Raw genomic sequence first — 52,852 nt, 5'->3', positions numbered from 1 at the left:
AACGCTCTTACGAATGATCGTGTTCATCAGGAATGCTCCATTCGGGGGTTGGCACCCGCACCGAGGGGGATCGGCTACGCGGATGCAAGCACCGTCCGGCGCCCAAGGAACTCAGGGGGATCTCCGGCGTCTCGCCGGAGGAAAAGACCAGATCGGCCGTATCGGCCGGGGGATCAGATCGGCCGTGTCGGCCGGGAGGATCGGGCTGTTCGCGGGGCGGGGGGATGCCCTCACGTCGGCCGGACCATGTGTAACGACCGCCGGCCCGCCATCATTCCGGCGGGGCCCCGGGCACGCCCACCCTGTCGGGCGGCACGGCCTTGCCCTGCTCGGCCGTACGCAGGGTGTAACGACCCCGCCCCGGCCACGATTCCGCCATCACGGTGCCCCCGGTCACACCCAAACCGGACAATCGCCCCGAGTGGGGAAGCTGATGACGCCCGCCCGCATGCCGCACCGGGACACCCGAGACATGACCGGACACCACCCGCGCCCGGGCCGAGGCGCGAACCTTGTGGGGGCCCTGGTACGAGACGGCCCGTGGCGGGGGCGGTCGCACCAGGAGCCTCCGGTGCTGCCGAGCGGCACGCATGATCGGTTGACGCGCCCCCCGGGCTCCCCGCTGCCCTCCGCCCGGGCCCACGTCAGCGGATCATGGACGCGCTCGTGAACCAACCGGCCGAGATCAGGACGTCATGTACCCCACAACGCCCCGCCCGAAGTCGGGCACGCCTGGCCACACCCCCCACGACGGCACCGCACCCAGTGGCGGCCGGTGACCGGGGCGGCGACACGAGGACGCGTCCCTGGCCATCCCACGCACACCAGTGGACGACCGACATCGGGCGCAGGTCATAGGGTGGTCCCGTGGCGACCCTTCTGCTTCTGCGACACGGCCGGACGACCGCGAACGCGGACGGGGGGCTGGCCGGCCGCCAGCCCGTCGAGCTGGACGAGACGGGCCGGGCCCAGGCGACCGCGGTCGGCGAGCGGCTGCGGGCCGTGCCGCTCGCGGCGGTGGTGACCAGCCCGCTGATCCGGTGCCGGCAGACCCTGGAACTGGCGTTGCCCCAGGCCAGCCCGGTGGTGGAGGAGGGGCTGATCGAGTGCGGCTACGGGGCCTGGGAGGGGCAGCCGCTGAAGAAGCTGGCCAAGGAGCCGCTCTGGCCGGTGGTCCAGCAGCATCCGAGCGCCGCGGTCTTTCCGGAGGGGGAGTCGATGGCGGCGATGGCGGCCCGGGCGGTCGCCGCGGTGCGTACGTGGGACGCCCGGATCACCGCGGAGCACGGCCCCGAGGCGGTCTGGCTGGCGTGCAGCCACGGCGACGTGATCAAGGCGATCGTGGCCGACGCGCTCGGCGTACACCTGGATCTGTTCCAGCGGATCGTGGCCGACCCGGCCTCCGTGACGGCGATCCGCTACACGCCGCTGCGGCCGTTCCTGGTGCGGCTCAACGACACCGGCGGCGACCTGGCCGGGCTGGTACCGCCGCCGCGCAAGCGGCGCCGGCGGGCGGCGAAGGCGGCCGGCGCGGCCGACTCCGACGCCCCGGTCGGCGGCGGCGCGGGAGCGGGCCGGTGACCGGCCGGCGGCGCCCCTGCCCACGGCCTCGCGGCACGGCAAGACCTCCGGCGGGGCGCTGCCGTGGCGTGGGGACCGTCCCGTCCACCCCACCCCGGCACGGGCCGAGGGCCCGGTTGGCGACCACGTCCCGGTGCGGGCCGAGGGCCCGGTTGACGGCCACGTGCCGGTGCGCGCCCGGGCTCCCGCCGGCCGCCACGCCCGGGTGCGGCGCGCGGTGCGCCGGGCGCGGCGGGTGCGCGGCGATTCGCGTCGGTGGGGTGCGCGGCGCTGTGGTGCGCCGGATAGGGTCGTGGGTATGACCCACCAGGTGCACGCCTTCGAGCCGCCGGAGCGGTTCGTCGCCGGGACGGTCGGCCCGCCGGGGGAGCGCACGTTCTTCCTCCAGGCGCGCGGCGGTGGCCGGCTGGTCAGCGTCGCGCTGGAGAAGGTCCAGGTGTCGTTGCTGGCCGAGAAGCTCGAGGAGCTGCTCTCCGAGGCGCAGCGCCGCTTCGGCGTGGAACTGCCCGAGCCGGTGGCCGTCGTCGGGGACAACGACCCGCTGGACACGCCGGTCGACGAGGAGTTCCGGGTCGGCACGCTCGGCCTGGCGTTCGACGTCGACACCGCGACCGTGGTGATCGAGGCCATCGCCGTGGGCGAGGCGGAGGTCGAGGTCGAGCTCGGTGAGCCCGACGACGACGAGGACGCCGAGGACGAGGACGCCGAGCCGGACGAGGACCTCGACCGGCTCCGGGTGCGGCTGACCCCGGAGGCCACCCGCCAGTTCATCGAGCGGGCCCGGCGGGTGGTCAACGCCGGCCGTCCGCCCTGCCCGCTCTGCGGCCAGCCGCTGGATCCCGCCGGTCATCTCTGTCCACGCCACAACGGTTACCACCGGTGACGTCGTCGGATCTCCAGCCCCGACAGGACGGTGAGGCCGCGCTCCGGTTGCTCCGGGACGGCCACCTGGACGTGGAGGGGCGGCTCGTCGACGCCTCCAACACCACTTTGCGGGGCATCCTGACCCTCGACGGGGTCACGGCCCGCTGCGTCTACAAGCCCGTACGCGGCGAGCGCCCGCTGTGGGACTTCCCGGACGGCACGCTCGCCGGCCGGGAGGTCTCGGCGTACGTGGTCTCGCGGGCCACCGGGTGGGACCTGGTGCCGCCGACGGTGCTTCGCGACGGCCCGTTCGGGCCGGGATCGTGCCAGCTCTGGATCGACGAGCCGGAGGAGGCCGAGCCCCTGGTCGGGTTCGTGCCGGCCGACGCGCTGCCGCCCCGCTGGTTCCCGATCGCCGCGGCCCGCGACGACGACGGCACACCGTACGCGTTGGCCCACGCCGACGATCCGAGGCTGGCCCGGCTCGCGGTGCTCGACGCGGTGATCAACAACGCGGACCGTAAGGGCGGGCACGTGCTGGTCGGTCCGGACGACCGGATCTACGGCGTCGACCACGGGGTGAGCTTCCACGTCGAGGAGAAGCTGCGCACGGTGCTCTGGGGCTGGGCCGGCCGGCGGCTGCCGGCGGACGCCGTGGAGATGCTCGACGGGCTCGCCGGTCAGCTCTCCGGGGCGCTCGGCGCCGAGCTGGCCGACCACCTGACCCTCCGGGAGGTCGCCGAGCTGGCGGCCCGGGTCGACCGGCTGCGGCACACCGGCCTGTTCCCGCAGCCGTCGCAGGACTGGCCGGCGGTGCCCTGGCCCCCCATGTGAGTGCCGGCCGGGCGGCAACCCGGCCCCGCCGACGCGCCTCGCGGCGCTGTCATGATGATCACTGTGGGCCGGGCCTGCCGCGCCGCGCCGGCTGGTTAGGCTGACGGTCATGGACTCTTGGGCGGGACATGAGGTGCCGCGGCTGCCGGGCAGGGGCCAGCCGCTGTCGTTGTTCGACTCGGCGCGGCAGGGCGCCCACCCGAGCGATCCGGCCGGCACCGCGACCATGTACGTCTGCGGCATCACCCCGTACGACGCCACGCACCTGGGCCACGCCGCCACCATGATCGCGTTCGACCTGGTGCAGCGGGTGTGGCGGGACGCCGGCCGGGACGTGCGCTACGTGCAGAACGTCACCGACATCGACGACCCGCTGCTGGAGCGGGCCGAGCGGGACGGCGAGGACTGGAAGGTCCTGGCGATGCGGGAGACCGCGCTGTTCCGGGAGGACATGGAGGCGTTGCGGATCATCCCGCCGGCGCACTACGTCGGTGCGGTGGAGTCGATCCCCGACATCGCTGACAAGGTCCTCCTGCTGCTCAAGGACGGGGCCGCGTACCGCCTGGACGACGGCACCGGCGACGTCTACTTCGACCTCGCCGCCGCCCCCCGCTTCGGCTACGAGTCCAACCTGACCCGCGAGCAGATGCTGGAGATCTTCCCCGAGCGCGGGGGCGACCCGGACCGGGCGGGCAAGCGCGACCCGCTGGACCCGCTGCTGTGGCGGGGCGCCCGCGAGGGCGAGCCGTCCTGGCCGGGCGGCGAGCTGGGCGCCGGCCGCCCCGGCTGGCACATCGAGTGCACGGTCATCGCGCTCAACCTGCTCGGGGACCGGATCGACGTGCAGGGCGGCGGCAACGACCTGATCTTCCCCCACCACGAGTGCTCCGCCGCGCACGCGGAGCGGCTCACCGGCGCGGCACCGTTCGCCGAGCACTACGTGCACGCCGGCATGATCGGCCTCGACGGCGAGAAGATGTCGAAGTCCCGGGGCAACCTGGTCTTCGTCTCCCGGCTGCGCGCCGACCAGGTCGACCCGATGGCGGTCCGGCTGGCCCTGCTGTCGGGGCACTACCGCGCCGACCGCGCCTGGACCGACGAGCTGCTCGCGACGTCGCTGGAGCGGCTGGCCCGCTGGCGCCGCGCCGCCGCCGCGCCCGCCGGTCCGTCGGGCGACGAGTTCCTGGCCGGCGTACGCGCCCGCCTCGCCGACGACCTGGACTCGCCGGGCGCCCTGGCGCTGGCCGACGGGTGGGCCGAGGCGACCCTCGCCGGCACCGCCGCCGACCCGGCCGCCCCCGCCCTCTTCGCCGCCACCCTGGACGCCCTCCTCGGCATCCGCCTCTGACCCCCCACCCCCACCCCCCACCCCCACCCCCACCCCCCACCCCCCACCCCCACCCCCACCCCCCGCCCCCTCGCGGCGTCGATCATGCAGTTGTGGTGCCCCGCGAAAGGTGCGGAACGGCGGTAACCGCCCACCAGAACTGCATGATCGACGGGGTGGGGGCGGGGCTAGCCCAGGATCAGGCCGGGGTCCGGGGTGGGGTCGGGGGCCGGGGCGGGGATCTTGTACTCCTCGGTCAGCGTGGTGACCGGGCCGGGCCAGGTGGCCTGGGCGACCTCGATCGGCTTGCGGTGGCCGTCGTAGGCGACGTGCAGCAGGTGCAGCACCGGGGTGTCGGGGCGGATCTGGAGGATCTCGGCCTCCTCCCGGCTGGGCTGGCGGGCGCTGATGGTGTCGGTGGCCGAGACGTACCGCCGGCCGGTGGCCTCCTCGGCCTCCTGGTAGAGCGGCCGGCCGAACGCCTCGGCGCGCTCCAGCGAGGTGCCGGCGGCGTCGGCGGGCAGGAACCACGAGGCACCCACCTCGACGGGGGAGTCCTCGGTGCGCACGAGGTGGCGCCGGCAGAGCAGGTCGGTGCCGTCGGCCACCCCGAACGCGTCGGCCACCTCCGGCGGGGCGGGGGCCCGGCCGACGGAGACGAGCTGCTGCCGGTACCGCGCGGCCAGGTCGGTGTGGTAGCCGCGGAAGCCGCCGTAGCGGCCCCGGGAGAGCCGGTTGAGCCGCCGCCGGGTGCCTCGGACGTACGTCCCGGAGCCGGGCTTGGTGATCAGGATGCCCTCGACCCGCAGCTGGTCGACGGCGCGCTGCACGGTCTGCTTCGCCACGCCGAACATCTCGGCGATGGCCGGGATGGACGGCAGCCGCTCGCCCGGAGCCCAGTCGCCACGGCGGATCTGGGTCTTGAGTTGCGCGGCGATCTGCCGGTGCGGGAACTCGGCGGCCCCCGGATTGATCTGCATGCCCGCCTCCTCGATCACAGCTAGGTTCCTAGGATGCCTTAGGGGTGGTGACCGCGCCACCCCCGGACACGCCAAAACACCGGCCCCGGACGACACGCGTCCGGGGCCGGTGTGGCAGGAAAAGGTGCTACCAGGAACCGGCCGTGGGGCCGGCGGAGCCGCCGCGGCGGCGCAGGTACTTCTCGAACTCCTGGGCGATCTCGTCACCCGTCAGCGGGGTGATGCCCGCGTCGCCGACGCGTTCCTCCAGCTCGCGTACGTACTCGCCGAGTTCGGCGTCCTGCTCGGCGGCGCTGCGCACCCGCTGCTCCCACTCGGCGGCCTCCTCGGCCAGGTCGGCCATGGGAACCGGCAGGTCGAGCACCTCCTCGACGCGGTGCAGCAGGGCGAGGGTGGCCTTCGGGCAGGGCGGGTTGTTGGCGTAGTGCGGCACGTGCACCCAGAACGAGACGGCGTCGACCTCGGCCTTGTTGCAGGCGTCGTGCAGCACCCCGACGATCCCGGTCGGCCCGTCGTAGCGGGTGGGGGTGAGCTGGTAGCGCTGGGCGGCCTCCGCGTCGGAGGCGCTGCCGCTGATCGGCAGCGGCCGGGTGTACGGCACGTCGGCCAGCAGCGCGCCGAGCACGACCACGCGCTCGACCTCCAGGCTGTGGCAGATCTCCAGGACCTGCTCGCAGAAGGTGCGCCACCGCATGCTCGGCTCGATGCCCCGGATCAGCACGACGTCCCGTTCGGTGCCCTCGGGGCTGGCCACCATGAAGCGCGTCGTCGGCCACTCCACCCGGCGGGTCTCGCCCTCGGCCATGGTGATGGTGGGGCGGCTGACCTGGAAGTCGTAGAAGTCCTCCGGATCCAGCTCGGTGACCTGCCGGGCCTGCCAGACCTGCTCCAGGTGCTCGACGGCGGCGGTCGAGGCGTCGGCGGCGTCGTTCCAGCCCTCGAACGCGGCGATCGCCACGGGGGACCGCAGCACCGGCAGTCCGTCGAACTCGGTCACGCCGTCACCTCACCCTGCTCGTCGGGGGCGGCGCCGGGACCGGACCCGGTCGTCCGCCCGCCGGGCGCGGTGCTGTCGCTGTAGTCCTTCACGTCCGTCAGCCTACGTGTCGGGGCGGGATGCGGCCCGTCGGCCGCGCCGGTCGGGCCCGGCGACGGCCGGCCATACCATGATGAACCGGACAGCGTGATCCCGCTGACACAATGTGGGAAGGCACGTGCGGGGGAATCGATCGGGCGGCGACGGCACTAACCTGATCCTGTGCGGACCTCATTGCTCGACGTACTGGCAGACCGGATTCTCATCGCCGACGGCGCCATGGGCACGATGCTGCAGGCGGCCGACCTCACCCTGGACGACTTCGAGGGCTACGAGGGCTGCAACGAGGTCCTCAACGCCACCCGACCGGACGTCGTACGCGGGGTGCACGAGGCGTACCTGGCCGCCGGGGCGGACTGCGTCGAGACCAACACCTTCGGGGCCAACCTGGCCAACCTGGGTGAGTACGACATCCAGCACCGCATCCGCGAACTCTCCGAGGCCGGGGCCCGCCTCGCCCGGGAGGCCGCCGACGCGTACGCCACCCCCGAGCGGCCCCGCTTCGTGCTGGGCTCGATCGGCCCGGGCACCAAGCTGCCCACCCTCGGGCACGCCGACTACGCGACCCTGCGCGACGCGTACCAGGAGAACGCCGAGGGCCTGATCGAGGGCGGGTCGGACGCGCTGATCGTGGAGACCTGCCAGGACCTGCTCCAGGTCAAGGCCGCCGTCGTCGGCTCGAAGCGGGCCATGGCCCGGCTCGGCCGGACGGTGCCGATCATCTGCCACGTCGCCGTGGAAACCACCGGCACCATGCTGGTGGGCAGCGAGATCGGGGCGGCGCTGGCGGCGATCGAGCCGTTGGGGGTCGACCTGATCGGGCTGAACTGCTCGACCGGGCCGGCCGAGATGGGCGAGCACCTGCGCTACCTCTCCCGGCACTCCCGGATCCCGCTGTCGGTGATGCCGAACGCGGGCCTGCCGGTGCTGACCGCCGACGGGGCGTACTTCCCGCTGACCCCGGTGGAGCTGGCCGACGCGCTGGAGCGGTTCGTCACCGAGTACGGCGTCTCGCTGGTCGGCGGCTGCTGCGGCACCACCCCCGAGCACATCCGGGTCCTCTCCGAGCGCCTGCACGGCACGCGCCCGGCACCCCGCGATCCACGGCACGAGGCCGGCGTCTCGTCGGTCTACCACCCGGTGTCGTTCGCCCAGGACGCGTCCCTGCTGATGGTGGGGGAGCGGACCAACGCCAACGGCTCCAAGGTGTTCCGCGAGGCCATGCTCGCCGGCGACTGGCGGGCCTGCGTGGAGATCGCCCGCAGCCAGGCCCGCGACGGCTCGCACCTGCTGGACCTCTGCGTCGACTACGTCGGGCGTGACGGCACACAGGACATGCGGGAGCTCGCCGGCCGCTTCGCCACCGCCTCCACCCTGCCGATCATGCTCGACTCGACGGAGCCGCCGGTGGTCGAGGCGGGGCTGGAGATGCTCGGCGGCCGGTGCGTGGTCAATTCGGTCAACTTCGAGGACGGCGACGGGCCGGAGTCCCGGTACGCCCGGGTGATGTCCGTCGTCCGGGAGCACGGCGCCGCCGTGGTGGCGATGCTCATCGACGAGGAGGGGCAGGCGCGGACCGCCGAGTGGAAGGTGCGGATCGCGGGCCGGTTGATCGACGACCTCACCGGGCGGTGGGGGATGGACCGCGCCGACATCATGATCGACGCGCTGACGTTCCCGATCGCCACCGGCCAGGAGGAGACCCGGCGCGACGGCATCGAGACCATCGAGGCGATCCGGGAGATCGCCCGCCGCTATCCGGGTGTCAACTTCACCCTCGGCATCTCCAACGTCTCGTTCGGGCTGAATCCGGCGGCCCGGCAGGTGCTCAACTCGGTCTTCCTGCACGAGTGCCGCGAGGCCGGCCTGACCAGCGCCATCGTGCACGCCAGCAAGATCCTGCCGTTCAACAAGATCCCCGACGAGCAGCGGGAGGTGGCGCTGGACCTCGTCTACGACCGGCGCCGCGAGGGCTACGACCCGGTGCAGAGGTTCATCGAGATCTTCGAGGGCGTGGACGCCGCGTCGGCGCGGGCCGGGCGGGCGGAGGAGCTGGCCGCGCTGCCGCTGGAGGAGCGACTCAAGCGGCGGATCATCGACGGCGAGCGCAACGGCCTGGAGGCCGACCTGGACGCGGCCATGGCGCAGGGGCGCAGCCCGCTGTCCATCATCAACGACATCCTGCTCGACGGCATGAAGGTCGTCGGCGAGCTGTTCGGCTCCGGTCAGATGCAGCTGCCGTTCGTGCTCCAGTCCGCCGAGGTGATGAAGACCGCCGTGGCGTACCTGGAGCCGCACATGGAGACGGCCGAGGACGGCGGCAAGGGCCGCATCGTGCTGGCCACGGTGCGCGGGGACGTGCACGACATCGGCAAGAACCTGGTCGACATCATCCTGTCCAACAACGGCTACGAGGTCGTCAACATCGGCATCAAGCAGCCGATCAACGCGATCCTGGAGGCCGCCGAGCAGCACCGGGCCGACGCGATCGGCATGTCCGGGCTGCTGGTCAAGAGCACCGTGATCATGAAGGAGAACCTCGCCGAGATGGCGGCGCGCGGGGTCGCGGAGCGCTGGCCGGTGCTGCTGGGCGGGGCGGCGCTGACCCGGGCGTACGTCGAGGACGACCTGCGGGCAATGTTCCCCGGCCAGGTGCACTACGCCCGGGACGCCTTCGAGGGACTGTCGCTGATGGACCGGGTGATGACGGCGAAGCGCGGCGGGGCGCCCGTGATCGACGCGGAGCGGGAGGCGGCGCTGGCGGCCCGGCGGGCGCGCCGCGAGCGGCAGCGGGCGATCGTCAGCGAGTCGCTGCCGGAGTTGGACGACGCCTCGGTCCGCTCCGACGTGGCCACCGACGTGGAGGTGCCCGCCCCGCCGTTCCTCGGCACCCGGGTGGTCAAGGGCGTGCCGCTGGCCGACTACGCGGCGCTGCTCGACGAGCGGGCCACCTTCCTCGGGCAGTGGGGCCTGCGGGGCGCCCGCAGCGGGCAGGGCCCGTCCTACGAGGAGCTGGTGGAGACCGAGGGCCGGCCCCGGTTGCGCTACTGGCTGGACCGGCTGATCGCCGACCAGGTGTTGGAGGCGGCCGTGGTGTACGGCTACTTCCCGGCGTACGCCGAGGGCAACGACCTGGTGGTGCTGGACGAGAACGGGCACTCCGAGCGGGCGCGGTTCTCCTTCCCCCGGCAGCGGCAGGAGCGGCGGCTCTGCCTGGCCGACTTCTTCCGTCCGCGCGGCGACGAGCTGGACGTGGTGGCGTTGCAACTGGTCACGGTGGGGCAGCCGATCAGCGAGTACACGGCGAAGATGTTCGCCCGCAACGAGTACCGCGACTACCTGGAGGTGCACGGGCTGTCCGTGCAGCTCACCGAGGCCCTCGCGGAGTACTGGCACCGGCGGATCCGCGCCGAGCTGGCCCTGCCCGGCGGGCGTACGGTTGCCGACGACGATCCGGCGGACCTGGCGGGTCTGCTGCGCACCGACTACCGGGGCTGCCGGTACGCGTTCGGCTACCCGGCCTGCCCGGACCTGGAGGACCGGGCGAAGATCGTGGAGCTGCTGGGGGCGGAGCGGATCGGCGTGCAGCTGTCGGAGGAGTTCCAGTTGATGCCGGAGCAGGCGACGGACGCGATCGTGGTGCACCACCCGGAAGCCAGCTACTTCAACGCCAAGTGACGGGGGCAGGGGTGGGTGCCCAGGATGGATCCGGGATCGACGCGGCCGGCGGCGGCGGTGCGCAGGGACGGATGGTCGGCTGCGTGTCCACCGACGAAGATCGTGATCGTCTCGCCGCGCAGCTCGTGGCGCTGCCGGTCCGTGAACTGGTTGATGTCCTGCGGCGTGTCCTGCCGCACTACACCGAGGACCAGTACGGCGTACGCACGACACTGACCCTGGCCGCTGTCAGCGACTACGAGGATGAGCCGGGTATCGACATGGAACTGGTCGCCTGGCCCGACCGTGACTACTACGACGGTGGGCTCGGGATCGACCAGGGGCTGTGGGAGAACGGCCGTTGTGCACGGTGCGACGTCGAGGTGACGTCGAACGCCAAGCGTGCGTACTGCCCGCACTGCGGGTCCGGCTGTGCCCTGACCTGAGGTGTCTGCGGGCGGCGCAGACCCTCGATCGCCGGTGGTGACGGCGCGACGACCCTGGGGGAGGAAACCTTCGGAGTTCAGACCAATTGGCGTAGACATCTTTCACCGGGCATTGAAGCACCACTATATTGCGGGCAGTGTCGATCTCTCCCGATGACGAGGTGCACATGTTCGACAACCCGACGCTTCGGCGGCGTACCCTGTTGGCGGCCGTCGCTGGCGCCGCGGCCGTCCCCATCGTCGCCGGCCCCGCGTGGGCGGCGTTGCCGAAGGTCTACATCGACCCGGGGCACGGCGGCACCGACCCCGGCGCGGTCGGCAACGGGCTGCAGGAGAAGGCCCTGACGCTCGACATCTCCCTGCAACTGCGCAGCATCCTGCTGGCCAACTGGGGCGTCGACGTCCGCATGTCCCGGACGACCGACATCACCCGCAGCCTGGCGTACCGCACGGACGACGCCAACGCGTGGGGCGCGAACCTGCTCGTGAGCGTGCACATCAACTCCGGCGGCGGCACCGGCTTCGAGAGCTACCGGTACCCGACGGCGGGCACGGCCACCGTCAATCTGCACAACGCGCTGCACCCGAGGGTGATCGGCGCCATGCGGACGATCGGCGGGGTCACCGACCGCGGGCTGAAGACCGCGAACTTCCACATGCTGCGCGAGGCGGCCATGCCCGCGGTGCTGACCGAGAACCTCTTCATCGACAGCGTCGCCGACTCGAACCTGCTCAGGCGGGCGGACTTCATCACCGCCGTCGCCCGTGGGCACGCCGAGGGCATCGCCGCCTACCTCGGCCTCGGCACCACCAACCCGCCGCCCACGGGCGGCACCTTCGTGGACAACGCCACGGCGGGGCGGTTCACGGCGAGCACCAACTGGGGCACCTCCTCGTACTCGGCCCAGCGCTACGGGGCCGACTACCGCTTCGCCAACCCCACGCCCGCCAGCGACGCCGCCTGGTTCAAGGTGAACATCCCGACGGCCGGCGACTACCGGATCGAGGTACGGCACCCGGCCGACCCCGGCTACAACAGCTCGGCACCGCACGTCGTCGTCACCGCCTCGGGCAACCGCACGGTCAACGTGGACCAGCGCTCCAGCGGCGGCGTGTGGCGCTCGCTGGGCACCTTCGGCCTGGCCGCCGGTGACCGCAACCTGGTCGCGGTGAGCCGGTGGACCAGCGCCCCCGGCTACGTGGTGGCCGACGCCGTCCGGGTCACCAAGGTCTGACCGCACCGCCTGGGGGCGGACCGGGATCGTGTGACCACAGGACCCCGGTCCGCCTGCGGGTCAGTGCCAGTTGTGGAATTCGCGCACCTGGCAGACCAGGACCGCGCCGCCGGTGCGGGCCGACAGCTCCTCGGCGTCGCGCAGCGCGAACCGGACCGGCCAGCTCGCGCCGAGCCGCAGGTGGCGTGCCTTGCCCGTGGCCCGCAGGAGCAGCTGGTACGGCTGTAGCGGCCCACGCGGGGACGGCCGATCCTGCTCCGGCCACAGTCGCCGCTGCCGCCCGCCGTGGTAGAGCGCGATCCGGGCCAGCACGCTCAGGGTGGTGTAGCCCATCGGTATCGCGCCGAGGAGTTCGTCGCGGGACGGTACGCGATCTGCCGGGAACACCCGCGACGGCTGCTCGTGCGCCCAGTACAGCAGGCCGGGCCAGGGCAGCGCGCCGTCGAAGGGGTCGCCGCCGTGCGTGGGCCAGTCGATGCCACGGTGCGCGACGGCGGGGTCGTCTCCGTCGGCGGTTTCGCCTGTGGTGTCCACGACCGCGACTGTACCGAGCGGAGGACAGCCCCCGAGCCGCCGCGGGCAGGCATCGACGCGGTCGACGGGCCTTGATCGACGGGCGTCACCCGGGCCGCCGACGACACGCCCGAGACCGACATGTGGGGTGTGACAACGAGGCAAACCCTATATATGGTGTCGGCGCAGCTGGTTCGGCCGCTCATCCGGTGCGGTCGAGGCAAGAGGGAACCCGGTGGGAATCCGGGACTGCCCCGCAGCGGTGAGTGGGAACGACCGCCGTCATCAGCACTGGGCCGCCAGCGGCCTGGGAAGCGACGGCCAGTAGGAGACCGGCGAGTCCGGTCGCGCCCGCGAGTCCGAAGACCTGCCAGTGCGCCGTACGCCCGCCTCCGGGTGTGCGGCGGTCCGAGGCCGCGTGGGACGGCCGACGCCATCCCGACGCGTGCCCTGCGGCGCGTCGTCGTCGGTGTCCGCTCCCCGCGTGCCCAGGAGTTCCGTCTGGGATCAAGGCTCGCGAGGAGTGAGTGGTGACAGTCACCGAGGTTGTTCCGGCCGACGACACGGCGGCCGACGATGCGGCCGTGGCGGGCCAGCGGCGAACGCAGATGCGGGTCCGCAAGCGCGACGGCGGCACCGAGGCGGTCGACGTCAACAGGATCGTCCGCGCCGTCGAGCGGTGGGCCGACGACCTCGCCGACGTCGACCCGCTGCGGGTGGCGACCCGGACGATCAGCGGCCTGTACGACGGGGCGACGACGGCCGAACTGGACCGGCTGTCCATCCAGACCGCCGCGGAGATGATCGGTGAGGAGCCGCAGTACTCGCGGCTGGCCGCCCGCCTGCTGGCCGGGTACGTCGACAAGGAGGTCCGCCGGCAGGGCATCGGCTCCTTCAGCGAGGCGATCCGGCGCGGCCACGCCGAGGGCCTGATCGGCGACGACACCGCGGCGTTCGTCGCCGCCCACGCGAGCGCCCTCGACGCCGCCGTCGACCCGCGCGGCGACCTGCGCTTCGAGTACTTCGGGCTGCGTACGGTCTACGACCGGTACCTGCTGCGCCACCCGACGAGCCGGCTGGTGCTGGAGACCCCGCAGTACTGGCTGCTGCGCGTGTCCTGCGGCCTGTCGCAGGCACCGGACGAGGCGATCGAGTTCTACCGGCTGATGTCGAGCCTGGCGTACCTGCCGAGTTCGCCGACGTTGTTCAACTCCGGCACCCGGCACACCCAGATGTCCTCCTGCTACCTGGTCGACTCCCCGCGCGACGAGCTCGACTCGATCTACCAGCGGTACGCGCAGGTGGCGAACCTGTCGAAGTTCGCCGGGGGGATCGGCATCGCGTTCTCGCGGGTCCGCTCGCGGGGCGCGCTGATCAGGGGCACCAACGGGCAGTCGAACGGGATCGTGCCGTGGCTGCGGACGCTGGACGCCTCGGTGGCGGCGGTCAACCAGGGCGGTCGGCGCAAGGGCGCGGCCTGCGTCTACCTGGAGCCGTGGCACCCGGACGTCGAGGAGTTCCTCCAGCTGCGGGACAACACCGGTGAGGACGCCCGGCGCACCCACAACCTGAACCTGGCCAACTGGATCCCGGACGAGTTCATGCGGCGGGTGGAGTCCGACGGGGTGTGGTCGCTGTTCGACCCGGACGTGGTGCCGGAGCTGCCGGACCTGTGGGGGGAGGAGTTCGACGCGGCGTACCGGGCCGCCGAGGAGCAGGGCCGCTACGTGCGGCAGGTCCCGGCGCGGGAGCTGTACGGGCGGATGATGCGCACCCTCGCCCAGACCGGCAACGGGTGGATGACGTTCAAGGACGCCGCGAACCGGCTGTGCAACCAGACCGCCGAGGCGGGCAACGTGGTGCACCTGTCCAACCTGTGCACCGAGATCGTCGAGGTCTCCAGCGACGCCGAGACCGCCGTGTGCAACCTCGGTTCGGTGAATCTCGCCGCCCACCTGGGCGCGGACGGCATCGACTGGGAGCGGCTGCGCGCCACCGTCCGCACCGCCGTCACATACCTCGACCGGGTCATCGACATCAACTACTACCCGACGGCGCAGGCGGCGGCGAGCAATCCCCGCTGGCGCCCCGTCGGGCTCGGCCTGATGGGCCTGCAGGACGTGTTCTTCGCGCTGCGGCTGCCGTTCGACTCCCCGGCCGCCCGGGAGCTGTCCACCCGGATCAGCGAGGAGCTGTACCTGACCGCCCTGGAGACCTCCGCCGATCTGGCGCGGCGCGCGGGCGCCCACCCGGCGTACGGGCAGACCCGGGCGGCGCGCGGGCAGCTGCAACCCGACCTGTGGGGCGTCACGGGGACCCAGACGGCGAGGTGGAGCGCGCTGCGGGAGCGCGTCGCCGCGTACGGGCTGCGCAACTCGCTGCTGGTGGCGATCGCGCCGACCGCCACCATCGCCTCGATCGCCGGTTGTTACGAGTGCATCGAGCCGCAGGTGTCCAACCTGTTCAAGCGCGAGACCCTGTCGGGGGAGTTCCTCCAGGTCAACACCGCCCTCGTGCGGGAGTTGAAGGCGCGTGGCCTGTGGACGGAGCGGATCCGCTCGGCGATCAAGCGCGCCGAGGGTTCCGTGCAGGACGTCGTGGAACTGCCGGCCGAGGTGCGGGAGCTGTTCCGTACCGCGTGGGAGCTGCCGCAGCGGGCGCTGATCGACCTGGCCGCGGCCCGCGCCCCGTACATCGACCAGTCGCAGTCGCTGAACCTGTTTCTGGCCGCGCCGACGATCGGCAAGCTCTCCTCGATGTACCTGTACGCCTGGAAGGCCGGGCTGAAGACGACGTACTACCTGCGTTCGCGGCCGGCCACGCGGATCCAGCAGGCCACCGTCGCGCCCGTCGGGCCGGCCCGCGCCGCCGGCGTCGTCGCGGCGGTGGCGACCGTCGACGAGGCGCTGGCCTGCTCCCTGGAGAACCCCGAGTCGTGCGAGGCGTGCCAGTGACCACCACGACCACCAGCGAACCGAGGACCACACACATGCTGCTCGACCCGGGGATGGACCTCACCCTCCGCCCGATGCGCTACCCGCACTTCTTCGACCGCTTCCGCGACGCCATCCGTAACACCTGGACGGTGGAGGAGGTGGACCTGCACGCCGACCTCGCCGACCTCGACCGGCTCTCCCCGGCCGAGCGGCACCTGGTCAGCCGCCTCGTGGCGTTCTTCGCCACCGGCGACACCATCGTCGCCAACAACCTCGTGCTCAACCTGTACCAGCACGTCAACTCGCCGGAGGGCCGGCTCTACCTGTCGCGGCAACTGTTCGAGGAGGCCGTGCACGTCCAGTTCTACCTCAACCTGCTCGACACCTACGTGCCCGACGAGACCGAACGCTTCGCCGCGTTCGCCGCCATCGAGAACATCCCGTCGATCCGGCGCAAGGCCGAGTTCTGCTTCCGCTGGATCGACTCGCTGGGCGAGCTGCGGCAGCTGCGTACCCGACAGGACCGGCGGGCCTTCCTGCTCAACCTGATCTGCTTCGCCGCCTGCATCGAGGGGCTGTTCTTCTACGGCGCCTTCGCCTACGTCTACTTCCTGCGCTCCCGGGGGCTGCTGCACGGCCTGGCGTCGGGCACCAACTGGGTGTTCCGCGACGAGTCCATGCACATGGCCTTCGCCTTCGACGTGGTGGAGACCGTGCGCGGGGAGGAGCCGGACCTGTTCGACGACGAGCTGGCCGGCCAGGTGCGGCAGATGCTCGCCGAGGCCGTCGAGTGCGAGGTCCAGTTCGCCGAGGACCTGCTCGGCCAGGGGGTGCCCGGGCTGTCCCTGACCGACATGCGCGAGTACCTGCAACACGTCGCCGACCGGCGGCTCGCGCAGCTCGGCATCCCCGCCCACTACGGCTCGACCAACCCGTTCGCCTTCATGGAGTTGCAGGACGTCCAGGAGCTGTCGAACTTCTTCGAGCGGCGCGTGTCGGCGTACCAGGTCGGGGTGAGCGGCACGGTGGCCTTCGACGACGACTTCTAGCACGGCGGCCGCCGCGGATCACGTCGCCTCCATCGAGACGTCGAAGGCGGCGTCGCGGATGTCGGCGACCGGGTGCCCGCGCAGCAGGTGCAGCAGGTCCCGCCAGGGTGCGGACCAGCCGTACGCCCTGCCGCCGCCGGCCAGGGCCACCGCGAACAGACCGGTGGTGGCCTCGCCCCGGGTGGCGAGGCAGCGGGCCGTGGCGAGCACCGGTTCGGCGTCGAGGACCGTCGGGGAGGCGATGCGCCCGCAGAGGAGGTGAGCGAGCCGGGCGGCGAGTGCCGGCCGGCCCGCCACCAGATCCGCGATCGTGAGGATCTCGGCGGTGAGCTGCTCGGATGTCGCGTTGCCGAGCGGCAGGACGTTGGTCAGCAGGGTGCCCGCCTGCGCCACGTACGCGCGGTGCCGGCCCAACTCGTCCGCCGCCCGCCGGACCGGCGCCGGGTCGGTCTGTGGCCCGAGGGCGCGGGACACCGTGGCCACGACGGCGTCGATCCGGCGCCGAGCCGGGCGGTCCCCGGTGGGGCCACCGGGGTCCGCGTCGACGTCGTCGATGCGCACGAGGTCGCGCAGGGCGGCGGCGAGCACCCCCTGCTCGGGGCGGTCCGGGTGGCGCAGCACCGCGTCCACCATCGGGCGCACCCGCTGCCAGTCGTACCGCCCGCCCAGGTCGGTGAGCGCCGCCAGGATCAGGTCGGTGAGGTCGGGTGCCCAGGGCAGCCAGTGCACGAGCTGGGGCCAGGCGAGCCGTCCGACCTCACGGTCGGGGCTCGCGCAGGCCCGGGCGACGAGGGCGGCGTAGCGGGGTCGCTCCGGCGCCGCGACCCCGTCGGGCGGGGTCGCCAGCACGGTCAGCGATTCCTCCCGGCTCCCGACGACCGCCTCTTCGAGGATCGGCCAGCTCTCCGGCGCGTGCAGCCGCTGCCGGGCGGCGGCGACGATCGCCGCCCGCACGTCGCGGTGCTGGCCGGGCTGCCGCCACGCCGACACCAGTACGGCCATCGCCTCCGGCGGACCGAAGCGGCCGAGCAGCCGGACCGCCTGCTTGCGGCTGGTCACCTTGCCCCGTCCCAGGGCGACGCCGGACAGCGGGGCCACCAGGTCGGCCGGGCGGGTGAAGCGGACGGCGCGGGTGGCGGCGTACAGGGCGACCCTGGCCCGCTCGTCGTCGGCGTGGGACAGCAGCAAGGGCAGTGCCTGGTCGGGCCGGTCGGTCCACGGCAGGGCCGTCAGGGCCGCCTCGGCCAGGGTGGCGTTCGGCGAGTCGACGTGGCGCAGCACCAGCTCGCGCCCGGCGTCGGGCACCGACGCGGCGGCCCGTACGGCGGCGGCCCGATGGTGCAGCGGGGTGCCGGCGTCGGCGGCGAGCCGCGCCTGTAGCCGTACGAACGCCTCCTGCTGGTGGGGCGTCCACCGCTCGGCGTGCACGGGCGGTCCCGGGATCCAGCGGGTGCCGGCGGTGAGGAACGCGCCCTTCGGCGGGTGCCGCAGTACCCGGTCGAGCAGGTCGGTGCGTCGGGCGCTGACGGTCCGCCACACCGTGGGCAGGGTGATGGTCGAGCTGTCGGAGTGCAGCACGTACGCCACCCGCTGTGCCCGGGTCCCCGGGTCGGCCAGCCACAGCTCGACGGCCTCCCGCACGACGGCGGCGACGGTGCCGGGGGTCGTCGCCCGGCGCAGCAGTTCCTGGAGTTCGGGCACGTGCCAGGCCCGCCGCCCCAGGGCCCAGGTCACGGCGAACAACGCGGTGAACCGGCCCCGGGCCATGCCGGCCTCGACCCATCCGCGCAGCCGGGCGAAGACGAGCGTCTCCTGGCCGCGGCGCAGCGTCTCGTCGAACCGCCCGAGCGGCGGCAGCCGGTGCCCGCCGAAGAGCCGGTCGAGGGTGTCCAGCGCCCAGCGCAGCAGGGCCGGTTCGTCGACGTGCCGAGCCAGCACCCGGGCGGCGAGGGTGCCGAGCGCGGCGAGGGTGCGTGTCGACGCGTCGCGGGTGGTCGTGGCGTCGGCGGTGATCCGGGTCAGCACCTCGACGGCGTCCGCGCGCAGCAACGGGGCCAGGTTCGCCAGCTCCGCCAGCGCCACGGCCCGGACCGGGTCCTGCTCGTTGCGCAGCCGGTCCAGCCCGGTCAGGGCCTCGGCCGCCGCCGCGGGGTCGCGGCTGCGCCGGGCGGCGGCCAGGAGCAGTTCGTACGCGACGGCCCGGTCGCGCGCGTCGGCGGCGCGCAGGGCGGGGGTGAGCGCCGCCGACGCCGCCGGCCAGGGCAGCAGGGCGCTCCACGAGCGCACCTGCGCCTCGTCGTGGCGGACGTCGTCGAGGGCGAGCACCCGGCGTGCCTCGCGCTCCCGCCAGGCGTGCGGCAGCACCTCCATCAGCGGCGCGTCGGGGATCCGGGCGGCCGTGTCGACGTCGGCGGACACGGCGTCGTACAGGTCGCCCCGCCGGGACGGGGGGAGCGCCGCCAACAGCCGGTGCAGTGAGTTGTTGCGGCCGCGTACCCGTCGGCCCAGCGTGACCAGGTCCGCCTGCGGCAGCCGGACGAGCCGACGCAGCAGCGCCGGGGGCAGCCACTGGTGGCCCATCCAGTCGGCGCGCGACGGCGCGGTCAGCAGGGCCAGCACCCGGCGGGGCTCGGACGCGGCGAGCGGCCCGTAGTCCGCCAGGTCGCCGGGGAGGTGTCCGGTGGGCGCGTACCGTTCGAGCAGCGTCAGCGCGCGTTCCGGTCGACGCCGGCCGGCGAGCAGGACCCGCGTGCCGTGCGTCGACCACCAGTGCTCCCGCTCGCCGGGGTGGATGTCGGGCAGCGTCGACTCCGCGTGGTCGAGCACCACGTCCCCGTGGCGACGGGCCAGGCAGACGGAGTTCGACAACGCGTGTTCGACGGCCGGCAGCAGCCGGCGGACGGTGTCCGACCCGCAGGCGGGCAGCAGGGCGACCGCCTCGACGGCGCCGAAGCGCCCCAGCACGCCGTCGACCAGGCCGTCGGCGACCACCGGCCGGCGCAGGTGCCGCAGCGACCGGTAGACCAGGTGCCGCAGGTCGGCCGGCGCGTCCCGGACGAGTGCGCGCAGGTCGTCGCCGGCGAGCCAGCCGGCGCGCAGGCCCGCCTTCACGGCGACCGCCCGGATGCTGCCGTGCGGGTCGCCCAGCGCCGCCCGTACCGCCGCCTGGTCGCCGACGATCTTGGCGGCGGTGAGGGCCAGGAACCGGTGGTACGACGACGCCCCGCCGCGCAGTTCCGCGAGGATCTCCGGCAGCTCACCCCGGCCGGCCGCCTCGCGGGCCCGGCGGGCGAGCGTCGCCATCCGTTCCTGGTGGGCGAGCGCGTCCAGGTCGCCGAGCAGCCGTCGTGTCGATCTCCGCACGTCGCTCATTGTGTCGGTCGGGGGACCGTTCCGCCGACCCGTTTCCCCCGGCGCCTGCCGACGGCGGCGCGGCGGCGCGACGGCGCGCAGCGAGGTGGTCGTGGCGACCGTGACGCCGACCGCCGCGAGCAGCACCAGCGACGCGAGGCTGGGCAGCGCGGCGGTCGCCGGAGCGGCGAGCGCCACCACCAGCAGTCCGAGCATCCGTCGGCGGCAGAACCGGCCCGTCGTGCGTCTCCAGATCAGTTGGTCGCCGGCGAGGAAGACGAGCACGCCGCCGTGCAGGGCGGCGTGTCCCAGCGAGGCCAGCGGCGCGCCCGGCCGCTGCGCCACCTGTGCCAGCGTCGTCGTCAGGCCGAGTGCGACCAGGATGAGACCGGCGACGGTCAGCAGGTGCAGGTAGGTGTAGGCGTCCCGGGCCAGCGCCGCCCCGCGCGGGCCGGCCGACACCTGCGACAGCCGCCTTTCGAGGACGCGGTCGGTGCCCACGTACGTCCACCACAGGGCGGCGAGCAGGGTGACGATCAACGCGACGGTGACCAGGGACGCCGCCGAGATCGACGTGTCGGCCAGTGCGACGCCGGTGGAGATGAAGCCCTCACCGAGGGCGACGAGCACCACGAGGTTGTACCGGTGCGTCCACTGCTCGATGGCGCGGATCCCCCAGTCCCGGGCGCCGGTCAGGTAGCCGCCCGCCAGGTCCACCACCACCGCGGCCGTCCAGCACGCCGCGCTGAGCGGCGAGATGGACTGGCCGACCGGGGGAAAGGTGAGCGTCGCGCCCACCAGCAGCGCCAGCGCCGCCGCGGTGGGTACGGCGGCCCGGGCCGCCTGGGCCCGCAGCGCCGGATCGCCCCTCGCGACCCCGAAGAACGCGGCGAGGTGCAGCACCCGCAGCGCCACGTAACAGGTCACCACGATCAGCGGGCCGGGTAGTCCACCGGGTACGCGGCTGAACGCCTGCGGGATGGCGACGCCGAGCACGAGGATCAACGCGGCCGCCGCCAGCACCGTCGCCCGCACCAGGGTGGTGGCGCGGGGCGCCACGCTCTCCAGCCAGGCGTACAGGCACCAGGACCACCAGAGCAGGGCCAGGACACCGAGGCCCTGCGCCAGCCCCGCCGGGGACGGTTGGCGGGTCACCAGGACGGTGATCTGGATGAACGCGTACACGACGATCAGGTCGAGGAAGAGTTGGTGCGGGCGGACCACCGCCACCCGGCGCACCGTGCCGGCGACCGCCTCGTGCAGCCGGCGGTGCCGACGCGCGAAGACGGTACGGTCGGCGATCATGGCGGTGCCCAGGCAGGCGGCGAGCACCGCCAGCGATCCCAGCGCCGGCGCGTGCAGGGCCACCGGTGCGGCGGCGAGCAGCAGCCCGATGCCGAGCACCACGCTGCGCCCCACCAGGTTGAACCCGCGCTTCTCGAAGGCCAGCAGCCCGAGCAGGTAGAGCAGCGCCCCGCCGTGCAGGGCGAGCACGCTGCCCGTGCTCCAGCGGCCCGCGGTGCCCACCTCCGTCGCGCTCAGGGCGTGTTTCAGGCCGAGTGCGAGCAGGATCAGGCCGCCGACCATCGGCAGGTGCAGCAGCGCGTAGGCGTCGCGGCCCACCAGCGACGTGACGCCGTCGGGCAGACGCCGCAGCGACTGTTCGGCGGCGAACCGGGCGAGGTCGAAGTAGGTCCACCACAGCACGATCACCACGACGACGCCGAGGGCCGATCCCGCGAGCACCGACCAGGTGATCGGCGGATCGCCAACCAGTCCCCGGCTGGTGCCGATCGAGATGATCGTCTCGCCCAGGGCGACGAGCACGATCAGGCTGTGCCGTTCCGCCCAGTGGCCGACGGACCCGAGCTGCCAGTCGCCCGAGCCGAGCCCCGCCAGGCCGGCGTAGTCGACAGCGGTGGCCACGGTGAACAGCACCACCTGCGCGAGGTGCACCGGCGGCCGGTCCGGCAGCAGCGCCGGCAGGGACGCGGCGGCGAGCAGCAGCGGCGAGGTGACGCACAGCGGCAACCACGCGCGTCGGGCGAAAAGGGGCCGGTCGCCGGTGTTCAGCCCGGCGAGGCTGGTGACCGCCACCGGCACGAGGCGCACCAGGACGAACGCGACGGCGAAGACGAGGGGACCCCACAGGCCACCCGGCCGGTCCGCGAACGCCACCGGCAGGGCGACTCCCACCACGAAGATGCCGGCCGCCGCCCCGAAGACGACCAACGGCATGATCCCCCGGTCGAAGCGCACCGTGTTGCCGAACCAGGCGTACGACGCCCAGCACCGCCACAGCAGCGCGACCACCAGGAACCCCTCGAACAGCCCGACGGGGTGGAAGTTCGCCGACATCAGCTCGGTGACGTTGAAGAACGCGTAGACGAAGACCAGGTCGAGGAACAGTTCCAGGCGTGTCACCCCGCCCGGGCCTGGCTGGATCCGCCCGGACGCCGCGGCGCGGATCCGCCCCGTTCCCGACGCTCTCATCGCCACCCGACCACTCTCCCAACCGGCGGGCAGGCGCCACGCGGGATCGCCGAAGCCGCGCCCGGGGCGTCGGGAGTCGTCGGGCGTACCGCCGACCGCCCCGGGGCGGGCGCCTTGCCGGCGTCTGCCATGCTCGGGCCGGTGACGACCGGCCGCCCCACCACTCCCCGCAGCCACCGCCGCGTCCGCAGCCGCCGCACCCGGGTCGTGCTCGTCTCCGGCGCGGTCGCGGTGGTCCTCGCCGTCGCCGTGTTCGTCGTCGCGGTGGTCGTGCCGCTGGTGCGGCCGGCGGGTCCGCGCCCGCTGTTCCAGCTTCCCGTCGCGTGCGGGGAGACATGGCAGTTGGGCACCTATCCCGGTCACGACGACTACGACGTGGACCTGTTCCCGACCGAGGGCAGGGCGTGGGGGCGGCCGGTGCTCGCGTCCTACGCGGGGAAAGTCACCGTGGCGGGGATCAACGGGTCGCTGGGTGGCCGTACGCCCGAAGACCCGGACGGGCCGCGGGGCCGTGGCGGCGGCTACTGGGTGAAGATCGACCACGGCGGCAAGTGGGAGACGCAGTACCTGCACCTGCTCGAACCGCCGCTGGTCCGGGTCGGTCAGCGGGTCGCCCAGGGTGAGCAGATCGGGCGGGTCGGCAGCACCGGCAACTCCGGGGCGCCGCACCTGCACTACGAGCAGCGCCGGGGCTGGGAGAAGGTCGAGGCGTACTTCGACGGGGTGCCGTCGGGCATCACCCACGACGACACCGAGTACACGGTCAGGCGCAAGAGCAACAACTGCGCGCCCGCGTGAGCGCCGCCGGGTGCCGGCGGGAGGTCAGTGGTGGTGGCTGCCGGCGGCGTCCGTGCCGTAGGTGTCGTGGTGGGGGAACTCGTTGACGTAGCGCTGCCGGCCCAGCGGCGTGAGGTCCAGGAAGTTGTACGTGTTCAGCAGCGGGTCGAGGCCGCGGCCGTACACGGAGTAGGTGTGCAGGATCCGGTCGCCGTCGCGGACGAAGACGCTCAGGCCGTGGCTCTCGCCCCGTATGTGGTGGGTGAGGCCCTGCGCCGCGAGGGTCTCGGCGTCCTTGTAGTTGTATTCCACCGGGGCGACTGCCGGGTCCATCGTGACGTGGAAGTCGTAGTTGAAGTCGCTGCCGTGCGAGGAGTACCAGGGAAAGCGCCAACCCATCCGGCTCTGGAACGCCGCGAGGGTCGGGAACGGCGCGCGGGAGACCACGGCGAGCGTCGTGTCACTGGCGTGCAGATGGGTGAGGTGCCCGAAGTTGTCGGCCATCAGGGAGCAGCTCGTGCATCCCTCGACCCATTCCGGATCGAACATGAAATGGTAGACGATCAACTGTCGTCGTCCCTCGAACATGTCGGCCAACCGGACGGGGCCGGCGGGTCCGGTGAAGGAGTAGTCCTTCTCGATCGCGACCGCCGGCAGTTGACGCCGGAGCGCGGTGACCCGGTCCCGCAGGCGGGTGATCTCCTTCTCGTGGTCGAGCAGCTCCTTGCGGGCGTCGATCCACTCGTCCCGGGACACGACCTTCGGTTCACTCATCGAGACACGCCTTTCCGCTGGAGCGCCTGGCCCATTCTTGTCGGGCGGTACGCGATCACGCCAGCCTCGACCCCGTGCCCGGGGATTCCCGTTCCCGTCCCCGTTGCGGCGATTCCGCCGGCCGCTCGGAGACGATGTGCAGGTAGGCCCGGTCGTCCTCGACGCCCCCTCGGCCCGCGCGCCGGGAAACGGCACCGGCGTGAGCCGGTGAAGTGCGCACTATCGAATAAGGCCCGTGTCGCTCCCGGCGCCCGGTTCGACGACGGGAGCCGCCCGCATCCGGCCCACCAGTTGTCGGGAGCGACGACTCGTCGCCCCGGCGATACGGTGTGGCGCGTGACCGAGTCGAACATCGGGGAGTCGCGGGCCGTCACGGTCGACGGAGTGACCCTGGCCTACCGCGTCGCCGGTGACCCGGCCGACCCACCCATGGTGCTGCTGCACGGCCTCGGCGAGGACGGACGCGACTGGCACGGCGTCCTGGCCGCGCTCGCCGCCCGGCACCGGGTGTACGCGCTGGACCTGCGCGGTCACGGCCGCAGCGACCGCCCCGGCCGGTACTCGCTCGAGTCGATGCGCGACGACCTCGTCGGGTTCCTCGACGCGGTCGAGGTCGAGCGGTGCGTGGTGATCGGCCACTCGATGGGTGGGGCCGTGGCGATCCTGCTCGCCGAGGCCGCCCCGCGCCGACTCACCCACCTGATCCTGGAGGACGTGGCGGCACCCCGACCGGGCGCTCTCGAGCGGCCGCCCCTGCCACCGCCGGACACGCCCACGCCGTTCGACTTCGCCGCCGTCAACGCCATCCGCGCCCAGCTCAACGACCCCGACCCGGCCTGGTGGGACGGCACCGACGCCATCGACGTGCCGACCCTGGTGGTCGGCGGCGGCCCGGACAGCCCCATCCCGCAGCACCTGCTCGCCGAGATGGTCGACCGGATGCCCGACGCCACCCTCGTCACGATCCCGGCCGGGCACGACGTGCACGCCAGCCGGCCGGTGGAGTTCCTGGCCGCGGTCGACGGCTTCCTCGCCGCCCGCGCCCGGCACTGAAGCGCCCGACCCGTGACACCCGACCGCCCGGGCCGCAAGCCGGCGAGCCGTCCGGTGTTGCCCCGCCGGACCGTCACGGAGACCGCACTAGTCTTGCCCGGCGGGTCCGGGTCGAAGGGAGCAGGGCAGATGGGGGAGCGGTCGGTGCGGGAGGCCGCGGCGCTGTTGGCGCAGGCTCGGCGCGTCGTGGTCTTCACCGGCGCGGGCGTCTCCGCGGAGAGCGGTGTGCCCACCTTCCGTGACGCCCTGACCGGCCTGTGGCGTAGCTTCGACGCGCAGCGGCTCGCCACGCCGGAGGCCTTCGGCGACGATCCCGCGCTGGTCTGGGGCTGGTACGAGTGGCGCCGCGCCACCGTGCGGCGGGCCCGCCCGAACGCCGGTCACGTGGCCGTGGCCGCGATCGAGGCACGCGTCCCCGGCACGGTCGTCGTCACGCAGAACGTCGACGACCTGCACGAGCGGGCCGGCTCGGTCGCGCCGATCCACCTGCACGGCAGCCTCTTCGCGCCGCGCTGCTCGGCCTGCGCCTGTCCGGCGCCGGTGCCGGACGAGGCCGCGGAGGAGCCGGGTGCGGGCCGGCGCGTGCCCCCGCCCCGGTGCGCGCGCTGCGCGGGCCCCGTCCGACCCGGGGTGGTGTGGTTCGGTGAGGCGTTGCCGAGCGCCGCGTTGGAGGCCGCCGTGGAGGCGGCGTCCACGTGTGACCTGTTGGTGACCGTGGGCGCCTCGGGCCTGGTGTATCCCGCTGCCGAGATCCCCCAGGTGGCTGCCCGCCTCGGCGCCACCGTGCTGCAGGTCAACCCGCAGGAGACGCCCCTGGACGCCGTGGCGGACGTGAACCTGCGCGGCCCGGCCGCCCAGGTGTTTCCCGCCCTCGTGCGCGCCGCCTGGGGTGCCGACCCGGCGTGACGACGGCGGGGGCGCCCGGTGCGGCAACCGCCCGGCCGGGGCCCGCCGGGTCAGGCAGGCCGGCGCATGCCGAGCTGGTCCAGCCAGCCGTCCACGTCGAATCCCTGGTCCTCGGCCCGGTCGAGCCACTCGGCGGCGCGGGCCGGGTCGGTGGGCACGCCGGAGCCGAGCAGGTACATCACCCCGAGGGTGGCCGTGGCCCGCGGGTTCCCGGCGTTCGCCGCCCGCTCGTACCAGCTGGCGGCCACGGCCTCGTCCCGGGGGAACCCCCGCCCGCTGGCGTACCCGGCCGCGACGTTGTACAGGGCGCGGGGATGCTCGCGCTCGGCGGCGCGCAGCAGCCACTGCCGCGCTGCCGCCTCGTCGCGCGCCACCATGTCCCCGGTGTCGTGCAGCACGTGCAGCTCGAACATCGCGTCGGCGTTGCCGGCCTCGGCGGCCTGCCGGTGGTACGCGACCGCCGCCTCGCCCTCGCCCAGCAGGTAGTGCACGATGCCGGACCAGTAGCGCGCCTCCCCGGTCGGGTCGTCGGCGCGCAGCGGCTCCAGCAACGTCAGCGCGTACCGCCCGACCCGGTCCACGGCCTCCCGGCCGACGGCGGCGAACAGGTACGCGCCCTGGCGGTCGCCGTGCCCGGCGGCCTCGGCGAAGCAGCGCAGGGCCGCGTCCAGGACGTCGTTCCCGCTGGTGGGGAACGGGTGCGGCGACGGCCACGCCGGCGGCTGCGCGACCGGCAGGTCGAGCAGCCGGCGTCCCAGGGACACCCACACATCGGTCCGGCCGGCCCGCGCGGCGGCCAGGTAGCCCCGGACCAGCACCTCGTACGCCTGGACCGGCAGGATCCCGATCATGACGTCCCCGCGGACGATCCGGCCGTCGATCTCCCGGCACAGTCCTTCGAGGTACGCGGCGTCGAGCGGGTCGGCGGCGGTCACCCGCTCGGCCTCGGCGAGCAACATGTCACCGGGGGCGGACGGGGCGGTGGCAGGGGTCAAGGTCACGTCGACACCCTACTGTCGGCGTCCACGCGTCTGCCGCAGCCGTCCCGGGTGCCGGCCCGGGCGGGATCTGTCACACAACCGTCATCGGCCCGAAGCATGACCGCGCATCCCGGCCGGCAGGTTGGGCTGGAACGGGAGCGCACGCCCGCGCGGGCGGCGGCGACGCCGCACGGACGCGGTGGAAGGAGGGGACCGCCACGATGAGCGTCGTCCGGGGTGACGAGCACACGACACTGGTCTGCGACGTCTGCGGCGAGACGGTCGTCGAGGCGGCGGGCGATCCGACCGGCGTGGTCTGGGAGCTGGTGTCCGACCACGACTGGACCGGCTCGCCCCTCGCCGAGGGTCCGCACCGCTGCGCCCACTGCACCCTGCTGGCGGGTTCGGGTGACGCGACGACGGCCGGCCCGGGCCCGGGCGGGATCCTCGGCATCGACCATCGCGGCGACGCGACCGTCATCACCTGCGCGGGGGACATCGACGTCGAGGGCGCGGGCACCCTGCGGGCGGCCCTGCGGCACGCCGCCGACATGGGCGGGCACGTCGTCGTCGACCTGACCAACGTCCGCCTGATCGATTCCACCGGGCTGGGCCTGCTCGTCGGCGCCCACCGCGACTGCGCCGCACGGGGCGCCACGCTGAGCCTCGCCGCGCCGTCGCCGTTCCTGCGGACCGTCCTGCGGACCCTGCGCCTGGACGAGGTGCTCCCGGCGTACGACAGCCGCGCCGAAGCGGTCGCCCGGGTGACCGGCGCAGGAGTGGACGCGGCGTCCGGACGCCGGCGCTGAGGCCGGCTGCCGGACGCGTCGGTCACACCCGGCTCCACCGCTGGTTGGCGTTGCCGTGACAGGACCAGAGGAGGCGGGGTCGCGGTCAGCGTCGCGGCCGCATCGGCGTGTGTCTATTGACAGGAGGGCCGCCTGGGCCGACGCTGAGAGAGCGCTCTCTCAGTCCGTCGACACCCCTGAGGAGGACCTTTCGTGAAGCTACGAAGAAGGCTGCTCGCCGCCGTGTCCGCGCTGGTCGCCGCCGTCCCGGTGACCCTGGCCGCATCCCCCGCCCACGCCGTCGGCCCCGCGCTGCTGCCCGTCACGGTCAGCAACAGCAGCGGCCGGGGCGAGGCCGTCCACCTGTACGTGATCGGCGTGCAGCTGTCCAGCGGCCGCCTCGGCTACGTCAACCAGGGCGGCACCTTCGTCCCCTGGTCGGGCGGACAGCTCCCGCCGTCGCCCGCGCCGGACGCGTCGATCCCGGGCCCCGGCAACGGCGGCAGCACGACCATCCGGTTCCCGCGCGGGTTCTCCGGCCGCGTCTACTTCTCCTTCGGCGAGAAGCTCAAGTTCTTCCTCACCCCGGACGGCCTGGTCCAACCCGCGCCGTGGGCGGCCGGCGACGCCAACCGCGACATCCTGTTCGACTGGAGCGAGTTCACCTACAACGACGCCGGCCTGTGGCTCAACAGCTCGCAGGTCGACATGTTCGCCGTGCCGCACGCGGTCACGGTGACCGGTGCCACCGGCGTCACCAAGCGCACCGGTGACGTCGTCGCGGGCGGCCGCAACGCGATCATCGAGGGCATCCGGTCCCAGCCGGGCTGGGCCAACACGGTCCACACCCGCTCCGACGGGACGGTGTTGCGGGTGCTCGCGCCCGGCAAGGCGGCCGGCGCCGGCCTGTTCAGCGCCACCTACCTGGACTCCTACATCGCGTCGGCCTGGAACGCGTACACGACCAAGACGCTGACCGTGGTGCCGTTCGCCGACCAGCCGAACATCCGCTACTTCGGGCGGACCTCGGGCAACGTCATGACCTTCACCAACAGCGCCGGCCAGCGGGTCGCCTCCTTCAACCGGCCCTCCTCGGCGAGCGTCTGGGGCTGCGACGGCGACCTGCCCGCACCCAACGACCCGGTCGTCGGCCCGATCTCCCGCACGCTGTGCGCCGCGCTCAACCGGGGCACGCTCGGCACCATCGACACCCAGCCCAGCACCAACGCCGCCGAGTTCTACCGCAACAACCCGACGAACCACTACGCCCGCGTCATCCACGCCAACATGACCGACGGCAAGGCGTACGCCTTCGCCTTCGACGACGTCGGCGCGTTCGAGTCCCTGGTCCACGACGGCGACCCCCGCGCGGCCGGGATCGTCCTGAGCCCGTTCGGCGCCGGCGGCAGCGGACCGGGGAACCCCGGCGGTGCGGTACCCGTGCTGAGCGACTGGAACAACAAGTGCATCGACGTGCCGAACGCGAACTTCGTCGACCGCGCGCAGTTGCAGATGTGGACCTGCAACGGCACCGACGCGCAGAAGTGGACGTTCACCGGCGACACCCTGCGCAGCCAGAACGGCAAGTGCATGGACGTCGACGGCGGCGCGACCGGCAACGGCGCGGTCGTCCAGCTCTACACGTGCAACGGTACGGGCGCGCAGCGGTTCACCCTGACCGCGGCCGGTGACCTGGTCAACGTCCAGGCCGGCAGGTGCGTCGACATCCGGGAGTGGAACAGCGCCGACGGCGCGAAGCTCCAGCTCTGGGACTGCGCGGGCACCGCCAACCAGAAGTGGCGCAAGGGCTGACCCGCCTCGGCGGATGGCGGCGACCCCGTCGCCATCCGCCCCGGCCCGGACCGTCGGGGCGACCGACGTCCGTCGCGTGCGCTGTGCCATCGTGGTCCTGCCGTCGGACGCGCCGGACGCCGGCATCCGGCAGGTGCCACGACGCCGCCGCGCCGGCCGTGGCGCCGACGGGAAGGGGAGCGGCGATGGGGGAGCAACGGTCCGGGCCGCTCGGCGGCATCCTCGTCGCCGACTTCTCGCGGATCCTCGCCGGACCGTACGCGACCATGCTCCTCGCCGACCTCGGCGCCGAGGTGATCAAGGTCGAGGGGCCCGGCGGGGACGACACCCGGACCTGGATGCCGCCGGTGCGGGAGGGCACCTCCACCTACTACCTCGGCGTCAACCGCAACAAGCGGTCGATCGCCCTCGACCTCGCCGACCCCGACGACCTGGACGTCGCCCGGAAACTCGTCCGCCGCGCCGACGTGATGATCCAGAACTTCCGGCCCGGCGGCCTGCGGCGCTTCGGCCTCGACTACGACAGCGTCGCCGCCGTCAACGAGCGGATCGTCTACGCCTCGATCAGCGGGTTCGGTGCCGGTGCCGGCGCCAACCTGCCCGGCTACGACCTCGTGGTCCAGGCCGCGTCCGGCCTGATGAGCCTCACCGGCGAGCCGGACGGCCCGCCCTACAAGGCGGGGGTCGCCGTGTTCGACGTGATCGCGGGCCTGCACGCGGCCGTCGGCATCCTCGCCGCCCTGCACCACCGCGACCGCTGCGGCACCGGCCAGCACGTCGAGGTGGACCTGCTCTCCTCCGCGCTGTCCGGCCTGGTCAACCAGACCAGCGGCCACGTCGCCGGCGGCGCGACGCCGTTCCGGATGGGCAACGGGCACCCGAGCCTGTTCCCGTACGAACCGCTGCCCACCGCCGACGGCGACCTCGTCGTCATCGCCGGCAACGACGGCCAGTTCCGTAAGCTGTGCCAGGTCCTCGGCCTGCCCGAACTGCCCGACGACCCCCGGTTCGGGCGCAACCAGGACCGCACGGTCAACCGGGAGGCCCTGCGGCCCCTCCTGGTCGCGCGACTGGTCCGGCGGACCCGCGACGAGTGGTTCCGGGACCTGCGTGCGGCGGGCGTGCCGTGCGCCCCGATCAACACGGTCGCCGGGGGCGTCGACCTGGCCCGGGAACTCGGGCTCGACCCGGTGGTCACCACCGGCGGCGTGCCCGGCATCCGCCACCCGATCGGCCTCACCGCCACCCCGGCGCGCTACGACCTGCCGCCGCCCGGGCTGGACGAGCACGGCGACGAGATCCGCAACTGGCTGGCCGGCTGAGCGCCGCCACCGCCCGCCTGCCGTTCCCGCCACGCCTGCCGCCCCGCCACGCCTGCCGCCGCGCCGGCCGGGCGGTGATCCGGTAGGGGGTCGCCGGTGAGCGGCGTCACGCCGGAGCCCGGCCGCGTGAAGAACGCGTCAAGAAAAGCGTCGCCGCCGTCATGATCGCGTGATGATCCCTGTCCCTCGCGGAGCCACGGAGTTTCGATTGCCCGGCACGGCCGGAAGGCGGTCGTGACGAGCGGTTCCGGCAAGAGGAGTCAGCGTGTCCGACGTGGTGTTCGTCCTGGTGACGGTGGGGCTGTTCGCCGCACTCGCCCTCGTGGTGAGAGGCGTGGAGAAGCTGTGAGCGTCGTCGATGCCGTCGGCCTGGTGCTGGCGCTGGGCCTGGGTGTGTTCATGGTGGTCGCGTTGCTGTTCCCGGAGCGCTTCTGATGTCCACGACGGCAGCCGGCGCCCTCTTCGTCCTGTCCCTGGTGGCGGCCCTGGTCGCCGTCCACCGGCCGTTCGGCGACCACGTGTACCGGGCGGTCGCCGGGACCCGGCACTCGCGCGTCGAGCGCGGTGTCTACCGCCTGGTCGGGGTCGACCCGGCCGCCGAGCAGACCTGGGGCGTGTACGCCCGTGGCGTACTGGCCTTCTCCGCCGTGTCGATCCTGTTCCTGTACGCGTTCCAGCGCTGGCAGGACCACCTGTGGCTGTCGCTCGGCCGCGACCCGGTCGTCGCCCACGGGGCCTGGAACACGGCGGTGTCGTTCGTGACCAACACGAACTGGCAGTGGTACTCGGGCGAGTCGACGATGGGCCACCTGGTGCAGATGGCCGGCCTGGCGGTGCAGAACTTCGTCTCCGCGGCCGTCGGCATCGCCGTGGCGGTGGCGTTGGTGCGCGGCTTCGCCCGTGCCCGCACCGGTGAGCTGGGCAACTTCTGGGTCGACCTGACCCGGATCACGATTCGGGTCCTGCTGCCCGTCGCGGTCCTGGGGGCGCTGGCGCTGATGGCCGGCGGGGTGGTGCAGAACCTCTCCGGCGGCACCGAGGTCGCCACCCTGACCGGCGGCACCCAGACCGTCACCGGCGGCCCCGTGGCCAGCCAGGAGGTGATCAAGGAACTCGGCACCAACGGCGGCGGCTTCTACAACGCCAACAGCGCGCACCCGTTCGAGAACCCGACCCCCTGGACGAACTGGATCGAGATCTTCCTGATCCTGCTGATCCCGTTCAGCCTGCCGCGCGTCTTCGGCCGGATGGTCGGCCAGACCCGGCAGGGCCACGCGATCGTCGCGGTCATGGCCGTCCTCGCGATCGCGAGCGTCACGCTGACCAACGCCTTCGAACTCGCGGCCGGTGGCACCGTCCCGCAGGCCGTCGGCGCCGCCATGGAGGGCAAGGAGGTCCGCTTCGACGTGTCGAACTCGGCCACCTTCGCCGCGGCGACGACGCTGACGTCGACCGGGGCGGTGAACTCGTTCCACGACTCGTACACGGCACTCGGCGGCATGATGACGCTGGGCAACATGATGCTCGGCGAGGTCGCGCCGGGCGGCGTCGGCGCCGGCCTCTACGGGATGCTGGTCCTCGCCGTGATCACGGTGTTCGTGGCCGGGCTCATGGTCGGCCGCAGCCCCGAGTACGTGGGCAAGAGGATCGGCTCCCGCGAGATCCGCCTGGCCTCGCTGTACTTCCTGGTCACCCCGGCGCTCGTGCTGGTCGGCACCGCGACCGCCTTCGCCACCGGCAACCACGCGACCGCGCTGAACGTCGGCCCGCACGGCCTCACCGAGGTGCTCTACGCGTTCACCTCGGCCAGCAACAACAACGGCTCGGCCTTCGCCGGCATCACGGTGAGCACGCCGTGGTGGAACACCGCCCTGGGCCTGTGCATGCTGCTCGGCCGGTTCCTGCCGATCATCTTCGTGCTCGCCCTGGCCGGCTCGCTGGCCCGCCAGCGAGCCGTGCCCGCCTCCGCGGGCACCCTGCCGACCCACCGGCCCCTGTTCGTCGCGATGGTCGCCGGCGTCACGGTGATCCTCGTGGCGCTGACCTTCCTGCCCGCGCTCGCGCTCGGCCCGCTGGCCGAAGGGCTGTGACCCGATGAGGAAAGAGACCATGACCGTCGTAACGCGGGCATCGCACGACCGGGCCGACGCGGACACCCCCGCCGTGCGCGGCGGCCGGGGCGGCGGCCTGCTGGACGCGCGGCGGCTGCTGCGGGCCCTGCCCGACGCGCTGCGCAAGCTCGACCCCCGCACCCTGTGGCGCAACCCCGTGATGCTTCTCGTCGAGATCGGCGCGGCCTGCGCCACCGTCCTCGCGCTGGCCGACCCGTCGGCGTTCGCGCTCGCCGTCACGGCCTGGCTCTGGCTGACCGTGATCTTCGCCAACCTGGCCGAGGCCGTGGCCGAGGGCCGCGGCAAGGCCCAGGCGGCCAGCCTGCGCCACGCCAGGAAGGACACCGTCGCCACCCGGCTGCTCGGCTGGACGCCGGGCGCTGCGGCCGACACCTACCGGGACGAGGCGGTGCCCGCCCCGGACCTCGCGCAGGGCGACATCGTCCTGGTGGCGACCGGGCAGCTGATCCCGGGCGACGGCGACGTGGTGGAGGGCATCGCCAGCGTCGACGAGTCGGCCATCACCGGCGAGTCGGCTCCGGTGATCAGGGAGTCCGGCGGCGACCGCAGCGCCGTCACCGGCGGCACCCGGGTGCTCTCCGACCGGATCGTCGTACGGATCACCCAGCGGCCGGGGGAGAGCTTCGTCGACCGCATGATCGCGCTGGTCGAGGGCGCCAACCGGCAGAAGACGCCCAACGAGATCGCGCTGAACATCCTGCTCGCCGCGCTCACCATCGTCTTCCTGCTGGTGGTGGCCACCCTCCAGCCGATGGCCGTCTTCGCCAAGGGCCACCAGGCGGCAGCCCCCGACAACGGCGCGATCACCGACGCCGGGGTGACCGGAGTGGTCCTGGTCGCGCTGCTGGTCTGCCTCATCCCCACCACCATCGGCGCGCTCCTGTCGGCCATCGGCATCGCCGGCATGGACCGCCTGATCCAGCGCAACGTCCTGGCCATGAGCGGTCGCGCCGTGGAGGCCGCCGGTGACGTCGACATCCTGCTGCTGGACAAGACCGGCACGATCACCCTCGGCAACCGGCAGGCCGGCGGCTTCCTGCCCGTCGACGGCGTCGACGTCAGCCGGGTCGCCGACGCGGCGCGGTTGGCCAGCCTCGCCGACGAGACCCCCGAGGGCCGTTCGGTCGTCGTACTGGCCAAGGACGGGTTCGGGCTGCGGGAAGGCGAGCCGGTCCTGGTCCCGCACGCCACGTTCGTGCCGTTCACCGCGCAGACCCGGATGAGCGGCGTCGACCTCGACGCCGACGACGGTGTGCCGTGGCCGGCCCGGCGGATCCGCAAGGGCGCCGCCTCCGCCGTCACGGCGTGGGTGCGTGAGCACGGCGGGGACCCCACCGCGCAGCTCGGGCGGATCGTCGACGAGATCAGCGGCGCGGGCGGTACGCCACTCGTGGTCGCCGAGCACGTCGACGGCGCGCCGGCCCGCGCCCTGGGGGTGATCCACCTCAAGGACGTGGTCAAGGCCGGCATGCGGGAGCGGTTCGACGAGATGCGCCGGATGGGCATCCGCACCGTGATGGTCACCGGCGACAACCCGCGTACGGCCGCGGCGATCGCCGCCGAGGCGGGCGTCGACGACTTCCTCGCCGAGGCCACCCCGGAGGACAAGCTCGCCCTGATCAGGCGCGAGCAGCAGGGCGGCCGGCTGGTCGCGATGACCGGGGACGGCACCAACGACGCCCCCGCCCTCGCCCAGGCCGACGTCGGCGTCGCGATGAACACCGGCACGTCGGCCGCGAAGGAGGCCGGCAACATGGTCGACCTCGACTCCGACCCGACCAAACTGATCGAGATCGTGGGGATCGGCAAGCAACTGCTGATCACCCGGGGCGCGCTGACGACGTTCTCCATCGCCAACGACGTGGCGAAGTACTTCGCGATCATCCCCGCGATGTTCGCCGGCATCCACCCGGGCCTCGACACGCTGAACGTCATGCGGCTGGCCAGCCCCGAATCGGCCATCCTCGCCGCCGTCGTCTTCAACGCCGTGGTCATCGTCGCCCTGATCCCGCTGGCCCTGCGCGGCGTGCGTTACCGGCCGGCGTCGGCGTCGCGGCTGCTGCGCCGCAACCTGCTGGTCTACGGCCTCGGCGGCATCGTCGTGCCGTTCCTCGGCATCAAGCTCGTCGACATGCTCCTGCAACTCGTCCCGGGGGTCTCCTGATGCGCCTGCCCACCTGGCTCTCCGCACACGTGGCCGCGCTGCGCGCGCTGCTGGTCCTCACGGTGCTGCTCGGCCTGGCCTACCCGCTCGCCCTCGTCGGCGCCGGCCGGCTGCCGGGGCTGCGTGACAGGGCGGACGGGTCCCTGCTCACCGCCGACGGCCGGCCGGTCGGCAGCGCGCTGATCGGTCAGGCGTTCACCGACGCCGACGGTGAGCCCCTGCCCCGCTACTTCCAGTCCCGGCCGTCGGCTGCCGGCGACGGCTACGACCCGACCTCCACCGCGGCGTCCAACCTCGGCCCGGAGAGCGTGGTCGACACGCTCGCGGCGGACCCGCGCGAGTCGAGCCGGAGCCTGCTCAGCCAGGTCTGCGCCCGCAGCCGCGCCGTCGGTGAACTCGAGGGCGTCGACGGCCGGCGTCCCTACTGCACCGCCGACGGCGTCGGAGCGGTGCTGGCGGTGTTCCGCGCAGACGGGCTGACCGGCCCCGTCACCCGGGTCGTCAGCGTCAACCAGAGCGCGCCGGCCACCCCGTTCCTCGCCGCGTACCAGGGGGTGACCGTGGAGCTGGCCCGGCCCGGCGAGGACCTCGTGGCCGCCGGAGGGCTGATCGTGCCGGTCCGCGGCGACGCCCCGGAGGCCGCCGCCGTGCCCGCCGACGCGGTCACCGCCAGCGGCAGCGGCCTCGACCCGCACATCAGTCCGGCGTACGCCGACATCCAGGTGACCCGGGTGGCCCGGGAGCGTGGCGCGGACCCGGCGGTGGTCCGGCGCCTCGTCGCCGAGCACACCCGGGGGCGGACGCTCGGCTTCATGGGCGCCCCCGCCGTCGACGTGCTCGCACTCAACCTCGCCCTCGACGAGGCGTCGCCCGTCGCGTGAGCGTCGGGGTGGGGCGGGGCCGGCTCACCCCGCCCCACCGTGGTCCGTGGTCCGACGACCGGCCGCGCCGGTGATCAGGGAGGATGTCTGCGTGCCCAGGGGAGAACTGCGCATCTACCTCGGGGCCGCGCCCGGCGTCGGCAAGACGTACGCGATGCTGGAGGAGGCCCGGCGGCGCGCCGAGCGCGGCACCGACGTGGTGGTCGGCCTGGTCGAGACCCACGGCCGCGCCCAGACCGCCGCGATGCTCGGCGACCTGGAGGTGCTGCCGCGTCGGGTGGTGACCTACCGCGGCGCCGCGTTCACGGAGATGGACCTCGACGCGCTGCTGGCCCGGCGGCCCGAGGTCGCCGTGGTCGACGAGCTGGCCCACACCAACGTGCCCGGCTCCCGTCACGAGAAGCGCTGGCAGGACGTCCAGAAACTCCTCGACGCCGGCATCACGGTCCTGTCGACCGTCAACGTCCAGCACCTCGAATCCGTCAACGACGTCGTCGCGCGCATCACCGGCACCACCCAGCGCGAGACGGTGCCCGACGCGATGGTCCGCGCCGCCGGGCAGGTCGAGCTGGTCGACATGACCCCGGAGGCGCTGCGCCGTCGGATGGCCCACGGCAACATCTACCCATCCGACCGGATCGACGCGGCCCTCGGCAACTACTTCCGCATCGGCAACCTGACGGCCCTGCGCGAGCTGGCCCTGCTGTGGCTGGCCGACAAGGTCGACGAGCAGCTCGGTGCGTACCGCGCCCAGCAGGGCATCTCCGAGACCTGGGAGGCCCGCGAGCGGGTGGTGGTGGCGCTCACCGGCGGGCCGGAGGGCGCGACGCTGGTCCGCCGCGCCGCGCGGGTCGCGGCCCGCAGCAAGGGCGCGGACCTGCTCGCCGTGCACGTCGCCCGCAGCGACGGGCTGGCCGGCGCCGACCCGGCGCAGCTCGCCCGGCAGCGCGTCCTGGTGGAGAGCCTCGGCGGCACGTACCACCAGGTGCTCGGCACCGACATCCCGGCGGCGCTGCTCGATTTCGCCCGGGGCGTCAACGCCACCCAGCTGGTGCTCGGCGCGAGCCGGCGCGGGCGGTTCGCGCAACTCCTCTCCCGCGGCGTCGGGGTGACCACCACGGCGCTGTCCGGGCCGATCGACGTGCATCTGGTCACCCATCCGCAGGTGGGGCGGGGGCGGCGCGGCGCCGGCGTGCCGGCCGCGCTGTCGCGGCGGCGCCGGCTGCTCGGCTTCGGCCTCGCCGCGCTCGGCATGCCGCTGCTGACCGTGCTGCTGCGGGCGCTGCCGGACCTCAGCCTCACCAACGACATCCTGCTCTTCCTCACCGGCGTCGTCGGGGTCGCCCTGGTCGGCGGACTGTGGCCGGCGCTGGTCGCCGCGCTCGGCGGCTCCCTGCTGCTCAACTGGTTCTTCACGCCCCCGTTCCGGACGCTGACCATCGCCGAGGCCGACAACCTGCTCGCCCTGGGCGTCTTCGTCGCCGTCGCCGTCGCCGTCAGCGGGGTCGTCGACGTCGCGGCGCGGCGTACCAGGGAGGCCGCGCGTGCCTCCGCCGACGCGCAGACCCTGGCCACGGTGGCCGCTGGCGTCCTGCGCGGCGAGCGGCCGCTGCCCGCCCTGCTGGACCGGCTGCGCGAGACGTTCGGACTGCGCGCGGTCAGCGTCCTCGAACTCGTCGCCGACGCCGGAGGCCGGCCGGGGCGGGCCAGCGAGGACGAGGCGTGGCGGATCGTGGCCAGCGTCGGCGAGGACCCGGCGGGCAACCCGGGCGCGGGCGAGACGGCCGTGCCGGTGGACGACCGGCTCACCGTGGTGCTCGCGGGCCGGCGGCTGGAGGCGGCGGACCGGCGCGTCGTCGAGGCGTTCGCCGCCCAGGCCGCCGTCGCGCTGCGGCAGGAACGCCTCGCCGAGGAGGCGGCCAGCGCCCGGCCGCTCGCCGAGGCCGACCGGATGCGTACGGCGCTGCTCGCCGCGGTCAGCCACGACCTGCGTACGCCGCTGGCCTCGGCGAAGGCTGCGGTGAGCAGCCTGCGCAGCCCCGACGTCGAGTTCGACGCCGACGACCGCGAGGAGCTGCTGGCCACCGCCGACGAGTCCCTGGACCGGCTCGGCCGGCTCGTGGCGAACCTGCTGGACATGAGCCGCCTGCAGGCCGGTGTCCTCGGCGTGACGCGCGTGCCCCTCGGGTTGGAGGACATGGTGCCCCGGGCCCTGGACGAACTGGGTCCGGCGGCCGCCGACGTCGTTACCGACATCCCCGCCGACCTGCCCGCCGCCACCGCCGACCCGGGACTGCTGGAACGGGTGCTGGTCAACATCGTCGCCAACGCGCTGCGGCACAGCCCGCCCGGTCGGCCCCCGGCCATCACCGCCAGCGCCCACGCCGGGCAGGTGGAGTTGCGGGTCGTCGACACCGGCCCCGGCATCCCCGAGGATCAGTGGGAGCACGTCTTCCTGCCGTTCCAGCGCCTCGGCGACCGGGACAACGCCACCGGCGTCGGTCTCGGCCTGGCACTGTCCCGGGGGCTTGCCGAGGCCATGGGTGGCAGCATCACCCCCGAGACCACGCCCGGAGGCGGTCTCACCATGGTGCTGCGGTTGCCCGCCGCCACCCCGAGCGCCGCGGAGGGGCAGCAGGAATGACCCGCATCCTGGTCGTCGACGACGAGCCGCAGATCGTCCGCGCCCTGCGGATCAACCTGCGGGTCCGGGGCTACGACGTGCAGGCGGTCGCGACCGGCACGGCGGCGCTCAAGGTCGCCGCCAGCGACCCGCCCGACCTGGTGGTGCTCGACCTCGGCCTGCCCGACATCGACGGGGTCGAGGTCATCCGGGGCCTGCGGGGCTGGACGCACGTGCCGATCATCGTGCTCTCCGGCCGCGCCGGCAGCCAGGACAAGGTCGCGGCCCTGGACGCCGGCGCCGACGACTACGTCACCAAGCCCTTCGGTATCGACGAGCTGCTCGCCCGCATCCGTGCCGTGACCCGGCGCCTGCACGTCAGCGCCGACGCGGCCACCGCCACGCTCCGGATCGGCCGGCACACCGTCGACCTCGCCGCCCGTACGGTCACCCGCGACGACGGCGCCGAGGTCAGGCTCACCCCCACCCAGTGGGGGGTGCTCGAACTGCTGCTGCGGCACCCGGGCAAGCTCGTCAGCCAGCGCCAGCTCCTGCACGACGTCTGGGGACCGGAGTACCAGGACGAGACCAACTACCTGCGCCAGTACCTGGCCCAACTGCGCCGCAAGCTGGAGGACGATCCGGCCCGCCCGCGCCACCTGATCACCGAGCCCGGGATGGGCTACCGGTTCCGGCCCTGAGCGAGGCCCGGGCACCCGACCGCGCGGCCGCCCTCCCTGCCCCGGAGGGGGTGCGACCGCGCGGCCGGTGTCCGGCGGCTCAGCGGCCCTGGAGAGCCCTGACGTTGTCGCCGAAGGTCCAGCCCTTCGACCCGTCCCAGTTCAACGACCAGGTCATCAGGCCCTTCAGGCCGCCACGGTAGGTGTTCCACGCCTGGGCCACCGTCGCCGGGGCCATGTGGCCGCCCCCGGCGCCGGGCTGCGCCGGCAGGCCGGGGACCTGCTTGTCGTACGGGACCCGGATGGTGGTGCCCTGGACGACCAGGCCGGCGTTGAGGCAGTCGGTCTGGGCGGTGAAGCCCTGCACGGTCCCGGCCGGGTACGAGTCGCCGGAGCAGCCGTACATGCTGCCGTTGTAGTACTGCATGTTCAGCCACCAGAGCCGGCCGTTGTCGGCGTACCGCTTGATGATCGGCAGGTACGCGCCCCAGATGGAGCCGTAGGTGACGCTGCCGCCGGTGACGTACGCGGTCTCCGGTGCCATGGTGAGGCCGAAGCCCGCCGGCATCCGTGCGAGCACCCCGTCGATGATGCGGATCAGGTTCGCCTGCGACGGGGAGAGCTGGGAGATGTTTCCGCTGCCGGTGAGCCCGGTCTCGATGTCGATGTCGATGCCGTCGAAGTTGTACCGCTGGAGGATCGGTACGACGGTCGCGACGAACCGGTCGGCGACGGCGGCCGAGCCGAGGTCGATCCCGGCGGTCGCGCCACCGATCGACAGGAGGATGGTCAGGCCGGCGGCCTTGGCGCGGCACATCTCGGCGGGGGTGGGCACCTTGACGGTGGTGTCCATGCCGTCCTCCCACAGCACGGTGCCGTCGGCGCGGATGACGGGGAACGCCGCGTTGATCACGTTGTACCCGTGTGCGGGGATCCGGGCGTCGGTGATCGGGATCCATCCCAGCGGCGGGTGGACGCCGTTCGCCGCGCCGTCCCAGTTCTCCCAGTAGCCCTGGAGCACCTTGCCGGTCGGCTTCGGCTTGCCTGCGCAGGTGTCCGGGCCGGGCGTGGGCGTCGCGGTGGGTGTCGGCGTCGGGGTGGGGGAGGGCCCCGACGTGGCGGTCGGGGTGGGTGACGGCGTGCCGCCGCCGTCGCAGGCGCCGAGGTCTCTCCAGAGGGAGGGCGTCGCGGCGGGGTGCCAGCCGGCGCCCGGCGGGGGCGTGTGCGTCACCAGCGCCTGGTAGGAGCGTCCCGCGTAGCTGACCCGGCTGCCGGCGGCGTACGTGGTGCCCTCGGCCCAGGCCGGCGCGGCGCAGGCCGCCAGGGCGACGTCGGGGGCGGTCTTCGCGGCGGCGCGGCCGTCCACGACGGGCACGGCCGCCAGGGCGGCGGTGAGCGCCGCGCAGGCCAGCAGCGCGGGCATCGTACGTCGAAGTCGCATGGCATTCCTCCTCGTCGATGGCGGGAGGCTATCAGTTAACTTTGTTAAATGTAAGCGGTCGGCCCGGAGGCGGTGCGTGGGCGGACCATCGCGGGGCGGCCGAGGGCTCCCGGTAAAACTTTTCGCCGACATCGACGACGGTCGTGGAGCTAATCTCCGGAACGGGATACCCTCCTGTGGACCACCTGCCGTCCACCGTGGAGGAGATCGAGCATGCGCAAGTTGATGTCGGCGGTCGGAGCCGGAGCGATGCTGACCGTGGGGCTGCTCGCCGGCGCCGGCCCGGCGCAGGCGGCGAGCTGCACGCTCGTGCAGTCCGAGATCTACAACGGGGCCAACATCATCGCCTGGTCGCAGGGCCTGCAGGGCTGCTCCGGCGACGTCTACTGGGAGATCCAGTCGGGCGACGCCGGCGGCTGGCAGGTCGCGCAGAGCGGCACCACGCACTACGCCAACGAGGTGCAGAGTTACTACGGCGACGTCGAGCTGCCGTGCTACCTGCGGGTCTACGCGAAGTTCGGCACCCAGGAGAAGCTGACCCAGCCCGCGCGCAACAACAACTGCGCCGGCTGACGACCGGGTCGGACGGAACGGGGTGCGCGCCCCGTCCGACCCGGTCTCCCGCAACGGCTACGGAGCGGGGTACCGCGTGACGTAGACCGGTTCCCCGACCCGCGTCATGTCGGCCGCCGCGCCCACGCCGTTGACCACGTGGTCGATCGTGCCGGCGCTCAGGTTCACGGTCATCACGTGGTGCAGCCTGACGCCCGGGGCGACGGGGACCTCGAAGCCGTTCTCGGTGCGGATCGACGGGTTGTTCTGGTTGAACACGTACACCCCGCCGCCGTGCAGCGTGTGGTGCCGCACCCGGTCGCCGACCTTGTACCCGGCCCAGCCCTCGACCTCGCCGTTCATCCAGTCGGCCTGCGTCGGCGGGTCGTACGGCAGCTCGTTCTGGTAGAGGACCGTCGTGCCGTGCTCGCCGTTCCAGACCGTGTTGTACCGCTGGAAGTGCTCGACGAACAGGCCGGTGGCCGTCACGTGGTCGCCGTTGATGACGGCGCCGTAGCGGCCGGTGTTGGTGCGCCAGCGGTCGGTGTCGCCGTTGACACCCTCGGTGAAGCCCTCGACGCCGTGGTCCCCGCGCCACACCCACGTGTGGTCGATCAGGACGTGGTCGGCGTTGACCTCCAGCGCGGTGTGCGTCCTGCCGATGTGCGGCCCGCCGACGCGGAAGTACACGTCGGACAGTGTGATCGGGTTGCGCGGGGTGCTGGCGTTGCGGCCGTGCTTGCGCCCCACGCGCAGCAGCACCGGCGACTCGGTGAGGCCGGCGTCGACGGTGACCCCGGCGACGACCACGCCGGGCACGCCGGCGACGTCGAGCGGCACGGCGCCGTCGACGGCGGTCAGCGTGGCGTGGCCGATGCCGAGGACCACGGTGTCGGGCCGCCTGACCTCGATGCTGCGGTCGATGTCGTACACGCCGGGGGTGAGCAGCAGGTGCTTGCCGCGGGCGAGCTGACTGTTGATGACGTGCACCGGATCGGACGGCTTGGCGATGAAGAAGTCCCGGATGCCGATGGTGCGGCCCGGCGTCACGCCGTCACCCCAGGAGACGCCCCGGCTGTCACGCCGGACGGCGGGGACGCGGACCTGGTACCGGCCCCGGTCGTCGACGAACAGGTACGGCTTCTCCCTGCTCACCGGCGTGGTGTCCAGCGTCGTGTACGGCGGGTCGGGAAAGTCGGCGTCGTCGGGGGCGCCCACGGTGCCCGCGAAGACCTGGTTCCACACCGCGTTGGACCAGCTCTCGACCTCGCTGTTGCGGGTCAGCCACTGCTGCTGCGAGCCGTTGGTGGTGGCGGGCAGCCGGGAGTCGGCGATGAAGCCGCCGCTGGCGTACTGCGGGCCGGCCGTGCAGTAGTCCATCAGCGACAGGCCGCCGCCGCTGATGTCGAGCCGGCGCATGGACACCGCCTGGGACACCGCCCAGAAGTTCGCCGAGGAGCGGCAGCCGTCCTGGCCGGCGGCGTTGATGGACAGCGACAGGTTGGACAGGGTGCGCCAGAAGTTGACCAGGGCGATGCAGTTGCCGGTCCCGCCGCCTTCGAGGCAGCGGTTGTAGGTCTCGATCTTGCCGTTGACGGTGACGTCGGTGGGGGAGGCGCCCAGGCCGGAGACCTCGGTGTAGTAGCCGACCTTCACGTGGAGGGGCTGCGCGGCCGTGCCGTAGCTGCCGGGCTTGAAGAGGTACGCGTGCCGCGTGGTGCCCATCTCGGCGTCGACCTGCCGGGCGTGCGCCGCGTCGAGGGTCGCCTGGATCTCGGCGACCGGTGTGTCGGGGTCGAAGATCGTCACGTTGGGCCCGAAGTCCGGAGCGCCGTGGCGGGCCGGTCCGGCGGTGGCGGCCGTGCCGGTGCTGCCGGCGACCGCCGTCAGCACCAGGCCGAGGGCGAGCGTCCGGCGGAGCCGCCGTCGCGCGTCGGGGGACTGCATCCTCATCGTTCGTCCTCTCCGCCGGCCGGGACGGGTGCCGGGCTCGGCGACGTGGTGGGGGAGGTGTTCCGGCGCGGGCGCGGGTGGGCGCGCCGATGGCCGGCTCGCGGTCGTCGTCGACCTGCCTCGTGGGGCGGCGGCGGGGGACAGCGCACCCGTGAGAGCGCTCTCTCGCCGCCGCGACTTCTATCACGCCGTGAAAGAAGGGTTGGCATGTTTCTACCCTGTCGATCCGCCGGGCGCTACCGCTGCGTGCTGACGAATCCCGCTCCCGCCAGGCTCGGCCGACAGGCCGCTGGCGGGTTAGCCGTGCCCGGCCGGCCGGTGGAGCGGCTGCACGAGGACCGGTCGGTACCCGGCCTCGGGCGGCAACGCCACGCCCTCCACCAGGCCGCTGCGAAGGTGCAGCCGCACCAGGGGCAGACCGAACTCGTTGCGTCCGTGGTCGGCCGGGACGAGCACGTGCTCCGAGCTCTCCCAGACCGGCCCGCCCGGGACCGGGCTGGTCGCGCTGCCGCCGGGCAGCGGCAGCATCCGGGGCCGGTCGGGGTGTGCCGGGTCGTACAGACGCAGGCTCGGCGGCGCGTACACCCAGGAGTACAACTGCCGGCCGCCGGGCACGAGCGCGGCGGCCGGGTCCACGGGCAGCACGACGACCTCGCCGTCGGGCCGGATGAGCAGCGCCGGGTGGCTCCGGTCACGGGCCAGCGCCACACCGCTGTACGGGTCGACCTGGCGCAGCGCGTGCGGCAGCGGCTCCGGCTCCTCGCCCGGCGCCCAGCGCACCGAGGCCGCGCCGCCGTCGACGCTGGCGTACACGGCCCCGTCGTGGATCCCGACGGCGGAAAGGTTGTCAGCCTCGTCCCACGGCATGCTCTGCCGGGAACCGTCGGCGAGGTCGACGAGGTGCAGCCGGTTCCGGGATCGTCGGCCGACGTGGAACTCCACGACGCCCAGCCGCTCGCCGGCCGCGTCCAGGACGGCCCGCCAGCCCATGCTCGTGCCGAGCAGCACGAACTCACCGTCGGGGCGCACCAGCGCGGTCTGGGTGCTGCCGAGCAGCACGGTGCCGTGTCGGCTCTGCATGGCCTGCGTCACCTGGACCCCCGGCCAGCGCGCCAGCACCACCGGTGTGTCGTCGCGCCACACGACCAGCTCGCCCCCGGAGCCGACGAATCCGGCGCGGGGCGGTGGCCCGGGAGGTAGCGCCGGTGGCCGGGTCTCCAGGGTGGGCGACAGGCGGCTCCTCGTCGTTACCCACGCCATGGCCGGACCGCTGGCCCCTGGCTGCCGTACGGTGCCGCCGGGACCGGCGTGCGGGCCGGGCCCGGCATCGCTCGGAGCGGCGGCCACGGTGCCGCGCAGACGCCCGAGGCCGGTCGGTCGGCTCACCGGCTGCGGCGGTGGTTGCCGAGGCGCGCGCGGGGTCGGCTGGACGACCAGTGTCAACGGCCCGTCAGTGCTGTCGAAGGGGGCGAGCAGCCCGTCGCCGACGGCGTGGCGCAGGATCGCCCGGACGGCGTCCGGCGTGCTGAGCAGCCGATCGGCGAGCCAGTCGATGGTGACGGTCGCCGCGCCCTCGCGCGCCCACAGCAGCAACGACAGCAGGTCGGAGGTGGCGTACCTGAAGTGTGCGGAGGGACCGCCGCCGCGGGTGCGCAGGGCCGGCTGGGCGAGGTCGTCCTCGCTGAGCAGCGGGCTGCTGCGCGCGATCCACCGGGGTGGCTCCGGGCTGGCGGACACGGGCCAGAACCGCAGCAGGTAGCTGTCGCCCTCGTCGGCCGGTCGCCGGCAGAAACGCAACCGGTAGAGGCCCGGCTCCCCCAGGCGGAACGAGTCGCGGGGGGAACCACCGGTCACCATCGCCAGGCCGACCGTCCCGCCGGTGGCGAAGGGCGTCTCGACGACGTCGGCCCAGTCGTCGTCCTCGGGCGGAGGTGCGTCGTGGCTTTCGAGCCGCACCTCGTGGTAGCGGTCCGACGCGCGGCCGTCGATCCAGCCGTCCCCGGCGCGGGCGATTGAGCCGCACGGCTGCGTCTTCACCGCGTATTCGCGCAGCAGCTCGTCGACCCGCACCCGCGCCGGACCCCACGGGTCCGCCTCGCGCAGCAGGAACGTGCCGTACTCCGGCCAGTATTCGCGGTCCTCGAAAGCTCGTAACAGTGCCACCGTCATTCCTCCCCGTCGCGCCCCGGCACGCTACCGACCGCCTCCGACGTCCTGCCGCCTCCGTGATCCGGTCGGGGAGCGGAACCGGCCACTCACCCGTCGACGACCAGGCGGATCCTCACGGTGTCGCCCACCGCCAGCCCTTCGGCCCGTCGCACGGCCGCCTTCACCGGCACGATGTATCGCCCGTCCTTGGGGAACAGGGACGTGCTCCAGCCGGTCTTCCCGATCCGCGCCGCGACGGGGATCATGCCCCAGCCGTAGCTCACCCCCGCAGACCTCGCGGCCAGCTCCTGGCAGCCCTCTTCCGGAACGGTGACGAAGTGCCATGGCGCGGGGCCTCTCCAGAACCACAGCTCGCCGCTCAACTCCAGGTCCATCGGTCCAGCATAGGAACGGCGACCGACTCTTCCGGACGGGTGGGGCGCCGCGCGGCGACGCCGGCGACCTGGCCGGGCAGCCGGAGACCGAGCCCGGGTTCGCGGTGACCCGCGCGCCCGCCGGCCGGCGGCACTCGCGTCGCCGGCGCCGATGGGGCAGCATTCCCCCGTGCTCCTGATCGTTCCCTCGGACCCGCTGCGACCGCGCCACCCGGACGCCCACTTCGCTGCGGAGGCACGCGCCGCCCAGGAGGCCGACGTCGAGGTCGCCGTCGTCGACCACGACGCGTTGGCCCGTGGCGACGACGTGTCGCGGGCGGTGTCGCGGGTGGCGGCCGAGGGCGTCGCGGTCTACCGCGGCTGGATGCTGCGCAGCGAGCGGTACGCCGCCTTCGCGGACGCGTTGGCCCGCCGGGGCGTCAGCCTGCGTACGAGCGGCGAGCAGTACCGGCGCGCCCACGAGCTGCCGGGCTGGTACCCGGACCTGGTCGAACTGACGCCACGCTCGGCGTGGACGGTCGGCACGGAGCGCGCGGACTTCGACCGGGCGAGGCGCGCGCTCGGCGGCGGGGCGGCGGTGCTGCGCGACTTCACCAAGTCGTTGAAGCACCACTGGCACGAGGCGGCGTTCATTCCTGATCTCGACGACGGCGATGCCGCGTGGCGGGTCGCGAGCCGCTTCGTCGACCTGCGCGGCGACGACCTCGTCGGGGGCCTGGTCCTGCGACGGTTCGAGCAGTTCACCACCGCCGAGGTCCGCACGTGGTGGGTCGACGGCGTCTGTGTCCTGGTCGGCGCCCATCCCGACAGTCCGCACGACACGCCGCCGGAGGCGTTCGACGCGGGTCCGGTGAGCGGGCCGGTGGCGGCGCTGGGGCTGCCGTTCGTGACCGTGGACCTGGTGCGGCGCGCCGACGGCGTCTGGCGCATCGTCGAACTCGGGGCGGGCAGGTCAGCGACCGGCCGTCCACCGTCGACCCGGCCGCCCTGGTCGGTGTCCTGCGCCGCGGGTCCTGACCTCCGAAACTTCCGGTCCCTGGGTCGGTGCCGATTCGGCTGGCGGGCAGGGAGGGACCCCGACGTGGGCGAATGCGCGGAGCGCACTCATCGAAAGAATCCGATAATCGGGCGTTGAGGTTCCGGACATGTTCCGATACGGTCCGATGGAAGGGCTTCGATCAACTCACGGCGTCGAGGATGCAGACGGCGGTGTGGTCTCCGGGCGACCACTCCACCGGCCCCACGCCGTGGCGGGCGGTTGCCGAGGCGGCCTTCCTCATCCATTCGGCTCATCGAAAGGCTCTGCCATGGACAACTCGCTCGCCCGTGCCAGCGGGCGCCCGGTGACCCGCCGGCGGCCACGCGTCGCGCTGGCGTCGGTCGTGGTCGGTCTCTCCGTCGTCGCCACGACGGTGGCGGCGGCGTCCGGCGCCAGCGCCGGGACGACCCTGGGGGCGTCCGCCGCCGAGAAGGGGCGCTACTTCGGCGCCGCGGTGGCGGCCAACAAGCTCTCCGACACCACGTACGTCGGGATCCTCAACCGGGAGTTCACCTCGGTCACCCCGGAGAACGAGATGAAGTGGGACGCCACCGAGCCGTCCCAGGGCCAGTTCACGTTCGCCAACGCCGACCGAATCGTCAACCACGCCCGCGCCAACGGGATGCAGGTGCGCGGCCACGCCCTGGCCTGGCACTCCCAGCAGCCGGGGTGGGCGCAGAACCTCAACGGGAGCGCGCTGCGCCAGGCGATGGTCAACCACGTCACCCAGGTGGCGACCTACTACCGTGGCAAGATCCACTCCTGGGACGTGGTGAACGAGGCGTTCGCCGACGGCGGCAGCGGGGCCCGCCGCGACTCGAACCTGCAACGCACCGGCAACGACTGGATCGAGGTGGCGTTCCGCGCCGCGCGCGCCGCCGACCCGACCGCGAAGCTGTGCTACAACGACTACAACACCGACGGGCAGAACGCCAAGAGCAACGCGGTGTACGCCATGGTGCAGGACTTCAAGGCCCGGGGCGTACCGATCGACTGCGTCGGCTTCCAGTCGCACTTCAACAGCGCCTCCCCGGTACCCGCCGACTACCAGGCCAACCTGCAACGCTTCGCCAACCTCGGCGTGGACGTGCAGATCACCGAGCTGGACATCGAGGGCTCGGGCCAGACGCAGGCCGACAACTACGGCCGGGTGGTGCGCGCCTGCCTCGCCGTGACCCGCTGCACCGGCATCACCGTGTGGGGCATCCGGGACACGGACTCCTGGCGCGCCAGCGGCACCCCGCTGCTCTTCGACGGCAGCGGCAACAAGAAGCCGGCGTACACCGCCACCCTCGACGCCCTCAACGGCGGCACCACCCCGCCGCCCACCACCGCGCCCCCGACGACCCCGCCGCCCACCACTCCGCCGCCCTCCGGCGACTGCGCCGCGACGGTGTCGCTGAACTCGTGGAACGGCGGCTTCGTCGCCACGGTACGCGTCACCGCGGGAGCCGCGGCGATCAACGGCTGGGCGGTCGCCCTCACCCTGCCGGCCGGCGCGACGGTCACCAACACGTGGAGCGCGCGCGCCACCGGGGCCAGCGGCGCCGTGACGTTCGGCAACGTGGACTACAACGGCAGGCTCGCCGCCGGAGCCGTCACCGAGTTCGGCTTCCAGGGCAGCGGAACCGGCCCCACCGGCACGCCTACCTGCACCGCGAGCTGACCCGTCCGACGGCCCGGCGCGGATGCTCTCCCGCGCCGGGCCGTCGGCGTCGCACGCGCCTCACACCGCGCACCGGCACCCCCGGGGCGTCCGCGGTCCTCGACGCGTCCCTCACCCGGCCGTAGGAGCTCCTGCGGTAGCGCCTCGGCTGATCCGGCCGGCGCGGCCGGGCGCGCCGAACCACCTGGCCAGCGCGGCATCGAGCGTCTGCTGGTCCTCGCCGACCCACGCGACGTGCCCGTCCGGCCGGAGCAGTACCGCCGGCACGTCCAGCTCCCCGCTGCGGTCGGCGATGTGGTCGACCCGGCCGGCCCAGCCGTGCGCCGAGAGCCGCCCCGTCCGGTCGAGCAGCAGCCCGCCGCCGGCGCGCATCAGCTCGAACAGGCGCCCGTGCGTCAGCTGGACGTCGCGCAGCCGCCGCCCGAGCAGGGCATGGCCCGCGCCGAAGTCGTACCGGATGCTGATCGCCGTGATCTTCTCGATCAGGAACCGGTTGACGTCGTCGAGGTCCATCAGCTGCGCCATCAACCGCCGGACGGCCTGCGGCCCGGGCTCGTTGGTCGTCAGCTGCATCTGTGCGCGGGTGTTGGTCAGCACGTCGGCGGCCACCGGATGCCGCTCGGACTCGTAGCTGTCCAGCAGGTCGTCCGGTGCCCAGCCGTCGACGGCCGCCGCCAGCTTCCAACCAAGGTTGAACGAGTCCTGGATCCCGAGGTTGAGCCCCTGCCCACCCAAAGGCGGGTGGACGTGCGCGGCGTCCCCGGCCAGAAACACCCGTCCGACCCGGTAGCGCTCGGCCTGGCGGGTCGCGTCGCCGAAGCGCGACAGCCAGCGGGGGGAGTGAGCGCCGAAGTCGGTGCCGGCGTACCTGCGCAGCTGCCGCGTGAAATCCTCGAGCGTCGGCGGCACCGAACGGTCCTCGGCCACGCCCTCCGCCGGCACGACCGCCCGGAACACCCCCGGCTTGCCCGACGGCCCGATCCCGAAGCGCTTCTCGGTCTTGCGCACCTCGGTCATCACTGCGGTGATGTCGTCCGGGGACGCCGTCACCTCCATCTCGCCCAGCAGCGTGTCGATCCTCGACGGCTCGCCGGGGAAAGCGACGCCGAGCAGTTTCCGGACCGTGCTGCGCCCACCGTCGCAGCCGACCACGAACCGCGCCCGCAGCGGCGTGGCAGTTTCATCGCCGACGTGGACGGTCACGCCGTCGTCGTCCTGCTCCAGCCCGACCACCGCGCAGCCGCGCCGGATCTCGGCGCCGACTTCGGCCGCGTGCTCGGCGAGCAGCCGGTCGGTGAGCGTCTGCGGAATGCCGAGCACGTATCCGTGGGCGGTGTCCAGCCCGGTGGGAGCGGGCTTTTCGATGCCCGCGAAGAATCCCCGGATCGGGTACTGCGTGCCGTTCTCGAGGAACCGCTCCAACAGCCCTCGCTGATCCATCACCTCGATACTGCGTACGTGCAGCCCGAGCGACCGCACGAACGGCGGCGGTTCGGCCTCCTTCTCCAGTACGAGTACGTCGACGTCCCGCAGCCGCAATTCGATTGCCAGCATCATGCCGGTCGGCCCGCCGCCGGCAATGATCACATCGAACATGAATTCCCCCATGGTGTGCAATTCCTGCGCTCGGCCGACGATTGTGTGCCACGACCGGGGTCTTGCCGCAAGCCCGGGGGTGCGGTATACGTTGATAGTGGCAAGGAGTTCTCCTCCTTGCCTTTGTTGTTCTCAGGCCGCCACACCTGTTCTCAGGTCAGGTCCGCGCCCCTCACCACCGGCGATCAGGGTCCGGTGGTCCTGCCACAGTCAGCCGGGCCGGGCCTCGGCGGTCGTGGCCGTTCCCTCCGGCTGCCGCTGCTCGGGAACCGGGGGTCGTCGCATCGTCCGCCAGGGGCCGCCGAGCAGCGGGGCGAGCACGACGAGCAGGTAGCAGGCACCGACCGTGAGCAGGGTGGCGGTGGTGCCGAACCGGTCGGCGGCCAGGCCGGCTCCGAGCGCGCCGAGCGGCATGGCGGCCCAGGCGCCTGCGCCGATCACGCCGTACACGCGCGCCCGCATGTGCGCGGGCACCCGTTCGAGTTTCACCGCGCCGATCAGCGGGTTGATCGCGCCGGCGGCGAGGCCGGCGACCGCGAAGACCGCTGCCACCACGGGCAGCGGCGGGGCGGCGGCGAGGGCCCAGAAGGGTGGGGCGCCGGCGACGGCGAAGGCGGTGACGAAGGTGGCCGGCGGGGCAGCCCGTGCCCGACGGCGCTGAAGAGCAGCGAGCCGACCAGCGCGCCGCCGCCCATCGCGCCGACCAGCAGGCCGAACGCGGCGGCACCGCCGAGGTCCCGCGTGGCGACGACCGGCAGCAGCACGTTGCTCTTGGTGGCGTCGAGGAGGTTGGTGACCAGTACCAGCAGCACCATGGCGCGCAGCAGTGGTTCGCGAATCAGGAAGCGCAGCCCGGCCATGAAGTCCTGCCAGTAACCGCCGGAGGCTGCCGTCGGGCTGTCGGCCGGGCGCAGGCTCGCCGGCACCAGCGCCGGGACCGCTGCCGCCGAGACGGCGAACGTGACCGCGTCCACTGCCAAGGCGGTCAAGGCGCCGAGCGTGCCGACCAGCAGGCCGGCCACCGGCGCGCCGAGCAGGCGGGCGCCGCGTTCGGCGGCCTCGAACCAGCCGATCGCCCGTTCGATCGGCACCCCGGCGGCGGCCGCCGCCTCGGGCAGCAGCGCGGTCCGGGCCGTCTGACCGGGGTGTCGAGCAGGCCGCTGACGAAGACCAGGGCGAGCAGCGCCGGGAAGGGCAGCCCGACGGTGGCGTGCAGCAGCGGTACGGCGGCGATCGTCACGCCGGAGACCAGGTCGGCCAGCACGCTGGCCCGGCGGTAGCCGATCCGGTCGACGAGCACGCCGCCGAAGGCGCCACCGAGCACGACCGGGGCGGTGGCGAACGCGCCGGCGAGCCCGGTGGCGGCGAGGGAGTCCGTCTCGGCCAGCACGTAGAGCGGCAGCGCGATCAGGGTCAGCATGTTGCCGGTCAGCGAGACCGCGTGGCCGACCAGCAGCCCGAGCAGCGGGGCCCGGCGTGACGTGGCCAACGTCATCGCGGGTCCCGGAAGGCGTGGTAGATGAGGGCGATCGTGCGGGCGTCGGCTCGGCCGGCGTCGCTGCGGGCGCGCCAGCGTTCGGCCAGGGCCGCCAGGTCCGCGCGCAGCTCCACCAGCTCGTCGCTGGTCAGGTGCAGCGTGGAGTCGCTGCTGGTGGTGCCGCGTACCGACTCCGGTTCGAGGGTGGCCTCGGCGTCGAGGTAGGTCCGGATGCGGTCGACGTACCGGTCGAGGATGGCGCGGCGCAACAGGTCGGAGGCGGCCTTGCGTTCCGGGTCGGCCAGCGCCTCGACCGGCTCCCAGGAGGTGCGGGTGTGCGTCGCCCGCCACCAACGTTCGCGCCGGTTGCGGGCCAGCTCGGGGACCTCCCGGACGAAGCCTGCGACAACCTTGGGGGAGCCCGAGCAGTCCCTGCCCGCCGGATGGGGGTACTGCGGTCTTCCCCCGCAGGTCAGCCGGCGCCGAAGCAGACGAAGGCGGCGGCGGTGGCGTGGGCGGCACCGCCGCCGTCGGTGTCGAACGCGCGCTGGGCCTCGGCGAGTGCCGCCGCCGGCGCAGCACCGGCACGCATCCGCCGGTGCAGGTCCAGCATCAGCGCGGTGGTCAGGTCGGCCGGGACCGGCAACACGGTGGCGATCAGGCTGCGGGTGCCGAGGGCCAGCAGCACGGCGGTGAAGCCCATCACCTCGTCGCCGGGCCGGACGCCGGAGAGGCCGGAGTCGCAGGCCGAGAGCACCACGCAGCCCGGTGGGCGGGTCAGCCGCTCCAACCCGTACGCCGTCAACGGCCCGTCGGCCAGCTCCAACGTGGAGAAGAGCGGGTTGTCGGCGCGGAAGGTGCCGTGCGCGGCGATGTGGGCCAGCCCGGTCCCGTTCAGCGCGTCGGTGACCGCGTCGGCGGTGGCGGCGCAGCCGGTCAGGGGACGGGAGCCGGGCAGGGCCGCGCCGAGCTGGCGTACCTCGGTCTCTGCGGCAGGAAGTCGGGGCCCGGCCACCAGCACCGGCGGGCCGGCCGGGACGGTGCGGCCTACGGCGTGCAACCAGACCGTCGCCGAGGGCGCCACCGTCACCGGCCGGCCGGCGCAGGTCGGCAGACCCGACCAGGGAACGGCGTGCAGCGCGCCGATCGGGACGATCACCAGCGGCCGGTCGCCCAGCAGCCGGCGTACCGGGTCGAAGAGCTGCCGGTCCAGCGCGGTGGTGGCGAACTCGACCCCGGCCCGGGCGCCGGCCGAGTCTCCGGTGGTGACCAGCCGGCGCAGGCCGAACCGGTGCAGGCGGGCCCGGCCCAGCGCCTCGTCGAGCGGGCCG

At 73.4% G+C, this 52,852-nt stretch carries 39 protein-coding genes, 1 pseudogene and 1 riboswitch (1 of these 41 only partly in view); of the genes and pseudogenes, 24 read left to right on the top strand and 16 right to left on the bottom strand.

What is annotated here, in order from left to right; translation table 11 throughout:
- Positions 1-867: 867 nt before the first annotated feature.
- The 4 genes from ACFHW0_RS16115 to mshC all read left to right on the top strand — a co-directional run bounded on the left by ACFHW0_RS16115 (position 868) and on the right by mshC (position 4,627).
- The gene (locus ACFHW0_RS16115; RefSeq protein WP_416608438.1) at positions 868-1,581 is read left to right on the top strand and encodes a histidine phosphatase family protein; all 714 of its coding nucleotides are present in this window, start codon (positions 868-870) and stop codon (positions 1,579-1,581) included.
- Positions 1,582-1,879: 298 nt separating this feature from the next.
- Positions 1,880-2,464 carry a DUF3090 domain-containing protein gene (locus tag ACFHW0_RS16110; RefSeq protein WP_416608436.1) on the top strand — a complete coding sequence of 195 codons (585 nt, stop codon included), beginning with the start codon at positions 1,880-1,882 and terminating at the stop codon, positions 2,462-2,464.
- Complete coding sequence (locus ACFHW0_RS16105; RefSeq protein ID WP_416608434.1) at positions 2,461-3,279, top strand: SCO1664 family protein; 819 nt, start codon at positions 2,461-2,463, stop codon at positions 3,277-3,279. Before ACFHW0_RS16110 ends, ACFHW0_RS16105 begins: the two co-directional genes overlap by 4 nt.
- Positions 3,280-3,388: 109 nt before the next feature.
- The gene (gene mshC, locus ACFHW0_RS16100; RefSeq protein ID WP_416608433.1) at positions 3,389-4,627 is read left to right on the top strand and encodes a cysteine--1-D-myo-inosityl 2-amino-2-deoxy-alpha-D-glucopyranoside ligase; all 1,239 of its coding nucleotides are present in this window, start codon (positions 3,389-3,391) and stop codon (positions 4,625-4,627) included.
- Positions 4,628-4,794: 167 nt separating this feature from the next.
- On the opposite strand, the gene ACFHW0_RS16095 is transcribed toward mshC, so the two are convergent.
- On the bottom strand, positions 4,795-5,586 hold the full coding sequence (locus tag ACFHW0_RS16095) for a GntR family transcriptional regulator (protein WP_416608431.1): 792 nt from the start codon (positions 5,584-5,586) through the stop codon (positions 4,795-4,797).
- 127 nt (positions 5,587-5,713) lie between these two features.
- Positions 5,714-6,583 carry a PAC2 family protein gene (locus ACFHW0_RS16090; protein ID WP_101409578.1) on the bottom strand — a complete coding sequence of 290 codons (870 nt, stop codon included), beginning with the start codon at positions 6,581-6,583 and terminating at the stop codon, positions 5,714-5,716.
- Between the two features lie 261 nt (positions 6,584-6,844).
- Here ACFHW0_RS16090 and metH point away from each other — a divergent pair, with 261 nt between their 5' ends.
- From metH to ACFHW0_RS16075, 3 genes are all read left to right on the top strand, one after another.
- The gene (metH, locus tag ACFHW0_RS16085) at positions 6,845-10,360 is read left to right on the top strand and encodes a methionine synthase (protein WP_416608429.1); all 3,516 of its coding nucleotides are present in this window, start codon (positions 6,845-6,847) and stop codon (positions 10,358-10,360) included.
- Between the two features lie 83 nt (positions 10,361-10,443).
- Positions 10,444-10,785, top strand: a complete 342-nt coding sequence (locus ACFHW0_RS16080; protein WP_416608427.1) for a hypothetical protein — start codon at positions 10,444-10,446, stop codon at positions 10,783-10,785.
- A 137-nt stretch (positions 10,786-10,922) separates the two neighbouring features.
- Positions 10,923-12,020, top strand: a complete 1,098-nt coding sequence (locus ACFHW0_RS16075) for an N-acetylmuramoyl-L-alanine amidase (RefSeq protein WP_416608425.1) — start codon at positions 10,923-10,925, stop codon at positions 12,018-12,020.
- Positions 12,021-12,080: 60 nt separating this feature from the next.
- Here ACFHW0_RS16075 and ACFHW0_RS16070 read toward each other — a convergent pair whose 3' ends face one another.
- Positions 12,081-12,554 (bottom strand): hypothetical protein, encoded by a 474-nt coding sequence (locus ACFHW0_RS16070; protein WP_416608423.1) that lies wholly within the window; start codon positions 12,552-12,554, stop codon positions 12,081-12,083.
- A gap of 152 nt (positions 12,555-12,706) precedes the next feature.
- Positions 12,707-12,923: riboswitch (cobalamin riboswitch) on the top strand.
- Between the two features lie 218 nt (positions 12,924-13,141).
- On the opposite strand from ACFHW0_RS16070, the gene ACFHW0_RS16065 reads away from it, so the two are divergent.
- Together ACFHW0_RS16065 and ACFHW0_RS16060 are read left to right on the top strand one after the other, a co-directional pair.
- Complete coding sequence (locus tag ACFHW0_RS16065; RefSeq protein WP_416608458.1) at positions 13,142-15,487, top strand: ribonucleoside-diphosphate reductase subunit alpha; 2,346 nt, start codon at positions 13,142-13,144, stop codon at positions 15,485-15,487.
- A gap of 35 nt (positions 15,488-15,522) precedes the next feature.
- Entirely contained in the window at positions 15,523-16,518 is a 996-nt protein-coding gene (locus ACFHW0_RS16060; protein WP_416608456.1) for a ribonucleotide-diphosphate reductase subunit beta, read from the top strand.
- Positions 16,519-16,536: 18 nt separating this feature from the next.
- On the opposite strand, the gene ACFHW0_RS16055 is transcribed toward ACFHW0_RS16060, so the two are convergent.
- The gene (locus ACFHW0_RS16055; protein WP_416608421.1) at positions 16,537-22,293 is read right to left on the bottom strand and encodes a low temperature requirement protein A; all 5,757 of its coding nucleotides are present in this window, start codon (positions 22,291-22,293) and stop codon (positions 16,537-16,539) included.
- 198 nt (positions 22,294-22,491) lie between these two features.
- On the opposite strand from ACFHW0_RS16055, the gene ACFHW0_RS16050 reads away from it, so the two are divergent.
- Positions 22,492-23,160: a M23 family metallopeptidase gene (locus ACFHW0_RS16050; RefSeq protein WP_416608419.1), complete on the top strand. Its 669-nt coding sequence runs from the start codon at positions 22,492-22,494 to the stop codon at positions 23,158-23,160.
- A 24-nt stretch (positions 23,161-23,184) separates the two neighbouring features.
- Here the strand turns inward: ACFHW0_RS16050 and ACFHW0_RS16045 are convergent, their stop codons facing one another.
- Positions 23,185-23,913 (bottom strand): DUF899 domain-containing protein, encoded by a 729-nt coding sequence (locus tag ACFHW0_RS16045; protein WP_416608417.1) that lies wholly within the window; start codon positions 23,911-23,913, stop codon positions 23,185-23,187.
- A 429-nt stretch (positions 23,914-24,342) separates the two neighbouring features.
- Between ACFHW0_RS16045 and ACFHW0_RS16040 the strand changes: the two genes are divergently transcribed.
- Positions 24,343-24,966 carry an alpha/beta fold hydrolase gene (locus tag ACFHW0_RS16040; protein ID WP_416608454.1) on the top strand — a complete coding sequence of 208 codons (624 nt, stop codon included), beginning with the start codon at positions 24,343-24,345 and terminating at the stop codon, positions 24,964-24,966.
- Positions 24,967-25,095: 129 nt separating this feature from the next.
- Positions 25,096-25,872: an SIR2 family NAD-dependent protein deacylase gene (locus ACFHW0_RS16035; protein ID WP_416608415.1), complete on the top strand. Its 777-nt coding sequence runs from the start codon at positions 25,096-25,098 to the stop codon at positions 25,870-25,872.
- A 50-nt stretch (positions 25,873-25,922) separates the two neighbouring features.
- Here the strand turns inward: ACFHW0_RS16035 and ACFHW0_RS16030 are convergent, their stop codons facing one another.
- On the bottom strand, positions 25,923-26,873 hold the full coding sequence (locus ACFHW0_RS16030) for a tetratricopeptide repeat protein (RefSeq protein WP_416608413.1): 951 nt from the start codon (positions 26,871-26,873) through the stop codon (positions 25,923-25,925).
- Between the two features lie 200 nt (positions 26,874-27,073).
- Between ACFHW0_RS16030 and ACFHW0_RS16025 the strand changes: the two genes are divergently transcribed.
- From ACFHW0_RS16025 to ACFHW0_RS15985, 9 genes are all read left to right on the top strand, one after another.
- Positions 27,074-27,661, top strand: a complete 588-nt coding sequence (locus ACFHW0_RS16025) for an STAS domain-containing protein (protein ID WP_416608411.1) — start codon at positions 27,074-27,076, stop codon at positions 27,659-27,661.
- Between the two features lie 192 nt (positions 27,662-27,853).
- Complete coding sequence (locus tag ACFHW0_RS16020; RefSeq protein WP_416608409.1) at positions 27,854-29,452, top strand: glycoside hydrolase family 64 protein; 1,599 nt, start codon at positions 27,854-27,856, stop codon at positions 29,450-29,452.
- Positions 29,453-29,637: 185 nt separating this feature from the next.
- On the top strand, positions 29,638-30,774 hold the full coding sequence (locus ACFHW0_RS16015) for a CaiB/BaiF CoA transferase family protein (protein ID WP_416608407.1): 1,137 nt from the start codon (positions 29,638-29,640) through the stop codon (positions 30,772-30,774).
- A 345-nt stretch (positions 30,775-31,119) separates the two neighbouring features.
- Entirely contained in the window at positions 31,120-31,209 is a 90-nt protein-coding gene (kdpF, locus tag ACFHW0_RS16010; RefSeq protein WP_416608406.1) for a K(+)-transporting ATPase subunit F, read from the top strand.
- Positions 31,209-32,864, top strand: coding sequence for a potassium-transporting ATPase subunit KdpA (gene kdpA, locus ACFHW0_RS16005; protein ID WP_416608403.1), 1,656 nt, complete (start codon positions 31,209-31,211; stop codon positions 32,862-32,864). The genes kdpF and kdpA overlap by 1 nt, the downstream gene beginning before the upstream one ends.
- Positions 32,865-32,883: 19 nt before the next feature.
- Entirely contained in the window at positions 32,884-35,070 is a 2,187-nt protein-coding gene (kdpB, locus tag ACFHW0_RS16000; RefSeq protein ID WP_416608401.1) for a potassium-transporting ATPase subunit KdpB, read from the top strand.
- Entirely contained in the window at positions 35,070-35,951 is an 882-nt protein-coding gene (locus tag ACFHW0_RS15995; protein WP_416608399.1) for a potassium-transporting ATPase subunit C, read from the top strand. Before kdpB ends, ACFHW0_RS15995 begins: the two co-directional genes overlap by 1 nt.
- Before the next feature lie 91 nt (positions 35,952-36,042).
- Positions 36,043-38,595, top strand: coding sequence for a DUF4118 domain-containing protein (locus ACFHW0_RS15990; RefSeq protein ID WP_416608397.1), 2,553 nt, complete (start codon positions 36,043-36,045; stop codon positions 38,593-38,595).
- Positions 38,592-39,275 carry a response regulator gene (locus tag ACFHW0_RS15985; RefSeq protein ID WP_416608395.1) on the top strand — a complete coding sequence of 228 codons (684 nt, stop codon included), beginning with the start codon at positions 38,592-38,594 and terminating at the stop codon, positions 39,273-39,275. The genes ACFHW0_RS15990 and ACFHW0_RS15985 overlap by 4 nt, the downstream gene beginning before the upstream one ends.
- Positions 39,276-39,354: 79 nt before the next feature.
- Here the strand turns inward: ACFHW0_RS15985 and ACFHW0_RS15980 are convergent, their stop codons facing one another.
- Complete coding sequence (locus tag ACFHW0_RS15980) at positions 39,355-40,695, bottom strand: carbohydrate-binding protein (RefSeq protein ID WP_416608393.1); 1,341 nt, start codon at positions 40,693-40,695, stop codon at positions 39,355-39,357.
- 213 nt (positions 40,696-40,908) lie between these two features.
- On the opposite strand from ACFHW0_RS15980, the gene ACFHW0_RS15975 reads away from it, so the two are divergent.
- On the top strand, positions 40,909-41,268 hold the full coding sequence (locus tag ACFHW0_RS15975; protein WP_416608391.1) for a hypothetical protein: 360 nt from the start codon (positions 40,909-40,911) through the stop codon (positions 41,266-41,268).
- A 57-nt stretch (positions 41,269-41,325) separates the two neighbouring features.
- On the opposite strand, the gene ACFHW0_RS15970 is transcribed toward ACFHW0_RS15975, so the two are convergent.
- The 3 genes from ACFHW0_RS15970 to ACFHW0_RS15960 form a co-directional block, all read right to left on the bottom strand.
- Complete coding sequence (locus tag ACFHW0_RS15970) at positions 41,326-43,194, bottom strand: adenylyl cyclase (protein WP_416608452.1); 1,869 nt, start codon at positions 43,192-43,194, stop codon at positions 41,326-41,328.
- Positions 43,195-43,497: 303 nt separating this feature from the next.
- Positions 43,498-45,363: a hypothetical protein gene (locus ACFHW0_RS15965; RefSeq protein ID WP_416608389.1), complete on the bottom strand. Its 1,866-nt coding sequence runs from the start codon at positions 45,361-45,363 to the stop codon at positions 43,498-43,500.
- Positions 45,364-45,455: 92 nt separating this feature from the next.
- Complete coding sequence (locus tag ACFHW0_RS15960; RefSeq protein ID WP_416608387.1) at positions 45,456-45,743, bottom strand: DUF1905 domain-containing protein; 288 nt, start codon at positions 45,741-45,743, stop codon at positions 45,456-45,458.
- Between the two features lie 169 nt (positions 45,744-45,912).
- On the opposite strand from ACFHW0_RS15960, the gene ACFHW0_RS15955 reads away from it, so the two are divergent.
- Positions 45,913-46,878: an ATP-grasp domain-containing protein gene (locus tag ACFHW0_RS15955; protein WP_416608385.1), complete on the top strand. Its 966-nt coding sequence runs from the start codon at positions 45,913-45,915 to the stop codon at positions 46,876-46,878.
- Positions 46,879-47,050: 172 nt separating this feature from the next.
- Positions 47,051-48,448, top strand: coding sequence for an endo-1,4-beta-xylanase (locus ACFHW0_RS15950; protein ID WP_416608383.1), 1,398 nt, complete (start codon positions 47,051-47,053; stop codon positions 48,446-48,448).
- Positions 48,449-48,559: 111 nt separating this feature from the next.
- Here ACFHW0_RS15950 and rox read toward each other — a convergent pair whose 3' ends face one another.
- The 6 genes and pseudogenes from rox to ACFHW0_RS15920 form a co-directional block, all read right to left on the bottom strand.
- Positions 48,560-50,044: a rifampin monooxygenase gene (gene rox / locus ACFHW0_RS15945; protein WP_416608382.1), complete on the bottom strand. Its 1,485-nt coding sequence runs from the start codon at positions 50,042-50,044 to the stop codon at positions 48,560-48,562.
- A gap of 210 nt (positions 50,045-50,254) precedes the next feature.
- Positions 50,255-50,611, bottom strand: a pseudogene (locus tag ACFHW0_RS15940) (MFS transporter); the annotation flags it as partial.
- Complete coding sequence (locus ACFHW0_RS15935; RefSeq protein ID WP_416608450.1) at positions 50,542-51,066, bottom strand: MFS transporter; 525 nt, start codon at positions 51,064-51,066, stop codon at positions 50,542-50,544. The gene ACFHW0_RS15935 and the pseudogene ACFHW0_RS15940, both read right to left, overlap by 70 nt.
- Positions 51,030-51,539 (bottom strand): hypothetical protein, encoded by a 510-nt coding sequence (locus ACFHW0_RS15930; RefSeq protein WP_416608380.1) that lies wholly within the window; start codon positions 51,537-51,539, stop codon positions 51,030-51,032. The genes ACFHW0_RS15935 and ACFHW0_RS15930 overlap by 37 nt, the downstream gene beginning before the upstream one ends.
- Positions 51,536-51,790, bottom strand: coding sequence for a hypothetical protein (locus ACFHW0_RS15925; RefSeq protein WP_416608378.1), 255 nt, complete (start codon positions 51,788-51,790; stop codon positions 51,536-51,538). The genes ACFHW0_RS15930 and ACFHW0_RS15925 overlap by 4 nt, the downstream gene beginning before the upstream one ends.
- 203 nt (positions 51,791-51,993) lie before the next feature.
- Positions 51,994-52,852, bottom strand: the 3' end of a protein-coding gene (locus ACFHW0_RS15920; RefSeq protein WP_416608376.1) for a CHAT domain-containing protein. Its footprint extends 1,772 nt past the window's final position; 859 of the gene's 2,631 nt are visible here — the last part of the coding sequence; its start codon lies off the right edge, out of view; its stop codon occupies positions 51,994-51,996.

The sequence above is a fragment of the Micromonospora sp. LOL_025 genome (genome assembly GCF_048060285.1).
In the GTDB taxonomy this organism is placed as follows: Bacteria; Actinomycetota; Actinomycetes; order Mycobacteriales; family Micromonosporaceae; genus Micromonospora.
This window is presented reverse-complemented; position numbering and strand designations above follow the sequence as displayed.

Coding starts and splice junctions, on each gene's coding strand:
- ACFHW0_RS15960 (WP_416608387.1), bottom strand. CDS start 45,743: ATGGACCTGGAGTTGAGCGGCGAGCTGTGGTTCTGGAGAGGCCCCGCG.
- ACFHW0_RS15985 (WP_416608395.1), top strand. CDS start 38,592: ATGACCCGCATCCTGGTCGTCGACGACGAGCCGCAGATCGTCCGCGCC.
- ACFHW0_RS16045 (WP_416608417.1), bottom strand. CDS start 23,913: ATGAGTGAACCGAAGGTCGTGTCCCGGGACGAGTGGATCGACGCCCGC.
- ACFHW0_RS16050 (WP_416608419.1), top strand. CDS start 22,492: ATGCTCGGGCCGGTGACGACCGGCCGCCCCACCACTCCCCGCAGCCAC.
- ACFHW0_RS16040 (WP_416608454.1), top strand. CDS start 24,343: ATGGTGCTGCTGCACGGCCTCGGCGAGGACGGACGCGACTGGCACGGC.
- ACFHW0_RS16035 (WP_416608415.1), top strand. CDS start 25,096: ATGGGGGAGCGGTCGGTGCGGGAGGCCGCGGCGCTGTTGGCGCAGGCT.
- ACFHW0_RS15980 (WP_416608393.1), bottom strand. CDS start 40,695: ATGCGACTTCGACGTACGATGCCCGCGCTGCTGGCCTGCGCGGCGCTC.
- ACFHW0_RS16015 (WP_416608407.1), top strand. CDS start 29,638: ATGGGGGAGCAACGGTCCGGGCCGCTCGGCGGCATCCTCGTCGCCGAC.
- rox (WP_416608382.1), bottom strand. CDS start 50,044: ATGTTCGATGTGATCATTGCCGGCGGCGGGCCGACCGGCATGATGCTG.
- ACFHW0_RS16065 (WP_416608458.1), top strand. CDS start 13,142: ATGCGGGTCCGCAAGCGCGACGGCGGCACCGAGGCGGTCGACGTCAAC.
- ACFHW0_RS16025 (WP_416608411.1), top strand. CDS start 27,074: ATGAGCGTCGTCCGGGGTGACGAGCACACGACACTGGTCTGCGACGTC.
- kdpA (WP_416608403.1), top strand. CDS start 31,209: ATGTCCACGACGGCAGCCGGCGCCCTCTTCGTCCTGTCCCTGGTGGCG.
- ACFHW0_RS15970 (WP_416608452.1), bottom strand. CDS start 43,194: ATGCAGTCCCCCGACGCGCGACGGCGGCTCCGCCGGACGCTCGCCCTC.
- ACFHW0_RS16110 (WP_416608436.1), top strand. CDS start 1,880: ATGACCCACCAGGTGCACGCCTTCGAGCCGCCGGAGCGGTTCGTCGCC.
- ACFHW0_RS16060 (WP_416608456.1), top strand. CDS start 15,523: ATGCTGCTCGACCCGGGGATGGACCTCACCCTCCGCCCGATGCGCTAC.
- kdpB (WP_416608401.1), top strand. CDS start 32,884: ATGACCGTCGTAACGCGGGCATCGCACGACCGGGCCGACGCGGACACC.
- ACFHW0_RS15975 (WP_416608391.1), top strand. CDS start 40,909: ATGCGCAAGTTGATGTCGGCGGTCGGAGCCGGAGCGATGCTGACCGTG.
- mshC (WP_416608433.1), top strand. CDS start 3,389: ATGGACTCTTGGGCGGGACATGAGGTGCCGCGGCTGCCGGGCAGGGGC.
- ACFHW0_RS15950 (WP_416608383.1), top strand. CDS start 47,051: ATGGACAACTCGCTCGCCCGTGCCAGCGGGCGCCCGGTGACCCGCCGG.
- ACFHW0_RS16095 (WP_416608431.1), bottom strand. CDS start 5,586: ATGCAGATCAATCCGGGGGCCGCCGAGTTCCCGCACCGGCAGATCGCC.
- ACFHW0_RS15995 (WP_416608399.1), top strand. CDS start 35,070: ATGCGCCTGCCCACCTGGCTCTCCGCACACGTGGCCGCGCTGCGCGCG.
- ACFHW0_RS15930 (WP_416608380.1), bottom strand. CDS start 51,539: ATGACGTTGGCCACGTCACGCCGGGCCCCGCTGCTCGGGCTGCTGGTC.